Source organism: Halopseudomonas sp. 4NH20-0008 (genome assembly GCF_057548395.1).
On sequence record NZ_BAAJMD010000003.1, the window covers coordinates 169572 to 224873 of the forward strand.

Consider the following 55302-nt stretch of genomic DNA (forward strand, 5'->3'; position numbering starts at 1 on the left):
GTTTCTGTCCAACAGTCTGCCCGGTGGCTTTGGCAGCAATGTGGTGAATGTGATTCTGGTGGATTTTCGCGCGGTGGATACCCTGGGCGAAATCCTGGTGGTTGCCATTGCAGCGCTGGCGGCTGCCAGCCTGCTGGGCGCGGGCCAGAATTCGGCAGACAAGCCCAGTGGTTTACCGGAGTTCGATTCGATACTGCTGCGTCAAGGCATGCGCCCCCTGGCAACGGTATTGCTCGTCACGTCGCTTGCCGTTCTCTGGCGTGGTCATAATCTGCCAGGGGGCGGCTTTATAGGTGGTCTGGTGGCTGCCACCGGCTTTACCCTGTTGGTGGTGACCTTCGGGCGAGGGATTCAGCGCGGGCTGGCGTATGTGTCGCCCCCGACGCTGATCGGCGTGGGTCTTGCCTGCGCAACCGGCGCCGGTTTCTTTGGCCTGGTCGCGGACGGCCAGTACATGACCGGACACTGGGTCACAGTCGCGGATATCAAGTTGGGTACACCGTTGCTCTTTGATCTGGGGGTGTTTCTGACTGTATTTGGCTCGGTGATGCACATGATGCGCAACCTGATCGGGAGGACCGCCTGATGGAGTGGATTGCAGCTATTGCTGCCGGCATCATGGCGGCACTCGGGGTATGGATGATGCTTGATCGCCATCTGATGCGCGTGGTGTTGGGGATTGCTGTGCTGGGTAATGCGATAAACCTCGGTGTTCTCACCGCTGGCCGACTGTCAGGCGAGGCGCCAGCCTTTGTATTTGCTGGCAGTGCCGTGCCTGACGCCGCTAATCCATTGCCACAGGCACTGGTGCTGACCGCCATTGTGATCGGCTTTGCGCTCTTTGTTTTTGCCCTTGCGGTGCTAAAACGCACCCATGAACTGCATGGCGACAAGGATACCGACACCGTCAGCGAGGTTACCGAGCAACCTGCTCCGGATCTTGATGCCCAGCAGCAGGATGAGCCTGCGGAGGGCAAGTCATGACCTTGTTACTGGTCTTGCCGGTACTGATCCCGCTAGTGACGCTTCTGCTGGCCCTGTTGGTCAGGCGCCACCCGGCACTGGTCAGCCTGATCAGCTTTACTGGCAGCAGCCTGTTACTGCTGACGGGCCTGTATCTGGTCTGGCTGGCTGCTGGTGGCACTGTGCTCAGCGGACAAATGGGTGGCTGGCAGGCGCCCTATGGCATCAGCCTGGTGATTGACCGGTTGTCAGCGGTGATGGTGGCGATCACCGGGGTAATCGGCCTGGCGACGCTGCTGTATATCAATCGACAGCCGATGCCGGTGGATTTTCTCCGTGATACCCATCTCTATGTGCAGGGCCTGCTTGCCGGTATCTGCGGTGCCTTCATTACGGCGGATATTTTCAACCTGTATGTCTGGTTTGAGGTGCTGCTGATCGGCTCCTTTGCATTGATGGCTCTGGGCGGGGGTGAGCGACGTCTATCCGGTGCGATGACCTACCTGGTATTGAACATGCTGGCCACGCTGTTGTTCCTGCTGGCCGCCGGGTTGGTGTACGGAGCCAGCGGGACGCTGAACATGGGCGAACTGGCACTGTTGTTCCGTGCCGGTGAGGCCAGTGACGGTGCGACCCTCGGCGTGATACTGATGTTGTTGTCTTTTTCTATCAAGGCCGCACTGTTTCCCTTGTTTGGCTGGCTTCCCGCCAGTTATCACGTGGCCTGGACGCCGGTTTCAGCGCTGTTTGCCGGCCTGCTGACCAAGGTCGGGGTCTATGCCCTTATCCGTCTGGTTACCCTGCTCTGGCCTGAACACGGGATGGTGCACAGCGTGCTGCTATGGGTGGCCTGCGCGACCATGATTGTCGGTGTGCTCGGTGCGGCGGCACAGACGGAAGTCAGGCGTATCCTGTCATTTCATATCGTCAGCCAGGTCGGCTACATGGTGCTCGGTCTGGCCCTGGCCACGCCGCTGGCGCTGGCCGGCGCGGTGTTCTACCTGATCCACCATATCGTGGTTAAGGCCAACCTGTTCTTTGTCGGGGGTATCGCGGCACGCATGGCCGGCTCAGAACGCCTGGCTGCCATGGGTGGCCTATATGCACGCTCACCCTTACTGGCGCTGTTATTCGCCATTCCGGCCCTGTCGCTGGCGGGTATTCCGCCCCTGTCGGGTTTCTGGGCCAAGTTCGTTCTGATCAAGGCGAGCCTGGATGCGGGTATCTGGATCGCGGCCTTTTTTGCTCTATTGACCGGGGTCTTCACGCTGCTGTCAATGAGCAAGATCTGGAACGAAGGTTTTCTCAAGGCGCATGCGCAGCCAGCGCTGCTCGAACAGACCGGCAGGGGGCCGACGAGTGCCTGGGTTACGGTCGCAGCACTGGGTCTGATTACCATTCTGATTGGTCTGGGTGCTGGCCCGGTGATGGACTATGCCATGGCGGCTTCAACCCAACTGATTGAAGCGCCGGGCTATTTGCAGTTGATCGACAGGGAGGTGAACTGATGTTCTACCTGCATTTGCTGGCTGCAACCCTGCTCAGTTGGTGGTTGGCGGAGCTCTCACCGCTGTTCTGGTTGCTGGCTTTTGCCAGTCTATATCCGTTTTTACGTGTGCTTGGCTACCTGTGGGCAGGCTGTCGGCTTTATGCCATGCGGCTTGAGGGCGCGACAGTCTTTGTTCCCTGGTTCACATGGCAGGTGTTCAGCGCGTCATTGGATGTGGCAATGATTGTGCTCAACCCGCGCCGCAAGATAGAACCTGCGGTCATAGCTGTCGATATCGCTACCCGCGATCGCCGCCTGGTGACCCTGATCGGTTGCTTGTTGACGCTTACCCCGGGCACCCTGGCGCTGGACTACAGGGTCTCGAATGGTCAATTGTACGTCCATGTTCTGGATGCGCGCTCGACGGATTCGGTGGTGCGTGCGGTAGTTGATATTGAACGACGTCTGATGCGCTGGGTGACGCCGCTGCGGGAGGCTGAACATGCAGGTTGAGATGGCTGGGATGGCCTGGGTTCTGCCCCTGGCCGGCACTATGCTGATCATCAGTACCCTGTTGATCATGTGGCGTTTGCTGGCGGGACCAAGTCGGCCCGACCGGGCCTTGGCGGTTGATGCCATGACCATGATTGGCGTGGCCGGTATTGCCTTGCTGGCGTTGATGCGCGGGCAGGCGGTTTTGCTCGATGTGGCCATTTTGCTGGCTATCGTCAGTTTTCTTGGCAGCGTGGCTTTTGCGCTGCTGTTCAGGGGTACGCATAGCAGCGATGATCCCCACGGGCAGCCTGAGCGCGCGGATAACGGGGAGGCGCCATGAGTCAGTTTATCGCCTGGTTGGCGTCTGGCCTGGTGTTGCTCGGTGCCATGTTAAGCCTGCTTGGTGCTATTGGCGTATGGCGCCTGCCGGATGCCTACACGCGCATGCATTCAGCCAGTAAGGCGGGTGCATTGGGTGCTATTCTGGTATTGCTTGGTGTGTTAAGTGCCACTGCCGGGCAAGCCTGGGTGGAAAGCCTGCTGGCTATTGTAGTGCTTTTGGTGACGGCACCCATGGCGGCCCATGCCATTTCCCGTGCGGGTCATCGGGCTGGCGTAAGGCCGCAGGTGGGCCCGCTCGGTGATGCCTTGGAGCGCGAGCAGGATAGAATCAACGATCCTGAGCAACACTAATTTTCTCTGCCCTGAGTTCATGACAGTGCAAGGCTGTGTGTGGATAATGGGTTGCTTGTGCGGCAGCAGAATGCCGATCCATGCCGAATAAAGAAGCCTGAACGGCCATTGATGGAGTGAGTCCTGCATGACCCTGGCGCTGATTGTGCTGCTACCCCTGCTGGGTAGCCTGCTTCCCCTGTTAACGGTGCGATATGGACGCTCTTTGTGTGCTCTGGCAACCATGCTGGCGCCAGTGCTGGGCATGGTGCTGCTATGGCGACACATGCCTGAGGTATTTGCCGGTGCCGTGGTGGTTCAGACCTGGCCATGGTTAAGTCAGATCGGTCTGAATCTGAGCTTCCGGCTTGATGGCCTGGGTTTTCTGTTTGCCCTGCTGATTCAGGGGATTGGCCTGCTGGTCATTCTCTATGCACGCTATTACCTGTCGAAGAACGACCCAATGGGGCGTTTCTTCGCCTATCTGCTGCTGTTCATGTCGGCCATGCTCGGCGTGGTACTCTCGGAAAACCTGCTGTTGATGATGTTCTTCTGGGAGCTGACCAGTCTTTCGTCATTCCTGCTGATCGGCTACTGGTCGCACTCCACTGACGCCCGCAAGGGCGCCCGCATGGCCCTGGCTGTTACAGGTGGCGGTGGACTGGCGCTGCTGGCCGGTGTGCTGATTCTCGGGCAGATTGTCGGCAGCTACGAGTTGTCTGCCGTACTGGCGGCCGGAGATATCATCCGCGCCCACAGTCTGTATCCGGTGGTGCTGGTGCTGGTGCTGCTGGGCGTATTTACCAAGTCGGCGCAGTTTCCCTTCCACTTCTGGCTACCGCATGCCATGGCCGCACCCACGCCAGTGTCCGCCTATCTGCATTCGGCGACCATGGTCAAGGCCGGGGTGTTTTTGCTGGCGCGGCTCTATCCGGCACTGGCCGAGACCGACCTGTGGTTCTACCTGGTCAGCATTACCGGCATGATTACCCTGTTGCTGGGCGCCTGTACCGCACTGTTCAAACACGATCTCAAGGGCCTGCTGGCTTACTCAACCATCAGCCATCTGGGTCTGATTACCCTGCTGTTTGGTCTGGATACCAAGCTGGCGGCGGTCGCGGCGGTGTTTCACATCATCAACCATGCGACCTTCAAGGCGTCGTTGTTCATGGCGGCAGGGATTATTGACCATGAGACCGGCACCCGTGACATGCGCCGGATCAATGGGCTCTGGCGCTTTATGCCGCATACCGCCACGCTGGCCATGGTGGCGGCGTCGGCCATGGCTGGGGTGCCGCTGCTGAATGGCTTCCTGAGCAAGGAAATGTTCTTTACCGAAACCCTGCAGCAGAACCAGTTCGGCAACTACAGCTGGATCATTCCGCTGGTGGCGACCTTGGCAGGGATCTTCTCCGTTGCCTATTCGCTGCGCTTTATCCATGACGTGTTTTTCAATGGCAAACCGGTCAACCTGCCCAAGTATCCGCCCCATGAACCACCACGCTACATGAAGGTGCCGGTGGAAATTCTGGTTGCATTGTGCCTGCTGGTTGGGCTGTTGCCGGCCTTCACGGTGGCCAGTCTGCTGGCGGTAGCCGCCAGTGCGACCATTGGCGGGCCCTTGCCTGATTACAGCCTGTCCATCTGGCACGGCTTCAACTTGCCGCTGATCATGTCCTTTGTTGCGCTGGTCGTCGGGGTGCTGGTGTATGCCGGTCGGCGCCGCGTCTTTGACTGGTATGAGCGCTTGCCCGAGCTGGACGGCAAGCTGGTTTTTGAACGCGTCATGCAAACCCTGGTTCGCGCGGCCGGGCGCTTTACCCTGTTGCTGGAGAATGCGTCGCTGCAGCGCTATCTGAGTCTGATGATCACGACTGCGCTGTTGGTGGCGGGTTACTGGCTGCTGAAAATGCCCAGCCTGCGCGGTGAAATCGCCCTGGCGCCGGTGGATGCGGTCACCGCTCTGGCGGCCGTTATGTTGATGATTTCGGCTCTGGCCACCGTGTTCTGGCATCGCCAACGACTGGTCGCGTTGATCATGTTGAGCGTAGTGGGGCTGTTTGTTGCACTGGCCTTTGCGCGTTTCTCCGCGCCTGATCTGGCGCTGACCCAGTTGTCTGTTGAGGTGGTGACTATCGTTCTGCTGATGCTGGCGCTGTTTTTCCTGCCGCGTCAGACGCCAGTGGAGTCATCCAGCCTACGACGTGGTCGTGATCTGTCACTGGCAACCCTGTCAGGCTTGCTGGTCGGTGGCCTGTCGCTTGCCGTGATGACCCGGCCCTACGACAGCATTGCCGGCTTCTTTCTCGAGAACAGTGTCTCAGGTGGCGGTGGCACCAATGTGGTCAACGTTATTCTGGTGGATTTTCGTGGTTTCGACACCCTCGGAGAGGTGACGGTCCTGGCGATTGCCGGGGTGGCGATTTACGCCCTGATCGACGGTCTGCGACTGCGTATCCCGGAAACCGATGCCCTGGGTCGGCCCTGGGCGCGCGATGCCCATCCCTTTATGCTGATCAACCTGTCACGGGTCATCCTGCCGTTGGCCCTGATGGTCTCGGTCTATATCTTCCTGCGCGGCCACAATCTGCCCGGCGGTGGCTTCATTGCTGGTTTGATCACTGCCGTGGCGCTGATTTTGCAGTATGTGGCCAGTGGTGAAAAATGGACCACAGAACGCTGGGGCGTCAACTATCACCATCTGGCGGGCATAGGCGTGATCATTGCCGGGCTGACAGGGCTGGCCAGCCTGCTGTTCGGCTATCCGTTCCTGACCAGTACCTTTGCGCATGTGCACCTGCCACTGATAGGCGAGATTGAGCTGGCCAGTGCCCTGGTCTTTGATTTGGGGGTGTACCTTACCGTCGTGGGAGCAACCCTGTTGATATTGGCCAATCTGGGCAAACTGTCCACCGGCCGCAGCACCATGGGAGACAGGTAATGGAACTGTTGTATTCCTTGACGTTAGCCGTTTTGGTTGGCTGCGGTGTCTATTTGCTGTTGCGCGCCAGAACCTTCCCTGTGGTAGTCGGTTTGACCTTGATCAGCTACGCCGTAAACCTTTTTCTGTTTGCCATGGGGCGCTTGAATACCGGCATGCCGGCGGTGATTGGGCGCTCAGCCGAGTATGCTGACCCACTGCCCCAGGCGCTGGTATTGACGGCCATTGTTATCGGCTTTGCCATGACCGCCTTTGCGCTGGTGCTCGCGTTGCGTGCCCAGGGTGAACTCGACAGTGATCATGTTGACGGACGGGGCGATCACTGATGAGCCATTTACCGGTTTTGCCCATTATTCTGCCCATGTTCATGGGCGCTATATTGCTGCTGATAGCGCGCAGCAATATGAACATCAAGCGCCTGCTGTCGTTCTTTGCCACCCTGGTTCAGTTACCCCTTGCTCTGATGTTGATGGCGCAGAGTAACGAGACCATCAGCGTCTATGCGGCGGGAAACTGGATTGCGCCATTTGGTATTGTTCTGGTGGTGGACCGACTGACAGCCTTGATGCTGGTCGTGACTGCCGTGCTGGCGGTGGCAACGGCGCTTTACGCCCTGCGCGGTGATGATGGTTTGGGTCGCAACTTCCATGCCTTGTTCCAGTTCCAGCTGATGGGTATCAATGGCGCCTTCCTGACCGGCGACCTGTTCAACCTGTTTGTCTTCTTTGAGATTCTGTTGATCGCTTCCTACGCCCTGTTGTTGCATGGGGCTGGATCAGCGCGGGTGCGTGCCGGGCTGCATTATGTCCTGCTCAATCTGTTTGGCTCGGCCTTGTTTCTGATTGCCGTTGGTACCTTGTATGGACTGACCGGTACCCTGAATATGGCTGACATGGCTGTTCGGGTTGCCAGTCTGCCAGCAGAACAGGTGCCACTGGTGGGCGCGGCGGGCATGCTTCTGTTGGTTGTCTTTGGGCTCAAGGCAGCGTTATTTCCGCTCTATTTCTGGTTACCCAAGGCTTACGCGGCGGCCAGTGCGCCTGTCGCTGCGCTCTTCGCCATCATGACCAAGGTTGGGTTGTACTCGATCCTGCGCGTTTATACCCTGATTTTTGGTTCTGAAGCAGGCGACCTGGCCGGCATGGCAGAGGATTGGCTGTGGCCAGCGGCACTGATTACGCTGGCGCTGGGCGCTACAGGTGCGCTGGCTGCCAGTAGCCTCGGTAGCCTGACGGCGTATCTGGTGGTGGTCTCAGTGGGTACCTTGCTGTCAGGTATTGCCATGGGTAGCCAGGAGGCGCTGGTCGCCAGCCTCTACTACCTGATTCATTCAACCTGGATCAGTGGCGCCTTGTTCTTGTTCGCTGGCATCATAGCCCGGCTGCGTGGGCCACGCTTTGGTGCAAGGCTGATCCTGGGCCCCCAGATGGCCAACAACCTGTTGCTGAGTGGATTGTTCTTCTTTGCTGCCATTTCCGTCGCGGGCATGCCGCCGCTGTCGGGCTTTATCGGCAAGCTCATGCTGCTTGCCTCGGCCGGCACAGGCGCGACTGCCGCCTGGCTTTATGTCACGGTTTTGCTTGGCAGTCTTGTTACCCTGGTCGCACTCAGTCGGGCTGGCAGTACCCTGTTCTGGCGCCAGGATGGCAGTGTTGCCGTTGGTGAGCCGTTGGACCTTCTGCGCTTGTTGCCGGTGCTGCTGTTATTGCTTGGCAGTCCGCTGCTGGTCGTGTTCGCCGCGCCACTGCTTGACTATCTGCAGGCCACGGTAACCGATCTGCTGGACACTACGGCCTATATCGATGCTGTCTTATCCATGCAAGCCTACGATCCGGGAGATCAGCCATGATGTCACGCCGGGCGTTATTGCCCCACCCCTGGTTGAGCCTGTTTTTGGTTGTTGTCTGGCCGCTGATCATGAACGATCTGTCCGCAGGCAGCTTGATCATGGGCTTCTTGCTGGCCTGGTTGATTCCGCTGGTTACCCATGTGTTCTGGCCAAACCCTCCGACCCTGTCCAAGCCCGGAGTCCTGTTACGCTTTACGCTGCGTGTGCTCGGCGATATTGTCACGGCCAACCTGGATGTTGCCAAGTTGATCCTGGGTTCCAGTAACAAATTGCAGCCGGCCTTTGTTGAATATCCGGTCGAGTTGACCGATCCCTTCGCCATTCACCTGCTTGCCAGCACCATTTCACTGACACCAGGCACGGTATCCTCAGAGTTGAGCGAGGATCGCCGGACATTGTTGATTCATGCCTTGAACGTGACGGATGAGCAGCTGTTGATTGCGACAATCAAGCAGCGTTACGAACGACCCCTGATGGAGGTATTCGCATGCTCCAGTTCGTGATTGTTCTGTGTCTGGGCATCATGTCCGTGGCCATGTTGCTGAATCTGTTGCGCCTGCTCAAGGGCCCGGATCTGCCCGATCGGATTCTGGCTTTGGATACGCTGTATATCAATGCCATTGCCCTGATCATCCTGCTTGGTCTGTACCTGGGTTCGGATCTGTTTTTCGAGGCAGCCCTACTGATTGCGGTGATGGGTTTTGTCGGTACCGTGGCGATTGCCAAGCATCTGTTGCGTGGTGACATCATTGAATAGGAACGGACTATGAGTGCAGCCCTGCAAGACGCCACTGTAGTTGAGTGGATTGTCGCCGTACTGATCCTGATTGGCAGTTTGTTCGCTTTGATCGGCTCTATCGGTTTGTTGAAACTGCCTGACTTTTTCATGCGTCTGCATGGGCCAACCAAAGCCACTACCCTAGGCGTGGGCGCGTTGGTGATAGGTTCGCTGATTTATTTCAGCACCCGCGGCGAAGGTCTCAGTCTGCATGAACTGTTGATTACGCTGTTTCTGTTCATGACGGCGCCGGTCAGTGCCAATATGCTGGCCAAAGCAGCCATGCATGAGCGACTCAAGCGGGTTGAGCGAACGCGCGGTGAGCCTTGGGAATAAGGTTCGAACAGGTTTGCAGGTGAGGGTAGGTCGTTTCAATTTTCTACCGCTGCCCGGTCGGGCAGCGGGTTGGTATCGATCAGTTGGCAGAAGCCATGCGGGTTGGATAGGGTGTCAGTAGAATTTCTACCCGACGATTAAGCTCCTGTCCCGTTGGCGTGTTGTTATCGGCACGCGGTTGCGCTTCGCCCATGCTGCGCAGGTGCATGCGTTGGCGGCTTACACCGCCAAGCATCAGAACACTGGCAACGGCCTGGGCGCGCTCCATGCTGAGCTGATGATTGATGTCGGCATCACCGGCGCTATCGCTATGACCTATCACCGAATACTGGCTGTCGACGTCGTCCCTCAGCGCCTGGGCAACCTTGCTTAGCGGTACCAGGCCGGAGGGCAGCAACAAGGTACGTTTTGGGTGAAAGTTGCCAGCTACCGGAATGATCAGGCGAATCTGCTCTCCTTCGCGTTCAATCTCGAAGCCTTGTTCAGCGGCAATGCTGCTCAGGTGGGCTATTCGAGATTCGGCCCAGGGTGGCGGTGCTGCCTGCACGACCGGTGGAGCAACAGGTGCCTTTGACGAGCATGCGCTGGCCAACAGTGCCAGGGAAAGAAGTGCGAGAGCGTGTGCTGTTTTCATAATGACCGTCTACATCTGAGCTGAGGTTTCCGCAAGAGTAGCCTCATTGCAGGCCGACAGGGTAGCATCAGTTGCTCATTTTGTGATCTATTGCCAGTCGTTTATTTAACTCAGTGTGGTTTTGGAGTAACAGCATGTCATTCTCCGCTCGGCATCTGCGCATGCCACTGTGTTTACTGTTCACCGCTCTGGGTGGCTGCGCGCTGCTGCCGGCGCCCTGGTTTGCCGAGGAGCAGCGCTACAGCGGTTTGCTCTTCGTCGCCGAGGGGCTCAGCACCCTTGAGCCCTGTGACGGCAGCGAGCTGCGGGTTCTGGAGCAGACCGACACCCTTGATGCACTATTCAATCAGCTGGCTCAACCGGGTCAGACGGCCATTTTTGTGGATTTGCTCGGTGTTGAACGCGGCGACCAGCGTTTGCGTGTAGGCGAAGTTATTCGCATGCAGTCCAGTGGGCGTGGATGTGCTGACAGCGCCTATGTTACTCAACGATGGGTGGCGCAGGGTGATAATTCAGACTGGCGTGCGGAACTCGGCAGCGCCGGTTTGCAGCGGGTTGATCAATCAGCGGCCATTGCCACAGTGCTACCAGTGATCAGCGAAGAGCTGCCGGGTGTGGCTTTGAGTTACCGGAGCTTGCGGGGTACGGCACAAGAGCTGTTGATTTACCCGCAGCCATGCTTCAGCACTTCCTCCAAGGATTACTTTCATCGCACCGCGGTGCTTATGCAAGAAGGAACACGTCTTGCCGGTTGCGCCTACCGCGGCCTACAACCCTGATAGAAAGTGTGCGGCTATTGCGTAAGGGCGGTTTTGCTAGCATCGGCATGCCAGCGATAGACCACAAAGCTGAAGGTCTGAAGATCACCCTTGGTATCAAACTCAAGGGTGCCTATGGGCGTTTCAAAGCGATTGTTTCGCAGCGCTTCGGCCACGTCGGGAGGCTCGCTGTTGCCAGCCAGCCTGATCCCTTCGGCAATCACTTGAACAGCGGCGTAGGCCGGGAAAACAAAGGGGCCGGTAGGGTCTTCATTTCTGGCAATAAACGCCTCAACCAGCTCAGCATTGCGCGGGTCCTGGTCAAAGGCCTTGGGCAGCGTCACCAACAGGCCTTCTGCGGCGGCTCCGGCAATGGTTGAAATAGCACTGTTACCCACACCTTCCGGCCCCATGAAGCGGGCATCGAAACCACGTTCAGCCGATTGACGCAACAGCAATCCGAGCTCAACGTGATAGCCGCCGTAGTAAACGAAATCAACACCAGCCGTTTGCAATCGGCTTATCAGTTCGGAAAAATCCTGTTGCTCCGCGTTGATCTGTTCAAACAAGGTAACTTCAATACCGGCTGCGCTCAGTTGTGAGCGGACTACTCCGGCAATGCCTTGGCCATATTGCTTGCCATCATGCAGTACGGCGACTGTTGCAGGTCTTATCTGGTTAACGATGTAATCACTGGCGATATCGCCCTGCAGGCTGTCCAGGCCGATGGTTCTGAATAAAAGTTGATGACCATGGGTGGTAATCTCGGGACTGGTCGAGGCAGCGGTGATCATCAGGATACCTTCCTCCTCATAAATGCGTGAGGCAGGCTGGGTGGAGCTGGAGCAAAGGTGGCCGACAACAAAGCGGATGTTTTGGCTGACGATCCGGTTGGCCACTGCTACGGCCTGCTTGGGATCGCAGGCATCATCAAAGATAACAGCCTCGAAGTTGTTGCCGTTGACCCCGCCTGCGGCATTGATATGCTCGATGGCCATTTTCGCGCCAACAAACTGCATATCGCCATAATCGGCGACCGGGCTGGTAACAGGGCCAGCCAGAGCAATCTTGATCGTGTCTGCCATGACAACTGAACCGCTGCAGGTCAGGACAAGGGCTGCCAGGAGGTTGGGAAGGGAGTGTGTGGCGGCCTTTTTCATAGCATCTTCTCGCTCAATGATGTGCCATATCGATGGTCGGGCTGAGCGGGCTGCCAGCGCATCCATGACCAGATCGGGTTGGCGCTGTCACGCCACACGATGGCATCCAGAGATATCGTTATTCGTGCTTACCATACGGCATAAAGCCGGTGCTTTACAGCATGTTCAATTCGAGATGAGCGCGCGTGTTGCCAGTGCCTGTGCCTTTTAGCCGGGTTCAATGTTTGCCAGGCTGGCCTGGCCGGTTAAGATGCGCTGGAATAAATGTCAGATAGGAGTAATTACATGACAGACCCAAGTGATACCTATGCTGCGATTCTAGGTGCAACAGCACCCATCGACTGGAAGGCGCTGGAGCCTCACTTTGCTGCAGGGCAAACGCTGACGGTGAGCGCGGAGCTGGATCTGGTGACGGTGGCCGAGGCATTGATTGCCGATCGTGCCGAGAAGGTCAAAGACTGGATGCAGGCGCAGCAACTGCAGGCGACCAGCGATGCGCAGGCCGCAGACTGGGCGACACGCAACCCGGACAGCCTGTGGGCGGTGGTTATCCGTCCCTGGGTGCTGGTGCAGGAGCGGGCGGCAAACTGAGCGTTCAGCCCAGACGGCTGCGCCACCAGGCACTCAAGGCATCAACCAGCAGTACCATCAACAACATCGCAATGATCACGCTAAGTGCCCGAGGCTGTTGAAACAGGCTGAGGGTGACGTATAGCATCTGCCCCAGACCGCCAGCGCCGACAAAGCCCAATACCGCGGCCATGCGAATATTGTTTTCCCAGCGATACAGGCTGTAGGCCAGCCATTGCGGTATGACCGCGGGCAAGGTGCCGTAGCAGAATGCGGTAACAGCCCCTGCACCACTGTCGCGTAGCGCCTGGGCTGGCGCGTTCGGGGTATTTTCCAGCGCCTCGGCAAACAGCCGCCCGAGCACACCGCTGGTATGCAGGGCGATGGCCAGGGTGCCGGCAAAGGGCCCCAGTCCGGCGGCCAGTACCATCAGTGCCGCCCAGACCAATTCCGGGACCGAGCGCAGGGCATTCAGCAGCAAGCGCGATAGCAGCTTGGCCAGGTAGCCCAGACGACCGGCGGCGAGCAGGCTCAAGGCGGCGCCGGCGAGCGCGGCCAACAGGGTGCCGATGGCGGATATGGCCAGGGTTTCCAGCGCACCCCAGCCAATCTGCCGCAGCCAGTCCGGTGACTGATCAGGGGGGAAGAACGCGCTGGCGTAGGCAGCCATCTGGCTGGGACTGTCGCCGCGCAGTAAACCGCCCAGATCCAGATTCAGGTAACTGAATGAGGCAATCAGGGCGGCTGCCAGGGCACTGATCCAGAGCAGGGATTCCAGGCGTCTGTTCATGCCAACCGCCGTCGTAGCAGCGTGCTGAGTTGGTCGGCCAGTAACACCAGCAGCAGAAAGGTCAGCAGAATAGTGACCACTTCGCCGCCGGCAAACATGCGTATCGACAGATCAATCATCTGACCCAAGCCGCCAGCGCCGACAAAGCCCATGATCACCGAGGCGCGTACTGCACATTCCCAGCGGTACAGGGTATAGGAGGTCAGCTCCTGGGCCGCCAGTGGCAGGATGCCATAGAAAAACGCGCTCAAGCGAGAGCTGCCGCTCTGCATCAGGGCTCTGGCCGGTCGTTGATCAACTGACTCGCAGATTTCCGCAAAGACCTTGCCGAGCATGCCGCTGTAGGTAATGGCAATAGCCAGCACCCCGGCCGTTGGCCCCAGACCGACGGCGCGCACAAACAGCAGTGCCCAGACGATTTCAGGGATGCTGCGCAGCAGCATCAGCAGTAGTCGTACCGGGTAGCGTGCGGCGCTGGACCAGCGTGATGACCGGCCATGGATCACAGCCGACACCGACAGCGCCTTGCTTGATAGCAATCCGAGAGGAATGGCCAGGGTCAGCGCCAGGGCTAGCCCGGCTGTGGCCATAGCCAGGGTTTCCAGGGTGGCCTTGCCCAGCATGGCAAGAAACTCGGCGGACAGATCCGGTGGCCAGAAGCCGGCGAGGAAGCGACCCAGGGTGCTGCTGTTACGCGGATCAAACAACAGGCCGAGATCGAACTCGGTCAAAAGCAGACCCGGCCAGAGCAACAATACTGCCAGCAGACCCATGGCCAGGCGTGGCAGCAGGGCAGGATCCCGTGGGTCACGGGCTGAAATCAAAGACATCGAGGCGGTGCCAGACTTGGCGCAGGATCTGTTGCCAGCGGGCCTTCAATGTCCTGTGTGGCCAGACTGACATTGCCGTACAAGGCTGTCAGGTCAGCCGGGCTGACGTCCGCGGCAGCGCAGTCGAACAGAACGCGTCCATCGCGCAGGCCTATTACCCTCTGGAAATGCCGAAGCGCCAGGTCGACCGCATGCAGACTGGCGACCAGGCTGATCTGGCGCTCTTCGGCCAGGCGGTTGAGCAGGCCCAAGGTATGGTCAGCCAGCACCGGGTCCATGGCCGAGACCGGCTCGTCTGCCAGCAGAAGATCAGCACCCTGATACAGCACTCGAGCAATGCCCACCCGTTGCAGTTGGCCGCCGGACAGCTGGTCGCAGCGGGCAAACAGACGGTCCTGCAAGTCCAGCGGTGCCAGTGCGGCACGGGCGCCGGGGATATCCAGGGGGAAACACAGCGATAGCAGGGCGCGCAGCAGAGACCACTGCCCCAGTCGACCGGCCAGTACGGCGGTGATCACCCGTTGCCGGGGCGGCAGCGGTGGGCTTTGATGAATCAGGCCGATGCGTGTTCGCAGCTGTTTCAGCGCTCGGCCTTTGAGCTTGGCCGGTTCGCTGTCGAGCACATGCAGGCAGCCTCGGCTGGGCATAAGCCCAGTACCGAGCAGCCGCAATAGGGTGGTTTTACCCGCGCCGGAGGAGCCAATGATGGCAACCCGTTCACCAGCGGTGATCTGCAGGGAGATATCCTGCAGCGCAACATGGCCATCGGGGTGGGTCAGGCCCACCCCTTGCAGGTCAATACCCATGATTTATTGCAGCAGACCGGCTGCCCGTGCTGCGGCTTCGATGCCTTGATAGTTCTCGGGCTGGGTTTCGATAAAGCGACTGGCGCGCTGAAGGTCGAGAATGACCTTGTGCTCGGGGTTTTCCGGGTCCAGTGCCAGGAAGGCCTGCTTGATGCGTTCAACCAGCTCGGGGTCGAGATCGCCGCGCACCGTCCAGTTGTAATCGAAGTAGGTCGGTGAGGTTTGATAGACGCGTACCTTGTCGGTATCGACCTTGCCCTCTGCGACCAGCTTGTCCCAGACCGAGGCGTTGAGCACGCCCGCATCGACGCGGCCGGATTCAACCCAAGCGACGGTGGCATCATGGGCACCGGAATAGCCGACACGGCCAAGGTACTGGTCAACCTCCAGGCCGTCCTGCTGCATGAAAAAACGCGGCATCAGATGGCCAGAGGTAGACGACACCGAGCCAAAGGCAAAGCTCTTGCCCTGCAGATCGGCATGGCTGTTGATGGTCGGGTCAGCGGTAATGAAGGTACTGGTAAAGACCGCATCCTGTTCGCGTTGTACAACCGGAATGGCATCGCCGGTGCGCAGGCGCGCCTGAACGAAGGTAAAACCGCCGAGCCAGGCCAGGTCCAGACGTTTTGAGCCCAGAGCCTCGACGACGCCGGCGTAGTCAGAGACGGGTTGAAACTCAACCGGCATACCCAATTGCTGCTCCAGGTAAGCGCCGAGCGGCTCGAATTTGCGCAGCAGTTCAGTGGGGGCTTCATCAGGTATGGCGGATACTCGCAGAACCCTCTGCTCGGCGCTGGCAGTAAAGGACGAAAACAGGCAGGCAGCAGACAGGCACAGGCCCGCCAAAGTGGCCATGTGGCCTTTGATCATCGACATGGTATTTCTCCGGTTCAATAGCGGAAGACTCCCATCCGGATGTCGAGTCCTGACGGGGCGTGGCGCGATTGTAGCACGCACTTTGCAACCAACGAGGCTAAGATGCGGATTGCAAAGGTCATCATGGGAGTCTGCATATGGTCTGGCCGCTGGCTGCCAATCTGTCAATGTTGTTTACCGCCGAGCCGCTGAGCAGACGCGTTGTGGCCGCTGCTCATGCGGGCTTTGCCGGCGTGGAAATACAGTTTCCCTATGACTGTCCGGCCCCGGAGTTGCATCAGGCGTTGCAGCGCAGTGGCATGCCGTTGGTGTTGATCAATCTGCCTGCCGGGGATCTGCTACAGGGTGGCCCGGGGCTGGCCTGCGTACCCTCACGGCGCAACGACTTTGCCCGCGCGCTGGAGCAGGCGCTGGCCTATGCCGAGCATGTCAGGCCTCTGCGGGTCAATGTGCTGCCGGGATGCCTGGAGCAGGGGCTGGAGCCCGCTGTGGCGCTGGATTGTCTGGCGGATAATCTGGCGGCAGCGGCCAATGCCTTTGCCGAGCTGGGTATCGGGGTCGTCTGTGAGGCCATCAACCGGCACGATATGCCCGGGTTTGTACTGGCCACTGCGGAGGAATTGGCGAGCATGCTGACGCGCGTTGCCCATCCCAATCTGTCAGCGCAGCTGGACTTCTATCATATGCAGCGCATGGGCATCGCCCTGGCGGATGCCGTGACTGCTCTGGCTGGACGTATTGGTCATGTGCAGTTCGCCGATCTGCCAGGCCGTGGCGCGCCGGGTAGCGGTCAGATCGACTTTGCCGCTGGTCTCGAGGCGCTGGAACAGGCGGGTTACAAGGGCTGGCTGGCTGCTGAGTACCGTCCGGTCGATGGCGACTTTGGCTGGATCGAAGACTGGCGTTCACGCGGTTGGGTTTAGGTTCTTTTACACACCCGGACCGCAACGCAGAACATCGGCGCGAACCAGGCGTTCGCCCTCGGTGTTTTCCAGCCAGGCGACAGGCCTCATGCCGCGCCGCTCGGCTCTGACCAGGTAAGGCTTGCCGGCGGCAAAGTCGTCATAGGCCAGTGCCATTATGCAGGTGCGAAAGCGTGGCTCACCAAATCCATTGAGACTGGCGCCGCCAGGCAGCTCGAATCGATAGCGCAACTGCAGGCTATGTTCTCCGGGCGTCAGGTCGGCAAAGTGCAGGCTGCGCACCAGTTCCCCGTTAAGCCGGTAGGCGCTCAGTTGGTCAGCGGGTGCGCTGCTGAACAGCACGCGGGCCAGGCCCGGAGGTACAGGATTCGGGTCCTTGATAGCACAACCACTCAAGACTGAGGCCAGCAGCATAAGGGGCAGCCAGGTGCATCGCATCAGTAAGCTTCCGGTATTTTCAGCGCTTGCTGAATATCTAGGCCGAGGATCAGCACACCGATCACCTCTCCATTTTCAGGATTACGAATCTGACTGCTGATGTGCACCTGATAACTCTGGGCGGATTGATCATAGTCCAATGGGCCGATTACCGAGCGGGTGCTTTTGCTGAAAAAGGCGTCAGAAAACTTTATTTCATCGCCTTGCCAGTAGTCTGTTGTCACCTCACTGATGGCGACATTCAAACCAAGGTTATCCGTGACCATGATTTCGGTAATCAATTCGGCGCTGGCGTTTTGCCGCTCCTTTAAGCTGGCCGACAATGGGTGCGCCAACACACTGTTGATCAACACGCGGTTGTTACTGCGATTTTCTTCAAGCCATTGGCGGTCTTGGGCCAGCACCTGCGGAATGCTCATGTTCTGATGCAAGCGGTTCTGGGCAATGACCGCTGTAATCAGTTCAGGTTGCAGCAGCCAATCGCTGAACAGCTGCTCATGCAAGCTTAGCAGGCGCTGTTGTTCTTCAGCGGTCAGCGTATGCCGTTCAGGCAGGCAGTGAAATATTTCGTGATTGAATCGGTCAAGAAAATCGGGCTCCTCGGCGATCAGTCTGCTGGAAAAGTACACGCCCAGGTTGGCGTATTGCTGGAAATGGTCATGGGCTGGACGCAAGCCCAGCGGCAGTCGCGTCAGTTCGGTACGCAGGGTGCGTTGGTCGGCCAGGAAAGCATCGATGCGACCGCGCTGCAGCAGCTTCAATAGCTGCTCGGTGGAGCTGACCTGTTGTTCGATGTGATAGCTATTCTCCTGCAGCCACGCCACCTGATTGCTGCCGCGCACAGCACCAATACGCTGATTCTGTTGTTGATCTGTGCTGGTGCGCCGAGGGCGCACATCGGCGTTGCTGTACCAGTACCACTTCTCGAGTGCCAGTGGGGCGGAGAGTACGGCAAAGTCACTGGCCCGACGCATTTTGCTGGCGGAAAAAAAGCCGTCTGATCGGTTCTGGCTGACTTCGTGTATGGCGCGCTCCCAGGGCATCACGCGGATTTCAAAGGGCTGTTGCATAGCATTGAAAATACATGCCAAAGCCTCTACGGAGCTGCCGCGCAGCAGGTCATCTTCCTGCACTTGATAGGGTGGAAATATGTCGGTGGTGAGTATGATTGGGCGAGCCAGCAGCAGTGGGCTGGTGAAAAGGCAGCAAAGCAGGCAGGCAAAATGCATCCGATTCACAATGGCGATTCCTTTTCGCATGGGACGATCAAATTCACTATAGATCATTCAGTAAGGGCAGCGCGATGCGGTGCTGATTAATCCAGGCAGATCACCGTGACTAATTAATATGGTTGGCACGGGGCAAGTTAGGCATGCTATTCATTGAACTTATAATATGTGCGGCCTGCTTTTGGGCTGCTGAATGACAGGAGAGCAGGCGGATGCAAAACTTGAGTGGCAAGGTCGCCGCCATTACTGGCGGTGGAAGTGGGTTGGGGCGTGAGCTGGCACTGCGTTGTGCCGCCCGTGGCATGAAGCTGGTGCTGGGCGATGTGGATGAAGCCGGCATGCAGGAAACCCAGCGCCAGGTTGAAGCGCAAAGCCCCGGCACCCAAACCGCGACCATGCGTCTTGATGTCTCCAAACTGGAGCAGGTGCAGGCCTTTGCCGACCTGGCCAAGCAGCAGTTCGGTGCCGCCCATGTGATCTTCAACAACGCCGGTGTGAGCGTCGGTGGTCCGGTCTGGATGAATACCGTGGCCGACTGGGAATGGGTCATGGGCGTCAACCTCTATGGCGTGGCCTGGGGCGTCAAGGCTTTTACCCCGATGCTGATCGAGCAGGGTGAAGGCCATATCGTCAACGTCGCGTCTGCGGCTGGCTGGCTGAACGGCCCGAGCATGGGTATCTATAACGTCACCAAGCATTCAGTGGTTGCTCTATCGGAAACCCTGGCGCTGGACCTGCGTGATGTGGGCGCTGACAACGTAGGTGTGACGGTACTCTGTCCGGCGTTTTTCCCCACCGGCATCCATGATTCTGCCCGAAACCGTCCGGCGGACAAGGCCGACACCCTGGAGCGCGTGGAAGTGGCAGCCGAACGCGCCGCCGCGATCAAGGCGGCAGTAGAGAAGGGCAAGATCAAGGCCGCCGACATCGCCGAGATGACTCTCAAGGCGGTCGAGGACAATCAGTTCTATGTATTCCCGCACCGCAAGATCAAGGACCTGATCAAGCTGCGTGCCGCGGCGGCTGACGCAGAAAAAACCATGTTTGATTCGATGAATCCGTTCTAACCTGAACGGCAGGTAGTTGCGCCTCGCCCCCTCCTTTTCAAGCCAAGCAGGGGGCGTTTTTAGGTTCGTTAGCCGATGAGCAGTGTGTGCCGCAGTCGTCACCATCACCGTAAAAATCCAGTTTTCTCCTCAAGTTTTAATCTGCTCAGCCGATTATCCATACAGATGCTGATAAATAGCCTTCGCGTACCGGCTGGTTGTGGTGTGTGCGGTCCTAATGGATTTTTGGAGTACGGTCTATGTCACTTACGGTCAATACCAATGTGGCGTCACTTAATGCCCAGCGCAATCTGGGTAGCTCATCGAGTAATCTTCAGACATCGCTGGAGCGGCTTTCTTCGGGCTCGCGTATCAACAGCGCCAAGGATGACGCCGCCGGCCTGCAAATTGCCAACCGTCTGACCAGCCAGATCAATGGTCTTGGTGTGGCCGTGCGCAATGCCAATGATGGGGTTTCACTGTCGCAGACGGCGGAAGGCGCGTTGCAAGAGTCGACCAATATTCTCCAGCGCATGCGTGACCTGTCTTTGCAGTCAGCCAATGGCGGCAACGGCGACTCCGAACGCAAGGCCTTGAATGATGAAATGGTGCAGCTGAAAAACGAGCTGGACCGTATCTCGACCACCACCCGCTTCGGCAGCAAGACCCTGTTCGACGGTGCCTTTGCCGAAAACGTCCAGGTCGGCGCCCAGGCCAACGAGACCATCAGCGTCAAGATCGATAGCTTCCGCACTAGCGACTTGGGGACCAAGGCCAGCCGTGAGGCGACCTCCGCGCGATTGTCGGCGGGTAGCGGTGCTTCCAGTCTTGTTGTTGGCACCCCAAGCTCAGCATCCGCGATTGTGGGTGCCGGAGCTGCGCGACTGGATTATTCCGGTGTTGCAGCATCATTTTTAGGGGATGGGGCAGTAACGCCTGGTAGTCCTGCCACTCTTGACTTCCCAGCTAATGACACCATCACGATCAACCAGTTGCCCGACGGTTCATCGGCGAATATTTTTGTGCCTTCCATCAGTACTAGTGGTACCTCAGACATCTATACCGATGCAGCCGAACTGTCCAATGCGATTCAGATTGCTATCAATAATGCCGGTATTACAAGTATCGAGGCTTTTTTCGAGGGCAATTTTGTTGGTTTGCGGGAGGTGGATAGCGGCTCAGGTTTTCAGGGTGTTGATATTATTGTTTCCAGTAGCGCTGCAGGAGGGCGTTCATTTGGCTCTGTTCTTCAATCGAATAACGCTGTTGCCGGTCCGCCCGCGGCATCAGTTGTACTTGATCTTGGTGGTGATACTCTTTCCATTGACCTTGATCAGGACTACGGAGATATAGATAGCCTTGTAAACTATATTCAGGGCGAAATTGATGGAGATGCGGGGCTAGCCGGGCGACTTGAGGTAAGTAGTGAAAGTGGTGTTTTGACTCTTACCCAAACGGGGGATTTGCTTGGTGAATCCTTGTCTATTTCTGGCACGGGTGCTGATGCACTCTTTGGAGCAGGCCGATCCTCGGTTCAAGGGGTAGTTGGAGACTCAGGGGCTTTTGCAATTTCGGTCAATGGTGGTCCGGCGCAAACGATCAATATTGATCCGGGGAATTACACTACGCTGGAGTCCCTGGCTGACAATCTCAATCAAAAGATAGCCAGCAACGGCACGTTGAGCGGTCAGGTGCGAGCAAACGTCGATGCCGGCCGCTTGCAGTTTGTCACTACCGACAAGGGGGCCGATGCCCGGATCGATCTGGTCGATGATGGTGGTTTGGCTGCCCTGGGCTTTGCCGTCGCCGATCCGTTGGCCCTGACGGCCGAGGGTGTGGCCGAGGGTGCCCAGGCACTGAATTCGGTCGAGAAAATCGACATTACCACAGTGGAAGGTGCTCAGGCCGCCATTGCCACCATCGATGCGGCGCTGCAGGAGGTGGATGTGACCCGTGCGTCCCTCGGCGCAATCCAGAACCGCTTCGAGTCGACCATCAGCAATCTGCAGAATGTGGCAGAAAACGCTGCGGGTGCCCGTGGCCGGATCCAGGATACCGACTTTGCGGCCGAAACCGCGAATCTGACCAAGAACCAGATTCTGCAACAGGCCGGCACCGCGATTCTGGCCCAGGCCAACCAGTTGCCGCAGGCGGTTCTGAGTTTGCTTGGGTAATACACCGGCGTTAGAAAAAGGCAGCCTCAGGGCTGCCTTTTTGTTGAGTCAATATATTGTCCAGACTTAACCCCGTTCGCGTTCAAGGCCTGGCCGGCCGCCCCGGTCCTACCGTTGTGGCTGGTGTTTGTAGGAGCGCGCTTGAGCGCGAATATTGGAGGGCAGGTTGTCCCAGGCCAAACCCCTTTCGCGGTCGAGCCCGCTCCTACCGGGGTGGGGTGGTGTAGGAATGCGCTTGAGCGCGAAAAGAGGCCTGCAGGTTTCCCATGCCAAACCCGTTCGCGTTCAAGGCCTGACCGGCTGCCCAAGGACTACCTTGTTCTGGGTTTGCGTGTTAGCGCAATAGGGCTCAAGTTTTTCTATTAATTGTCGATACAGGTATATCGGTATCGCATCTGTTGACGTCAATTGCTTGTCAGGTGCGCAGGGAAGGGTTTTTTGGGTAGCTAACTGATTGTCAAGCCAACAAAAAACTTTTTTTAAAAATTCCCTAAAGCTCCTGATGGCAGCGCCGATACAGTAACTGAACGCGAACTCAATGGGTGCCTGGGCAAAGCCGGCCCGCGAGTCGCAAGCTCAGGCAAACATAAACACGGTCCACAGAGGTACTACACCATGGCTCTTACAGTTAATACTAACGTTGCCTCCCTGAACGCCCAGCGTAACCTGGGTACGTCTTCGAGCAATCTGCAGACCTCTCTGGAGCGTCTGTCTTCCGGTTCGCGCATCAACAGCGCCAAAGACGATGCGGCCGGCCTGCAAATCGCTAACCGTCTGACCAGCCAGATCAACGGCCTGGGCGTGGCAGTACGTAACGCCAACGACGGTATCTCCCTGGCTCAGACCGCGGAAGGCGCCCTGCAGGAATCCACCAACATTCTCCAGCGTATGCGTGACCTGTCTCTTCAGTCAGCCAACGGCGGTAATGGCGACTCAGAGCGCAAGGCACTTAACGACGAAATGGTTCAGCTGAAAAACGAACTGGACCGTATCTCTACTACTACCCGTTTCGGCAGCAAGACCCTGTTTGACGGCGGCTTCGCCGAGAACGTCCAGGTCGGTGCTCAGGCCAACGAAACCATCAGCGTCAAGATCGACAGCTTCCGTACTACCGATCTGGGCACCAAGGCCAGCCGTGAAGCTACTGCTGCTGCATTGACTTCTGGTGCCGCACCAACCAGTTTGACTATCTCGACTGGCTCTGCTGGATCAGCTGGGTCTGCTTCGGTCTTCACCGGTACCGTCGATCTTGACGGAGATCTCAGCGGTGCGCCTGTCACCTTCGCCATCACCGACGGCAATAACACAACTGCTGACATCACCCTCAATGATGGGGTTGCTGCAAACAACCTGACCACCGTCAATAACGCTCTGACAGCCGCAGGTATCAGTGCCACAGCGACCTTCGACGGTACCACTGGTGCATTGGTCCTTACTGAAGATGCAGTGGCTGGTAACTTTAATGCGCTGGCACTGAACGTAGTCGATGGCACAGCGGGTGATGCTACTGATGTAGGTGGCTCTAACGCTCTTGGAACCGCGACCACGCCAGCTGTAGTGGGTAATAACCAGTTTGATATCGCCGTGAATGGCGGTGCAGCAGAGACTATAACCATCGATGCAGGTACTTACACAACGCTCGAGTCGCTGGCTGACAACATCAACCAGAAGATCGCCAACAATGCCAACCTGGGCGGCGAAGTACGAGCCACTGTTGATCAGGGCCGTCTGTCCTTTGTTACCACTGACAAAGGTGCGACTGCGGATGTCACCATCACTGATACAACAGGTAACGTAGGGGGTGTGGCTAACCTTGGCTTCACAACTGGCGCTACTGCTGCCGGTGTCGCTGAAGGTGCTCAGGCTGCCAATTCGGTTGAGAAGATCGATATCACCACTGTAGACGGTGCTCAGGCAGCGATTGCCACCATCGACGCCGCCCTGCAGGAAGTGGACGTGACCCGCGCCTCCCTCGGTGCGATTCAGAACCGCTTCGAGTCGACCATCAGCAACCTGCAGAACGTGTCTGAAAACGCCGCTGGCGCCCGTGGCCGGATCCAGGACACCGACTTTGCTGCTGAAACCGCGAATCTGACCAAGAACCAGATTCTGCAGCAGGCTGGTACCGCGATTCTGGCTCAGGCCAACCAGTTGCCCCAGGCCGTCCTCAGCCTCTTGGGCTAAGGGTCGATCGGGGTTAGACTGCGGGGGGAGGGGTAACCTTCCCCCCGCTTTATCCTTTGCGAGGTAAGCACCATGGACATGGGCATACTGAAACCCTTCGATGTTAGCCGCAGTGCCAGCAGTGGTAATGCGCAAGAAGTGGCTGCAGCTGATCGTACGTCGGGCAAGCAGATGGATGCTGCGTTGGTCTCTTCCGCCTCCAAAGCAGTTGGGACGCAAACCCTTTTAGCCGTTGAGCAAAGTGCCGCAGTGGACCGTGACCAGTTGCAAAGTGCGGTCGCCGATATTCAGGACTTTGTCCAGTCGGTCCGTCGTGACATCAACTTCCAGTTGGACGACACCAGTGGTCAGGTTGTTATCAATGTAACCGAGGCAACCAGCGGTGATGTGATCCGCCAGATCCCCTCGGAAGAAGCGTTGCGTCTGGCAGAGAATCTGTCCGAGGTGCGCAGTTTATTGTTTGAGGCAGAGGCTTAAACCCTGTCTGCCGGTTTGACTGGCACAGTACTTGCCTGACTAACCGGGACACGCAATTCGGTTAATCGACCGTCAATTTTCGGTCGCAGGGGTAAGTCATGGCTATTACAGGTATTACGGGTATTGGTTCAGGGTTGGACATCAAGGGCATTGTTGATGCCTTGGTGAACTCTGAAAAAGCACCCAAAACCGCGCAGCTCAATCGGCTGGAGCGGGCAACGACCGAAAAATTTTCAGGTTTGGGCCAGTTTCGCAGCGCCCTGTCCGAATTTCAGAATGTTCTGAAGGACCTGAACAACCCCGCCTTGTTTGAAAAGCGCTCTGCATCCTCCGGCAAGACTGACATCTTTACCGTGTCTGCTGACGCCAAGGCCGCTGCTGGCAATTACAGTGTTCAGGTATTCAACCTGGCACAGACCAGCAAAGTCGCCCTGCGCGGCGTGGATGATCCGGCCGCGGCCATCGGCACCGGCAGCATGACCATCAGTGCTGGCGACAAGACCCTCAATCTGAACATCAGCGAAGCCAATAACAGCCTTAGCGGCATTCGCGATGCCATCAATACGGCAGGCAAGAGCGCTGGTATCAGTGCCACCATTGTCAATGACCCCAGTGGTGTGGGTGGTGCACGGTTGGTACTAAGCTCCTCGGAGTTTGGTACGGGCAACGATATCAACGTCACATCCAGCTCAACCACTGGGGATCTCTCGGTTCTGGACTTCAGTGTGCCGCCAACAACGGATTTTGTCGCACCCGATGCGGATCCAGATAACCCCCGCGATCCTCGAGTGATCAGTTATGCCCGTGATGCCAGCCTGGCGATAGACGGCATTGCTGTTACCAGTGCCGGCAATGTGATTGATGACGTGATCGAGGGTGTAACCCTGACGCTTAAAAGTGCCCAGTCTGCTGAAGACGTAAGTAATGCCAATACCGTCAATCTGACCGTGGGTGAGGACCGGGCTGGAGTTAAAAACTCGGTCAAACGCTTCGTTGAAGCGTATAACAAGTTGATGGGCACCATTGAAAGCCTGACCAAAGTGACGCCGGTGGGCGGTGACGAGGGGCAGCCCTTGGCTGCTGCGCTGGTGGGTGATGCTTCTGTGCGTTCGTTTATGACGGCTACCCGTTCGGAACTGGGCAGTCCATCAGGAGACGGTCCGCTGCGTATTCTGGCCGACATGGGTATTTCCACCCAGCGTGATGGCAGTCTGAAGATTGATGATGCGCGTCTTGACGCGGTATTGGCCGATAACTTCGATCAGCTCAACGGTTTTTTGACCGGCAAGGATGGCTTGATGGCGCGGCTGGAAAGCAAGGTCAAACCCTATGCCGAGGCGGGTGGTATTCTCGAAAGCCGAACCAAGGCCTTGCAGAACACCCTGGCCAGTGTTGACAGCCAGCGTGAGCAACTCAACCGCCGGGTAGGGCAGATGGAAAGCCGACTGCTGGCACAATTCAATGCCATGGATTCCCTGGTAGGACAGCTCAGCCAGACCAGTGATTATCTCGCAGGTCAGTTGAACAACCTGCCAGGTGTGGTCAGACAGGATAACAACCGATGAAAAGCCCTATTGATACCTACAAGCAGGTCAATGTATCCCAGGAGGTATCCCAGTACCGCGCGGTGCAATTGCTGCTGGATGGTGCCATTGAGCGTCTGAAGCTGGCGCGCCATGCGGTAACCACGGGCAATCCTGAGCGACGCGGTGTGGCTGTCAGCAGCACCATCAGCATTATCGGTGCCCTGCAGGGTTCTTTGGACAAGGAGCTGGGTGGCGATATTGCCGAGAATCTGGATGCCCTGTACGACTATATGACCCGCAAGCTGGCAGGCGTTGCGCTCGATGAAACGCCACGGACCCTGGACGAAGTACTGGGGCTGTTGGTCGACATCAAGACGGCCTGGGATGCTATCGAACCGGCCTGAGTCCGTTCATTGTTACTGGCCAAATCAATCAGGAATTTCCTAAAGTTTCAGCCGTGCTGCCGATATAGGAAGCATGTGCCACAACCTTCAGGATAAGCCCCGATGAATGCCTATGCTGCAATGAAGCAATACCAGACGGTCAATGTGCATGCTCAGGTCAGCGAAGCTGATCCGCACCGTTTGATCCAGATGTTGTTCGAGGGCGGTCTGCAGCGCATTGCCCAAGCCAAGGGTGCCATGCAGCACGGCAATATCCCGCTCAAGGGTGAATTGATCGGCAAGTCCATGGGCATTATCAGCGGTTTGCGCGATTCATTGGACCTGAGCAAGGGTGGCGAGCTGGCGAGCAACCTCGATAACCTGTACAGCTTTATGCTGCAGCGTTTGAGTATTGCCAACCTGCACAACGATGCCGCTATACTGGACGAAGTTGCAGCCCTGCTGCGCGACGTGAAGGAAGGTTGGGACGGTATTCGTCAATCCTGAGGAGAAAGGCATGGCTGTCGCCGTAGAGCAGTTGCAGGATACCCACAGAGCGCTTATCGAGGCCGTGCAGTCGGGTGACTGGCAGCAGGTCGGCGATATTGATCGCCTGTGTCGAGAACTGGTATCCCAGGCTATGGCGGAGCCCGAGCGCAACGACCAGGATCTGGCCGATGCACTGGACAGCCTGTTGAGTACCTACCGCGAAGTGACTGCCCTGGTGCAGGCCATTCAGGGCAAGCTGGCGGAAGAGTTGCAGGATCTGCAGCGCAACAAGCAAAGCGCTCGGGTCTATCAGATGTTCTCCTGAGTCACTGCTGACGGCAGGCCAAGCTGCCAGTCAAGCTGCCAAATATTTCCAGGTTATGTGTCATTGTCTGTTGTTCGTCACAAAGACGTGCCAACTATTTGACTGTTGCGCCAAATCTGACTACCTTTGAACCAAGAACAATTCAGTGGCAATGCGCTATCAAGCTGCTTTGCTTTGACTGCGTGTATAAAGGATGGCCACAACGCCCATGTTGCCCAACAGCCATATTCTATTGATTGATGATGATCCTCAGAGTTGCCACGATATAAGCGTGGTGTTGGCCTTTCTGGGCGAAGAAAGCCTGGTAACCAATTCCTCGGCCTGGCAGCAAGAGATCCAATCCCGGAGCGCTCCTCCCGGTAGCTTCAAGTGTGTGATCCTGGGCCATTGTGCCGAGGCTCAAGGCGTGCAACATCTGCTTAGCCAGCTGGATCGTTGGGATGAGAATTTGCCTGCCATTCTGCTGCGGGCTGATCAGGCCAGCCAGTGGCCTGATCACCTTAAGCAACGTCTTCTGGCTGTGCTGGATCCCCCGCTGACCTACAATCAACTGCTTGATGCTTTGCACCGTGCCCAGGTGTATCGCGAGGTGTTTGACGAACGCAATCGTCAGCGCCAGCGTGAGCCGGATCTTTTTCGGAGTCTGGTCGGTACCAGTCGCAGTATTCAGTCGGTTCGTCAGATGATGCAGCAGGTAGCCGATACCGAGGCTACTGTTCTTATTCTGGGCGAGTCTGGTACCGGCAAGGAAGTGGTCGCACGAAATCTGCATTACCACTCACGCCGCAAGGACCAGCCTTTTGTGCCGGTCAATTGCGGCGCAATTCCGGCTGAACTGCTTGAAAGTGAGCTTTTTGGCCATGAAAAGGGTGCTTTTACCGGGGCTATAACCTCCCGTGCTGGACGTTTCGAGCTGGCCCAGGGTGGCACACTGTTTCTGGATGAAATTGGTGATATGCCGCTGCCCATGCAGGTCAAGCTCCTTCGCGTATTGCAGGAACGTACCTTTGAACGTGTCGGTAGCAACAAGGTGCAGACTGCTGATGTGCGCGTGATCGCCGCGACGCACAAAAATCTGGAGCAGATGATTGAGCAGGGTAGCTTCCGTGAAGATCTGTTTTATCGCCTGAATGTCTTTCCCATCGAAATGCCGGCCATGCGCGAGCGTATCGAAGATCTGCCGCTGCTGCTTAATGAGCTGATTACGCGCCTCGAGAAAGAAAAGCGCGGCTCCATTCGTTTCAGTACCTCGGCGATAATGTCGCTGTGTCAGCACGACTGGCCGGGTAACGTGCGTGAGTTGGCCAATCTGGTTGAGCGCATGGCCATCATGCATCCGCACGGTGTGATCGGTGTGGGCGAGCTGCCACGCAAGTTTCGCTATGTCGAAGACGATCAGGAAGATCTGCGCCAGTTGCGTGGCGAAGAGGATGAGCGCGACGAGGCATTCAATGGTCTGGTCGGTCTGGATAGTCCTGCGTTTCTGCCGCCAGAGGGCCTTGACCTGAAAGAGTACCTGGGTGGTTTGGAGCAGACCTTGATTCAGCAGGCGCTGGATGAATGCAACAGCATCGTGGCCAGGGCGGCTGAACGCTTGCGTATCCGCCGTACGACCTTGGTTGAGAAAATGCGCAAGTACGGGATTAACCGCGGTATCGATTCGTCAGAAGACTGACGCTAAAGAATCAATATTTATCCAAGCTATTGAAATTTAACAGTTTAGTATCGATGGCACGGGGCTTGCTTTGTAACTCCTGAAACGCACTCTTTGTTTTCAGGGGAATCCCTATGTCGTTGTCCGCTCAGTCATCGCCGGTGGCTTTATCCGATCTGTCGCAAACACTGCTGCAGCAGGATGAAGCACAGTTAGCCCAAGCCCACGAGCTGCTCAGGCAGATGTCCGGTCAACTGGCCGATTCCCAGGCTCTGCTTCAGCAACAGGTCGATTCGCTCAAGCTGCAACTGCAGGATGTGCGTGCGCAACGTAGTCGCGAACTGGCTGAGCGCGCTTGCCTCGCATCACGTTTGCAGAACTTGCTCGATCTGCTGCCCGGCGGGGTAGTGGTACTGGATGGCAATGGTGTCGTTCGAGAAGCCAACCCGGCGGCCAGGGATCTATTGGGTGAGCCGCTGGAAGGACAACTCTGGCGCGATCTTATCCGTGAACGTTTTGCCCCCCGTGATGATGATTACCATGAAGTGTCCCTGCGCAGCGGTCGTCGCGTGTCGCTAGCGACCCGCTCGTTGATCGGTGAGCCGGGCCAACTGATTCTGATCAACGATCAGACAGAAACCCGTCAGCTGCAAACCCAGCTTGCTCGGCATGAGCGTTTGTCGGCATTGGGGCGTATGGTAGCCTCCTTGGCGCATCAGATACGCACACCACTGTCCACGGCCATGCTTTATGCCAGCCACCTGCATGACGAAACCCTCCCGAATGTGCACCGACAGCGTTTTGCTGCGCGTCTGAGCGGACGACTGCAAACCATTGAACATCAAGTACGTGACATGCTGCTGTTTGCCAAAGGCGACTTGCCAATGGAGGACCTGCTCGATGTCGAAACCCTGTTCAGCAACCTGCGGCAACAAGCTGAACCGCTTGTCGACCAGGCCGGTGCGATATGCAGCTGGAATAACCAGTGCGCGCCCGGGCAACAACTGCGCTGCAACAGTGAAACCCTGACAGGGGCGTTGATCAACCTGATCGAGAATGCCATTCAGGCCGGCGCAGACAAGGCTCGTCTGAAAGTGAGCGCGCGGCTGATTGAAGGCCAGCTGAGTATGACTGTGGTTGACGCGGGCTGTGGCATGACGACTGAGCAACTGGCGCAGATCGGCGAACCCTTTTTTACCACGCGGGCCCAGGGCACCGGTCTGGGCGTTTCCGTCGTCAAGTCGGTTGCCAGAGCACACGGTGGCAGCTTTTATCTGCGTAGCAAGGCTGGCCGCGGCACCTGTGCCGAAGTGCTGTTGCCGCTACTCTCCAATCCTGGCAAGGCCGTTGGTCTGGAGGAACTGTCATGAGTAACCAACGCCCCCGCATCCTGCTGGTGGAAGATGATCCTGCCCTGCGTGAAGCGCTGGCGGATACCCTGAGTCTGGCCGGTTACCGGTTTCTCGAGGCCGGTGATGGCGAAGCAGCGTTGGCGCTTTTGCAACGTGAGACGGTCAGTATGGTGGTCAGTGATGTGAACATGCCGGGCATGGACGGGCACTCACTGTTGCGTATCCTGCACCGTGACTATCCGCAGCTGCCGGTGTTGCTGATGACCGCCTATGGTACGGTTCAGCAGGCTGTCGAAGCCATGCGCGACGGCGCAGTGGATTATCTGGTCAAGCCCTTTGAACCGCGTGCCCTGCTGGATCTGGTTGCGCAGCATGCTTGTGGTCAGTTGCATGCTGCGCCACTGGATGGTCCGGTGGCCGTTGAGCCCAGCAGCCAGCAACTGCTGCAGCTGGCGGCGCGCGTGGCCAACAGTGATTCTACGGTATTGATTTCGGGTGAGTCCGGGACCGGCAAGGAGGTCCTGGCGCGCTTTATTCATCAGTCATCACCACGCGCGCAGCAACCCTTTATCGCCATCAACTGTGCAGCGATTCCGGATAACATGCTGGAAGCCACATTGTTCGGCCATGAAAAGGGCGCCTTTACCGGTGCAGTGGCGGCCCAGTCAGGCAAATTCGAGCAGGCCAATGGCGGCACATTGTTGCTCGACGAAATATCCGAGATGCCCCTGAGTCTGCAGGCTAAACTGCTGCGTGTGCTGCAGGAACGAGAAGTAGAGCGGGTCGGTGGGCGCAAGTTGATCCAGTTGGATATCCGGGTCATAGCTACCACCAACCGCGATCTGTTGGCTGAGGTGGCGGCAGGACGGTTCCGTGAGGATCTGTATTATCGCCTCGGGGTATTCCCGCTACAGTGGCAACCGCTGCGTAGCCGTCCCGGTGATATTCTGCCGATTGCCCAGCGGCTGCTCGACAAACACACGCGGAAAATGAATCAGTCTGCGGTGCGCTTTGCCAAAGACGCCTGTCAGGCACTGCAGCAGCATGGCTGGCCGGGTAACGTCCGGGAGCTGGACAACGCGGTACAACGTGCCCTGATATTGCAAGCGGGTGGTGTGATCCACGCCCAGGATCTGTGTCTGGCCGGCTTTAACAGTGGTGCCTTGAATGTGGCTGCTGCGGATTACGCTGTGCCTGCCTCCGCCGTGGTGGCGCCAGCAGCGGTAACACCTCAGCAAACGTCAAGGCATGTCGAGAATTTGACGGGGATGAGTGCTGCTGATTCAGTGCATCCGTTACCAACTGGTCAGCCAGCCACTGACCTGGGTGCGGGCGTCAGGCAGCGCGAGTACCAATTGATCATGGATGTACTGCGTGCAGAACGGGGCAAGCGCAAGGAAGCTGCAGACAAGCTGGGTATCAGCCCGCGTACGCTGCGCTACAAACTCGCACAGATGCGGGATGCCGGTCTGGATGTCGAGAACAGTCTATACGCCAGTTGAACGGGTAGTCTGCTCGCAGGCTTTTAGAACAGGATGACCGAGTGCCGACTCGGTCTTTCTGCATTGATCTGGCAGCACTGGTCGAAATGCAACGCGATCTTCCCAGGCAAAGGCCTGGTCAGCGCGCTGTGTACGACATCCCAGGGTTGACTGAATGTCACCGCAAACTGGGCTCAATCCCCGTGTTTCCCGGTATTCACGTATGTTGGCACCATTCCTGCTTAACTAACTCCAACGCAATCCACGCCGTCAAAAAAATCGCGGCCCGGAGATAGTCATGACCCAAGGTGTTGAATTCAATAGACTCATGCTGCAGATGCGCTCCATGCAGATGGAAGCCATGAGCAAGCCTCAGGCGCCTGTTGCCGTTGAGCGGAATGCCAATGCGCCAGCCTTTGATGACATGTTGAAAATGGCCGTTGACCGGGTCAGCGAACTACAGCGCAACACCAGTGAGCTTCAGAACGGCTACGAACGTGGTGTACCGGGTATCGACCTGACACAGGTTATGATTGCTTCACAAAAGTCCAGTGTGGCCATGCAAGCGATGACACAGGTCCGTAACAGGATGGTCACTGCCTACGAAGACATCATGAAGATGCCTATCTGAACCCTGTTTCATTGCGCTGTTGTGATTGACTGAGGAAAAGCACATGGATACCGCCACCCCTAATACACCTGCTACCCGTCCAGCGCCTGGAATGGGTCGTAAACCGCTGATGGGGCTGAACTTTCTGGATAACCTGTCGCAACTTCCGATGCTACGACAGTTTGGCTTGTTGATTGGTCTGGCGGCCAGTGTGGCAATTGGTTTTGCGGTCGTGCTCTGGTCCCAGGAGCCGGATTACCGTGCGCTCTATACCAACATGGAAGCCTACGACGCCAATCAGGTCGTCGAGATTTTGCAGCAGAGCCGTATCGAATACCGTATCGAACCCAATACTGGCGCCTTGCTGGTGGCCAGTGCTGATCTGGCTGACGCCCGTATGCGTCTGTCTGCTGCAGGTGTGACGCCCCGTGACAGTATCATTGGATTTGAGATCATGGACCGTGAGCAGGGTCTGGGTACCAGTCAGTTCATGGAAACGGCGCGCTACCGTCGCGGTCTTGAAGGTGAACTGGCACGGACCATTTCCAGTCTCTACAACATCAAGTCGGCACGCGTGCATGTAGCCATGCCACGCTCCACCGTGTTTGTTCGAGACGACCGCAAGCCCAGCGCCTCGGTACTGCTGGAAATGTATGCCGGTCGTCGACTGGAACCGGCGCAGGTCATGGCTATCGTTAATCTGGTTGCCACCAGTGTGCCCGAGTTGAGCAAGGACCAGGTCACTATCGTCGATCAGAATGGCAATCTGCTGTCAGATCAGGCTGAGTTGAGTGAATTGACGGCGGCTGGTCGCCAGCTGGACTATACCCGCCGCATGGAAGAGACCTTTACACGTCGGGTCCACAATATCCTGCAGCCAATTATCGGCAGTGGCCGTTACAAGGCCGAAGTCTCGGCTGATGTGGATTTCAGTGCTGTGGAGTCGACTGCCGAAATGTACAGCCCGGAGTCGGCGCTGCGCAGTGAGCAGGTCGTGACCGAGGCTCGTGGTGGTGCTGCTGGGCCACTGGGTATCCCCGGCGCACTGAGCAACCAGCCGCCTGGTGCTGTGACTGTCCCCGAGCAGGTTATCGATCCGGATACCGGTCTGCCGCTGATTGCGCCGGCGCCTCAGGATACCCGTGAACAGGCTACCCGCAACTTTGAACTGGATCGGCAGATCAGCTATACCCGCCAGCAACAGGGTCGGTTGCGCCGTCTGTCGGTTGCCGTTGTGGTAGATGACGCGGTGAGCGTCAACCCACAGAGCGGTGAAAGCACCAGCACGCCTTTGACCGAAGCCGATATAGCCCAGCTTACTCGTCTGGTGCAGGATGCGGTGGGCTTCGATGCCAGCCGCGGTGACAGTGTCAGCGTTATCAACAGTCCGTTCATTGCCGAGACAGCCCTGGAGCCACTGCCAGCCATTCCAGTATGGGAGCAACCTTGGTTCTGGGATATTGCCAAGCAGGTTCTGGGTATACTCTTTATTTTGGTATTGGTATTCGGTGTGTTGCGCCCGGTACTGAAAAACCTGACCAGTCACTCTGGCTCGAGTTCAGGGGGCGGTTACCCCATGGCCAGCGGTGGCATGGGTGGGCTGGATGATGACCTTCGTGATGACCGTGTGAGTCTCTCTGGTCCTGTTGGCAGCGCCGCCGTGCTGCTGCCACCACCCGGCGCGGGTTATGAGCAGCAGTTGAATGCGATCAAGGGCCTGTTGGCCGAAGATACTGGTCGCGTTGCCCAGGTAGTCAAAGAATGGATTAATACCGATGAGTGAAGAAGCCAAGCGTCCACAAAAGCTGTCAAAGCTGGATAAGGCAGCCATTTTTCTGCTGAGCCTGGGCGAGTCGGATGCCGCCGCCATTCTCAAGCATATGGGGCCCAAGGAAGTGCAGCGCGTCGGCAGTGCCATGGCCGGGATGCGCACGGTAAACCGTGAGCAGGTGCAGCAGGTCATGGGTGACTTCATCGAAACCGTGGGTGAGCAGACCGGTCTGGGTGTCGGGGCTGATGGTTATATCCGATCAATGCTGACCCAGGCCCTGGGCGAAGATAAGGCCAATAGTCTGGTTGATCGGATACTGCTGGGTGGCAATACCTCGGGGCTGGATAGCCTGAAATGGATGGAGCCGCGTGCCGTGGCCGATGTGATCCGCTTCGAGCATCCGCAGATTCAGGCTATTGTCGTGGCTTACCTGGACCCGGACATGGCTGCTGAGGTGGTCAGTTACTTTGATCACAAGGTCCGTTTGGATGTGTTGTTGCGCGTGGCCTCACTGAATACCGTGCAACCCTCGGCGCTCAAGGAACTGAACGAAATTCTCGAGAAGCAGTTTGCCGGCAATTCCAACACCACCCGGGCGAATATGGGGGGTGTCAAGCGCACGGCGGATATCATGAACTTCCTCGAGACCAGTACCGAATCACAATTGATTGAAGCCATTCGTGAAATTGACGAGGACCTGTCAACCAAGATCGAAGATTTGATGTTTGTCTTTGACAACCTGGCAGACGTCGATGATCGTGGTATCCAGGCCCTGCTGCGGGAGATATCCTCGGAGGTGCTCATCATCGCGCTCAAGGGTGCGGATGAGGCGATCAAGGAAAAGATCTTAAAGAACATGTCCAAGCGTGCGTCCGAACTGCTGCAGGACGACCTGGAAGCCAAGGGTCCAGTGCGTATCAGTGAAGTGGAAGCGGCACAAAAGGAAATTCTGACCATTGCCCGACGCATGGCAGATGCAGGTGAGATCGTCCTCGGTGGTAAGGGTGGCGAGGAAATGATCTAGCAAACAGGATACTGATTGATGAAAACGCCGGGTGCAACGGCCGAAAGATCGGCTGAAACTGACTTGTTACGGGGTGAAGAGCACACGGGCTTTGCCCGCTGGGACCTGCCCAGCTTTGACGCCGAGCCGCACCAGGTCCCGCTGGACAAGGCCAAACCCGGTACCGCAGAAAAAACTCAAGCCGCCCAGACCGTTGAAGAGCTGGAGCTGGTTGATTCACCCAAGCCCTTTACCGTTGAAGAACTCGAACAGATCCGCGATGAGGCCTACAAGGAGGGTTTTGCTGCGGGTGAAAAAGACGGCTATCAGGCCGGCCAGACCAAGGGCCAGCAGGCCAGCAAAAGCGCACTCGATGCCCGCCTTGGGCAACTGGAAAAGCTCATGCAGCAACTGCTTGAGCCGATGCACGGGCAGGACGAGCAGATCGAGCTGATGCTCCTTAGCTTGGTGGAAACCATGGCCCGCCAGGTCATTCAGCGTGAGCTGAAGCTGGACTCAAGCCAGATTCTGGCCGTGCTGCGTGGTGCCTTGAAAGCCTTGCCCATGGGCGCCGAAAATATCCGCATTTACCTCAATCCGGTTGACTTTGAAGCGGCCAAGGCGCTGCGTGAGCGCCATGAAGAGAGCTGGCGGCTGCTGGAAGACGAGCAGTTGATGCCAGGTGGTTGCCGGATTGAAACGGAACACAGTCAACTTGACGCTACGCTGGAAACCCGCCTGCAGCAGATTACCGAGCAGTTGTTCGAGCAACAGCGGGAGCTCCAGGCCCGGCCGCCGCAGGCGGATATCAACCTGCAGCCAGATGCTGACAATGAAGTCTGAGCGGATCAGCATTGCCCGTCGTATGGCAGGCTATCTACCTGTGCTGACGCTCCCTGAAGAACCGGTGGTGGAGGGGCGTTTGATTCGCATGGTGGGTCTGACGCTCGAGGCTGAGGGCTGCAAGGCACCGGTCGGCAGTCGCTGTATCGTCATCAGCGATACCCCGCAGGGACCAAGCCAGATTGAAGCTGAAGTCATGGGCTTTTCCGGCAGCAAGATCTATCTGATGCCGGTCGATAGCTTGCAGGGCGTTCAACCCGGTGCCCGGGTAGTGCCCTCCAAGGGCGGCGGCAAACTGCCCATGGGTAACGCGATGCTCGGCCGTGTGGTCGATGGGATTGGTCGTCCCCTGGACGGTAAAGGCCTGTTCAAGGCTGACGACTGGGTCGATTTGAATGGTCCGGTGATCAATCCACTCAAGCGTCATCCAATTGACGAGCCCCTGGATGTGGGTATTCGCTCGATCAACAGCTTGCTGACAGTCGGGCGCGGCCAGCGTCTAGGCCTGTTTGCTGGTAGCGGCGTAGGCAAGAGTATGTTGCTGGGCATGATGACCCGGTTTACCGATGCGGATATCACTATTGTCGGGCTGGTGGGTGAACGTGGCAGAGAGGTCAAGGAATTCATCGAGCAGATTCTCGGTGAGAAGGGTATGGCTCGCTCGGTGGTGGTCGCCTCACCCGCCGATGATGCGCCCCTGATGCGCCTGCGCGCGGCCATGTATTGCACGCGGATTGCCGAATACTTCCGTGATCAGGGCAAGAATGTGCTGTTATTGATGGACTCACTGACACGTTTTGCCCAGGCTCAGCGTGAGATTGCCCTGGCCATTGGCGAGCCGCCTGCGACCAAGGGCTATCCGCCCTCGGTTTTTGCCAAATTACCACAACTGGTCGAGCGTGCGGGTAATGCCGAGCAAGGTGGTGGTTCAATCACTGCCTTTTACACCGTGTTGTCCGAGGGTGATGACCAGCAGGACCCGATTGCCGATGCTTCGCGCGCGATTCTGGACGGCCACGTGGTGTTGTCGCGTCGCTTGGCTGAGGAAGGGCATTACCCGGCAATTGATATTGAGGCGTCAATCAGTCGCGCCATGCCGCAGATAGTGGCACCCGACTACCTGCAAAAAGCGCAGCAATTCAAACAACTCTATGCTCGATACCAGCAAAGTCGCGATTTGATCAGTGTCGGTGCCTATGCCGTAGGCTCGGACCCGTTGACCGACAAGGCGATGGAGAAGATGCCCGAGATGCAAGGGTTTCTACAGCAGGGTTTGCAGGTCAAGGTCAATCTGGCGGACAGTCAGGCTTCGTTGCAACAGCTGCTGAGTCATGAGTGAAAGCCGAATTCGGCGCTTGGTGCCGGTTCTTGATATGGCCCTGGAGGAGGAACGCAAGGCCGCCGCTATGCTGGGTGATTGCCAACGTCAGTTGGATGATGCGCGCTCACGCTTGCACGATTTGCAATTTTACTGTGGTGAATATCAGAAGGGTTGGTTGAACCGGGGGCAGCAGGGAGTTGGGCGTGACTGGCTGCTCAATTATCAGCGGTTTCTGGCGCAAATGGAGACGGCAATAGAGCAGCAGGGACAAACAGTAAAGTGGCATGAACAAAGTCTTGAACGCGCCAGGGAGCAGTGGCGTCAGCGCTACCAGCGACTGGAGGCGATGCGCAAGCTGATCGAGCGTTACCGCCAGGAAGCCCGCATACGGGCCGATCGTCAGGAACAGAAACTGCTGGATGAGTTGTCCCAACGCGCGCACGGTCAGCAACAAAATAATCCCTGACAGACCCCCCAGGCTGTGCTAGTAATTAAGTAGTCATGGCTGCATTGGCCAGACCGGCCAAAAGGAAGAATTCATGCCGATTAAAACCACGTTATCCGACGACAGTCAGGAGTTGACTATCAAGGTGGTTGGACGCTTTGACTTTGGCGCGCATCAGAACTTCAGAGATGCGTATGAGCGCAGCGGTTTGTCGCCGCAACGTTATGTTGTTGATTTACACGACACCGACTACATCGATAGCTCTGCCTTGGGTATGTTGCTACTGCTGCGAGATCACGCCGGTGGTGATTTAGCTGATATTCGTATTCGCCACTGCAATCCCGATGTCCGCAAGGTGTTGGGTATTTCCAACTTCGAACAACTCTTTCAGATCGAGTAGCACGATGCCCGAGTCAGGCGTTGGCAGCCCGCAGCCGGATACGCCAGCTTCCAGGCTCAAAGTGCTGGTCGCAGATGACAACCCGACCGACCGCATGATTCTCAGCCGTCTGGTGTCGCAATTGGGCCATCGGGTAGTGGTTGCCGAGAATGGTCAGCAGGCGGTGGATTTTTTCCAGAGTGAGTCTCCGCATCTGATTCTGCTTGATGCCCTGATGCCGGTCATGGACGGCTTTGAGGCGGCCCGACAGATACGTAGATTGGCGGATGAACGGCTGATACCAATCATCTTTCTGACCAGCCTGACGGAAACTGGTGCACTTGTGCATTGTCTAGAGGCTGGTGGTGATGACTTTCTAACCAAACCCTACAACCCGGTCATTCTGCAGGCCAAGATTCAAGCGTTCAACCGCATGCAGGAGATGCATCAGACGCTGCAGGAACAACGCGATCTGATAACCACCCAGCATCAGCGCCTGCTGCGTGAACAGGCGCTGGCCAAGATCATCTTTGATCGCGTAGCGCATGCCGGCAGTCTGAATGCGCCGAATCTGCGATACCTGCAATCGGCCTTTGCCATGTTCAATGGTGACATTCTGCTGGCGGCTTATCGTCCTTCGGGTGGCATGCACATTTTGTTGGGTGACTTTACCGGGCATGGACTGTCTGCCGCCATTGGTGCCATGCCGCTGGCCGAAGTGTTCTACTCGATGACAGCCCGTGGTTTCAGTCTGCGCGATATTCTGTTGGAGCTTAACAGCAAGCTCTGCAGGATACTGCCTGTGGGTATCTTCTGCTGCGCGGTACTGATTGAAATCAACTCCGACAAAGGCCTTGTGGAGGTCTGGAATGGCGGCTTGCCCGAGTTAGTGATTCTGGACCGTGAAGGGGCGTTGCTGCATCGTATTCCTTCCACCCATCTGCCTTTGGCGGTGGCCAACAGCGAGCGTTTCGATCCGGCCCCCTTGGTGTTGCCCATGGCCGATGGTGAGCGGCTGTTGTGCTGGACTGATGGCATCATAGAAAGTCGTAATGCCGAAGGCACCCAGTTTGGTGATCAGCGCGTGCTTGATGTCATTACGGCGCATGTCGGTCAACCGGATGCGCTGTTCGAAGGGTTGCTGTTGGCGCTGGAGGCCTTTCATGGCAGCAGGGAAGATGATGTCAGTCTGCTCGAGGTGGTGATGCAGCGACATCCGCTGCCAATGACCAGTTTGTTGCAGCCCGACGCCAGGCAGCTTGAAGCTCAGGACTGGGTGCTGGATTACACCTTTCGCGCAGCCTCAATCCGCGACCACAACCCGCTACCTTTTTTGAACAAGGTGCTGATGGAAGTACCCGGCTTGCGTATGCATGCTGGTAGCCTCTTCATTATTCTCAGCGAGCTTTACAGTAATGCCCTGGAGCATGGCTTGTTGCAGCTGGATTCGTCACTCAAGGGTAATGCAGAAGGTTTCAGTCGATACTATCGAGAGCGTAACTTGCGGCTGTCATCACTTGACCAAGGTTGGATTCGCGTCGTCCTTGATCACTGTCCAAGCGAGGCGGGTGGGAGACTGGTGATTCAAGTAGAGGACAGCGGGCCAGGTTTTGCTCCACAACCCTCAGGTGAGCAGGCAGAAACCTACAGCGGACGAGGATTGGCGCTGGTTAGGGCGTTAGCGGCCGATGTTCAGTTCAACGCAGTGGGAAATCAGGTCAGGGTGGCCTTTGATTGGCGCCTTGGGCATACTGCGGCCTGATTATTCAGGGACTTGCCTAAAGGGAGATCAGCCTGTCATGTCCGAGGCGTTGCAAGATATCGATCCAGATGTGCAGCTCAACCTGCGTGACCTGATGCAGGATGATTACCGCCTGCTGGTGGATACCTTTCTGGCTGATGCTGCCAAGCGCCTGATGCAGCTGGCGCAAAGTCTCGACAGCGCCGACTGGGAGGGTTTTCGTCAGGCGGCTCACAGTTTCAAGGGCAGTTGTGGGAATATGGGTGCCCGGGCATTGCACCAGGCCTGTTCCGAAGCCGAAAGCGCTGCCCTGAGCGCCGACGCGACTGCCGCACGTCAGGCCTACCAAGATTTGCGGCGCCTTTTTTTGCGCGCAGAAATGGCGCTTACCCACTGATCAATCCCCCTTTCCGGATATCTGGCCCATCCCTTGCAGAGCTTTAGTACCCGCTTATTGCAATGGAGATTTCACGATGTCAGTCAGTTCCAATCTGCTGGCGTTTTTCACACCTGAGTCTGCGTCAGGCAAGACCAGTCTTGCCTCGGTCAAAGCCCTGGAGAGAACGCAAGCACAGGATGCACAGGCCTTTTCTGAGGTGTTGTCTGGTCAGCAGCGTGAGCACTTGGCGTCTTTTTTGAGTCTGCTCAACCCGGGTACAGAAGGGGCTGATGCTGCGGCAAAGCTTGACCCCGCTATTGCCGGCGACGGCAAAACCTTGCCGGATGGCATGCAGGAGTGGCTTGAGCAGCTATCCCAGATGACCTTGTCTGGCGAGACCGAAGGCCTATCGGCCCTGGCTTCTGACATGGCGGAAATGGTTGAAGATTGGGCCAGCTGGCTAAACCAGGCGCGGGCCGTCTTGCAAGGTCAGGCTGTCGCCGTTGACGCTGAGGCTGAAGCCGAGAGCGCGGTAATCTTGCCTGATACAGAAGTTGAACTGGATGCTGATGGTTCACCACTGCCTCTGATTGCTGGCGCTGCGGGGAGTAATACGGCCCCTGCTTCAGCGTCGACCGCCCTGTTGCCCGGCGAGGCCGACGCAGCCATGCCCGCCAGCCTGCTGCGTCGAAGTGATGCTGACCCATCGAGTCGTCAGGCTTTGGCTGAGTCGGCTTTGGATGGTCTCGACAGCAAGAACCCCGATCAGCGAAGGGTGATGCTTGATGCGGCTAATGCGCCGACGCAGTTGCAACGTGGACAGGATGCCCTTGTGCCTGCGGGGGATGCGCGTAGCGCAGCCTTGGCCGCGGGTCTGACAGAGACGTTGGAGTCCACGCCGCGTCGCAGCAAGTCGGAGGCGGAAGGACTGGAAGCCCTGTTACGTCCTGGTAGCCAGTCTCAGGCTGCGGCACAGGGCGCGATGTCGGCCCGTCCGGTACTCGCTACTGCCCAGACGTTGGGGGTGCCTTTTGGTCAGCCAAGTTGGGGCGAGGCGCTGATGGACAAAATGCTGTGGGCGTCCAGTCAAAATCTGCGCAGCGTTGAAATCCGTCTGGATCCCGCCGAATTGGGGCCACTGGAAATTCATATTCAAAGCCGCGGGCAGGAGCATCAGGTTCAGTTCGTTAGTCAGAATCCGACTGTGCGAGAAGCCCTTGAAGCGCAAATGTTCCGTTTGCGTGAAGCCTTCAGTCAACAGGGTATGGACCTGGTGAATGTCTCTGTGGGGGACTCGGCAAACGGGCAGGCTCAGGAGCAACTGGCGGATCAAGGGCAGAGTGGCTCTCGGGGTCGTTCTGGCGGGCTGACAGGGGAGGATGACATGGTTCGGCATCAACTGGCTGATGTTGCGGCGCAGGTGCTGTCAGAACGACTGATTGATTACTACGCTTGATCCTTGTGTAGACATCAGACTGACCGGGCGCAAGCCCGGTTTTTTTTGCCTGCTGATCCGTTCTGACCTGCTCAGCCAGGCGGCAAATACAAGCCAAGACTTTTATTGCACTTGGCTTTATCCTTGGGATGTGTTCCAGAGGCGCTTACTGTTTTGGCACGGTCGATGCAGTAGGTTGATAAACCGGACCTATGTCCGCGTAAATGACGGAATTTTGACATGGCAAAACAACCAGCTGAGCAAGTAGAAGAGCAGGAAAGCGACGCGGTAGCCCCCAAGAGCAAGAAGAAGCTGTTTATTCTGGTGGGTGTTGGCCTGCTCGCATTGCTGCTATCGGTTGGCGGCGTTCTGTTCTTTGTGTTGAGTGGCGATGATAGCCCCGAGGCTGAGGAGACCGTTGCCACCGAACCCACGCAACCTGCGCGCGAGATGGCTGTTTATCAGCCGCTGACTCCGGCTTTTGTTGTCAATTACACGTATGAGGGCCGGCGTCGTTATATGCAGGTCAGTGTAGTGTTGATGGGCCGCGATACGGAGGGCATGGCGGAGCTGAGCAATCATATGCCGCTACTGCGCAATGAGCTGGTGATGCTGTTTGGTAGCGAAGAGTTTGCCTCGTTGATGACCCCTGAAGGCAAGGAAACCCTGCGTGAAAGGGCGACACTGGCAGTCAAGTCACTGCTGGAAAGGGAGATCGGTAATCCGGTCATCGAGTCGGTTTTGTTTACCAACATAGTCTTGCAATAGGAAGCCTCCATGGCCGTTCAGGATCTGCTCTCACAGGATGAAATTGATGCCCTGCTTCACGGCGTCGACGATGGAGCGGTGGATACCGATGTCGATGTCGAGCCTGGCTCGGTCAAAAGTTACGATCTGACCAGCCAGGACCGCATTGTTCGTGGTCGCATGCCGACGCTGGAAATGATCAATGAGCGCTTTGCCCGTTATACACGCATCAGTATGTTCAACCTGCTGAGGCGTTCAGCTGATGTGGCTGTTGGCGGTGTACAGGTGATGAAGTTTGGTGAGTATGTACACTCCCTGTATGTTCCTACCAGCCTCAATCTGGTGAAGATGAAACCGCTGCGCGGCACCGCGTTATTTATTCTCGATGCGCGCCTGGTGTTCAAGCTGGTAGACAATTTTTTTGGCGGCGACGGTCGGCATGCCAAGATTGAGGGGCGTGAATTTACGCCGACTGAACTGCGCGTGGTGCGCATGGTTCTGGACCAGACCTTTCAGGACCTCAAGGAGGCCTGGCAGGCGGTGCAGGAAGTGAATTTCGAATACGTCAATTCCGAGGTCAATCCGGCTTTGGCCAATATTGTCAGTCCCAGTGAAGTCGTGGTGGTCTCGACCTTTCACATCGAGTTGGATGGCGGTGGAGGGGATATGCACATCACTTTCCCCTATTCGATGATCGAGCCGCTGCGTGAAGTGCTGGATTCCGGCGTACAGTCGGATGTGGATGAACATGATGAGCGCTGGGTCAGAGCTTTGCGCGAGGAAATCACAGCGGCCAAGGTGCCACTGAGCGCCACTGTCGTGCGCCGTCAGTTGAAGTTGCGTGACTTGTTGAGCATGCAGGAAGGTGACGTGATTCCTGTTGAACTGCCCGAGCATATGGTGCTGTGCGCCAATGGCGTACCCACCTTCAAGGCTAAACTGGGGTCGGTCAAGGGTAATCTGGCATTACAGATTCTGGGTCCGCTGCACCGCCCCAAGTAGGCTGTGCAGGACACCGTTTTTTCGCGTAGAGGAATGAGAGATGGCTGAAGACAAGAATGCCGACGAAGTCACCCCTGAAGAGCAGGCCCTGGCTGATGAGTGGGCCGCTGCTCTGGAAGAGGCGGGCGATGCCAGTCAGGAAGACATAGATGCCATGCTGGCCGGTAATGCAGAATCCACGCGCATGCCGATGGAAGAGTTCAACGCGCCAGCGGGTAACCGCAATGAGCAGTACGATGCAACAGACAGTCCGAACCTGGACGTGATACTTGATATCCCGGTGACCATCTCGATGGAAGTCGGCAATACCGATATTACCATCCGTAATCTGTTACAGCTAAATCAAGGCTCGGTAGTTGAACTGGATCGACTGGCCGGTGAGCCGTTGGACGTGAAGGTCAATGGCACCCTGATTGCCCACGGCGAGGTAGTGGTGGTGAATGAAAAGTTCGGCATTCGCCTCACTGACGTTATCAGTCCCTCTGAACGTATCAAGAAACTGCGTTGATGAATCGTCACCTTGTTCTGTTGCTCCTCGGTTTGTCGTTCTCAGTCAGCGCGGCTGAGCCAGCACAGCCAGCTGCCAGTCAGGTCTCGCTGACGGGCCAACTGGTCCAGCTTGGTATCGGGCTGCTGCTGGTGGTAGGGCTGATCTTCCTGATGGGCTATCTGATGCGCCGTATTGGCCCTATGGCCCCGCAGGGTCAGCATATCCGTCTGGTCAGCAGCTTGCCGCTGGGTCCCCGCGATCGATTACTCCTGGTGGATGTGGGCGGTACTCAGATGCTATTGGGTACGTCGCCGGGTCGGATCAATACCTTGCACGTGTTTGCCGAGCCGGTTGCTGACCTGAATGCGTCCGCGGCCAGCCAGGCCGATTTTGCCAAGACACTGCGCGCTTTGTTGAAACGGGAGAAAATCCAATGAAGGGCTGGTTCCTGCTGGCACTGATGCTTCTGGCGCCGGCTGCTCTGGCACAGGAAGCGGCCAATGCGCTGGGTATGCCAGCCATCACCATGACAACCGGTGAGGAGGGGCAACAGACCTATTCTGTCAGCCTGCAGATCCTCATTCTGATGACGGCGCTGACCTTTATTCCCGCCTTTGTGATGATGATGACCAGCTTTACCCGAATCATTATTGTCTTTGCCATTTTGCGCCAGGCACTGGGTCTGCAGCAGACGCCTTCAAGTCAGATTCTGGTGGGTTTGGCGTTGTTTTTGACACTCTTTATCATGGCGCCGGTATTTGAACGCATCAACGAAACCGCGCTGCAGCCCTACCTGAATGAGCAGATGACCCCGCAGGAAGCGGTTGATGCAGCCAGCATTCCGCTGCGCGGCTTTATGCTGGCGCAAACCCGTGAAACGGATCTTGAACTTTTTGTTCGCCTGGCCAGGCGCACTGATTTGACTGGCCCAGATGATGTGCCCTTTCATATTCTGGTTCCCGCTTTTGTGACCTCGGAATTGAAAACAGCCTTTCAGATCGGTTTCATGATTTTCATACCCTTTCTGGTCATTGATCTGGTGGTGGCCAGCGTGTTGATGGCCATGGGTATGATGATGCTGTCGCCGTTGATCATTTCCTTGCCGTTCAAGATCATGCTGTTTGTATTGGTAGACGGTTGGGCGTTGATTATCGGCACCCTGGCCGCCAGTTTCGCTGTGACATAGGACCCTTACCATGACGCCCGAAGTAGCGGTTGATCTGTTTCGTCAGGCTCTGTGGCTGACCACGGTGATGGTGGCGGTGATCGTGCTGCCCAGCCTGGTTATCGGCCTGATTGTAGCGATGTTTCAGGCGGCTACTCAGATCAACGAGCAGACCCTGAGTTTTTTGCCGCGTCTGCTGTTTACCTTTCTGACCCTGATCTGGCTCGGCCCCTGGCTGGTGACGCAGCTGATTGACTTCAGCGACACCTTGTACCGGAACATTCCCGGTCTGATTGGCTGATGATCGAACTGGCCAGCGAAGATATCAGCCGTTGGGTAGCCAGCTACCTATGGGTGCTGTTTCGAGTAGCCAGCGTACTGATGACCATGCCGGTGTTCGGCACCCAACTGGTGCCGATGCGCATCCGACTCTATTTGGCGCTGGCCATCACCCTGGTGGCGGCCCCGCATATCCCCGTGGTGCCGACGCTGGACGCGCTATCGTTGTCGACCTGGATCATTATTGCCGAGCAGATACTGATTGGCGCAGCCATGGGCTTTCTTTTGCAGATGCTGTTTCAGATTCACGTGCTCGCCGGTCAGATTGTCGCCATGCAGATGGGTCTGGGTTTTGCGTCGATGAACGATCCGAGCATGGGTATTTCCGTGGCGGTGGTGGCGCAGGTCTTTACCATGCTGGTGACCTTGCTGTTTCTGGCGATGAATGGACATCTGGTGGTCATCGAGGTACTGGTCGAAAGCTTTACCACCCTGCCCATCGGCGAGTCGTTACTGGCGACTGATTTTCATGCACTGGTATTGCGTTTTTCCTGGGTGTTGGCAGCGGCCCTGCTGATCGGTCTGCCGGCCATTACTGCACTGCTGATCGTCAACCTGTCCTTTGGTGTGATGATGCGCGCTGCGCCACAGTTGAATATTTTCTCTATTGGCTTTCCGCTAACCCTGGTGTTTGGTTTGTTTATCCTATGGGTGTCGCTTAACAGTGTGGGTGAACAGTACCAGGCCATCGCCTCGGAAACGCTGATCTGGCTTCGTGAACTGGTGAGGGCTCGCTGATGGCAGAGCAACCGGATAGTGGCCAGGAAAAAACTGAAGAGCCCACGGAGAAACGCCTCAAGGAATCCCGTGACAAGGGCCAGGTTCCGCGCTCCAAGGAGTTGAACACCCTGGCTGTGGTTATGGTCGCAGCTATTGGCCTGATCATGCTGGGTCCCGGTATGGCTAAACTCTTGCTTGACCTGATGGCCTTCAACTTCACGCTTGAGCGCGAGGCCCTGTTTGCCACGGATACAATGGGATTGCATCTTTTTGCCTCTGTGGGACTGGGGCTGGATGTGCTGGCATGGCTTTTTTTCCTTCTGCTGATCGCAGCCATTGTGGGCCCGATTTTGTTGGGTGGTTGGTTGCTCAGTGCCAAGTCGATGGCTCCCAAATTTGAACGTATGAACCCGCTTGCTGGCTTTAAACGCATGTTTTCTTTGCAAGCGTTGGTCGAGCTGCTGAAAGCCTTGGCCAAATTTCTGGTTGTGCTGGCTGCGACATTGATTGTTTTGCGCCTGAACCAGCCAGAACTAAAGGCACTGAGCGCTGAGCCCTTGCCGGAAGCCATAGCACACAGTGCCTGGATTATGGGGAGGACATTGCTGTTGCTGGCCAGCTCGCTGATCCTCATCGCTGCGGTAGATATCCCTTTCCAGCTATGGGACAACAAGCAGAAGTTGCTGATGACCAAGCAGGAGATCAAGGATGAGTACAAGGATTCCGAGGGCAAACCAGAGGTCAAATCGCGGATTCGGCAATTGCAGCGTGAAATGGCCGAGCGTCGGATGATGGGCGAAGTTCCGAAGGCCGATGTAGTGATAACCAACCCGACGCATTTTGCTGTGGCGTTGAAATATGACCCGCTGCAGGCCGGCGCGCCGGTGCTGGTGGCCAAGGGTGCTGATTTTCTCGCCCAGCGTATTCGTGAAGTGGCAGCAGAGCACAATGTGGTGGTGCTGGAGTCACCGCCTCTGGCGCGTGCGGTGTTCTACAGTACCGAGTTGGAACAGCAGATTCCGTCAGGCCTCTATTTGGCCGTGGCACAGGTGCTGGCCTACGTATTTCAGTTGCGCCAGTATCGAGCCGGGCAGGGCAAGGCGCCGGGTCCCATACCCAAGCCGGATATCCCTGAGGAGTTACGTCGCGACGAATAGGGGGTCACCGAACAGCTCGTCGTGGGGATCTCAGAATCAAGGCGCATCCATCACCTCGAAATCCTGGATAAAGTCGCTGATGTCCTCTTCCATCAGCTCCCGCAACTGGGTTTCGTACTGATCGGCGGCCTCGGCCAGATCGACGATGATTTCAACCCGTCTGTTCAATGCGCGGGTTTCCGGCCAATCATTGCTGGCGCGTGGACGCGTTTCGGCATAACCCTGCACCTTGATTCTGCTGGCTTCTACCTTACCAGTGGCAAGCAGGGCATTGGCCACAGAAGAAGAGCGTGCGGCAGACAAATCCCAGTTGGAGCGAAAGCGGGGGGTATTGATAGGGACATCGTCGGTGTGGCCCTCCACGGTAATTTCACCTGGCAGCTTCGCCAGTACCTCGGAAATACGCAGCAGGATACCTTCGAAGTCGTCGGTCATATTGGCAGAGCCAGAGGGAAAGGAACCGCGCTCCTCAATGCGGATGATTACGCGTTTGCGGTCTTGCTCCAGCTGTAAACGACCTTCTGTCAGCTCCTGTTCAAGCACGTTTTCCAGAGCTTGCATATTGACCTGCATCTGCTGTTCGGTAGTGGAGGCAACCTCCTGTTTTAGCTCGGCTTCCAGTTCAGCGCGCAAGGTTTCAAGCTCGGGCAGTTGTTCGGTAGTTTGCTGGCGTACTTGATCAATTGGCGTAGGTTCGGGAATGCCCGGTGAGAACTTGTCGAAGATCGGACTGGTGCCCATGGGTATATCCAGGACGGGTACCTCACGCTGAACCCCAAAAGCTTTGCTCAGTTCGCCAGCGATCTGCTTGAATTTCATTGCATCAATTTCGGAAAACGATAGCAGCAGCACAAAGAAGCACATCAGCAGCGACATAAGGTCGGCAAAGGTCACAACCCAAGCCGGAATGCCGGGTTTGTCTTCTTCTTCAGGCAACTCCATCAGCTTTCTTTGGCCTCATCACTGACTTTGTCGCGTTTGTTTGGCGGCAGATAACTGCTCAGAAGTTGCTCAACGATGCGCGGGTTGGTGCCTTCTTGAATGGCTACAATGGCGTCGATCCAAAGGCTTTGCATACGTGCCTCTTCGGTCATGCGTAGCGACAGTTTGTCGGCAATCGGAATACAGATCATGGTTGCCAGCATGGCGCCGTACAGGGTGGTCAGCAAGGCTACGGCCATGGCTGGGCCAATGGATTTGGGGTCCTCCATATTGGACAGCATTTGCACCAGGCCAATCAGGGTCCCAATCATGCCCATAGCCGGACCGACATCACCCAGTGCGGTGAAGACCTTGGCGCCCCAGCGATTTCGATCCAGCGTCAGAACGCGTTCCTTTTCAAGTATGGCGCGAACCGTTTCCTGTGGGTGGCCATCAATCAGCAGTTGTATGCCATTTTTCAGGAAAGGATTGCTGATTTCCTGTTCCTCAAGGGCCAGCAAGCCCTGCTTGCGTGAAATGGTCGACAGATTGACCAACTCTGCAATGCTCTCTTCAATATCTGGCAGACGAAATTTGAATGCCCGGCCTGCGACTTTAATGGCACCCAGAAACTGCGACAGACTGAACTTTGCCAGCACCACCAGCAGGCTGCCGCCGATGACGATCAGCAGCGAGGGGACGTTCATGAACACTGAGGGGGATGCGCCCAGCGCAACGGCGGAACCGATAATGCCGAGTGCGCCGAGCAGACCAATTAGGGTAGCTAAATCCAAGAGAATGCCTCGTTTGACATGGGCCGGTACTGCCAATAAATGCCGGATGCGCTGAAATCGCAGTAAGTGCTGTTGCAAGTATAGGGTGGGAGCATCGCAAATTGAATACCGCTTTGACTAAGCTTCAGCTACATTGAAAATACAGGTTCTGATCAAGGGTGCAATGATGACTAGCAGCAGCAAGGGATTGGGCGCAATGGCGGTGCTGGCGGCAGCCTTGGTTGCGCTGTCGCTGGGGTTTATGGCGATCAGCATCAAGTCCGGGTTGCTGCAATTTCGCGATGCAGATCGGGTGGTTAGCGTCAAAGGTCTGGCTGAGCGTACAGTCGAAGCCGATCTGGCACTCTGGCCGGTCAATTTCAGTGTGGTTGGCAATGGCCTGGATGAGTTGCAGAGCGAGATTGATCGGCAACAGAATCAGATACGTTCATTTCTGTTGCTCAAGGGGTTTGTAGCCGGGGATATTCAATTATCCATGCCCAAGATCATTGATCAGCATGCCAATGCCTACGGTGGTAATTTGCCCGCTGAGCGTTACCGTGCAGAAGCCACGGTGCTGGTCCGTACCGAAGACGTTGCCTTGGTCATGGCGGGCATGCAGGGCGTAGGTGAGCTGGTCAAATCCGGGGTGGCGTTGACCCAGAGCTATGAATTTCAGCCGCGTTTCATCTTTACTCAGCTTGAGTCGATCAAGCCGGAGATGATTGCCCACGCCACCCGAGATGCCCGCGCTGCCGCAGATCAATTTGCCCGCGATGCCGATGCCGAGGTTGGCAGTATTCGGCGGGCCTCCCAAGGCTATTTTTCAATCGAGGATGTGGATCCCTTTACCCCGGAAATCAAGCGGGTGAGGGTAGTGACCAGCATTGATTACATTCTGCGCTGATCAGCTGATATCTCGAATGACGAAGGGGATGAACACTTCCCCTTCAACTTCCTGAAGTTCACCTAGAACGCAACTGACTCGATCCACCAGCACTGGCTCTGGCAGACTGACATGGAAGGGAGGCAGTTGGCCGTTAACCTCGTCCAGAAACTGCTGCTGGGCTTCTTGGCTCAGGCGCGAGAGCAGTTCCAGCAACAGTGACTGGTCAAAGTCCAGTGACAGGGCATGGGGTTCTCCCTGCTCTCCCCAGGGTAACTCGAACAAAGTGGTGCACAGATCCGTACTGACAAAGTCGATGTCACTGAAGCGGATCTGCAGGAAATCAATGGATTCCCCGCCGTTGGGGTTTTGTTGTTGATAGGTCAAACCAAGGTCTGGGTGCATGGCCGCTCTATGTGTTGTAAGTATTTCAAGATCATAGCAGGCCACTCTGATGTTGCCAGTGCAAAGTATCAGGCATTAGTTGTTATGTTATAACAACTAATGCTAGGCTTGCGCCTGTCTTCCTGTCACTGCTCTTACACCACGGACGCACGTTATGACCCAGCCTACTTCAGTCTTGCCCGTTACGGTTTTATCCGGCTTTCTTGGTGCGGGTAAAAGCACCCTGCTCAATCAGATACTGCGCAACCGCGATGACCTGCGCGTGGCCGTGATCGTCAATGACATGAGCGAGATCAATATCGATGGTGCCGAAGTGCAGCGTGAGGTCACGCTCAATCGGGCGGAAGAAAAGCTGGTTGAAATGAGCAATGGCTGTATTTGCTGCACTCTGCGTGAAGACCTGCTGGAAGAGGTGGCGCGGTTGGCGGCAGAGGGCCGTTTTGATTATCTGCTGATCGAGTCAACGGGTATTTCCGAGCCGCTGCCGGTGGCGGAAACTTTCACCTTTCGTGACGAACAGGGCCGCAGTCTGTCCGATCTGGCCAGACTCGATACCATGGTAACCGTGGTCGATGGGGTCAATTTTCTCGCGGATTTCCAGGCTGCCGAGAGTCTGGCCAGTCGTGGCGAAACATTGGGTGATGAGGATGAGCGTTCGATCACTGATTTGCTGATCGAGCAGATAGAGTTTGCCGATGTCGTGTTGATCAGCAAGGTCGATCTCATTAACGATGAGCAGACGCAGGAGCTGATGGCGATTCTGCAACGCTTGAATGCCAGCGCACAGATCATTCCCATGAGCAAGGGTAACGTACCCCTTCAGCGTGTGGTGAATACCGGATTGTTCAGTATGGAGCGAGCAGCCATGGCCCCGGGCTGGCTGCAGGAACTGCGCGGTGAGCACGTGCCGGAGACTGAGGAGTATGGCATTGCCTCCAGCGTCTATCGGGCCAGGCGGCCCTTTCATCCGCAACGCTTTTTTGCCTTCCTTAATGGCACCTGGCAAAACGGACGGCTGCTGCGCTCCAAGGGCTATTTCTGGTTGGCGACCCGACCAGGCGAGGCTGGCAGTTGGTCCCAGGCCGGTGGGTTGATGCGCTACAGTTTTGCCGGACATTGGTGGGCCGCAGTACCCAGGGATAACTGGCCAACGGATGAAGAAAGCCGTGCGGCGATTGATGCCAACTGGGATCCCCAGGTAGGCGATTGCCGTCAGGAACTGGTGCTTATTGGTCAGAATATCGATTTCCAGCAGCTCAATGCCGACCTGGATGCCTGCTTGTTGAGTGAGGCGGAAATGCAGGCTGGTCCGTTGGTCTGGCAGCGCTGGGAAGACCCTTTCGGGGCCTGGTCTGAGGAGGCTGCCTGATGCAGCCTGTACGCCGCTATGCTGAGCCAGCAGCTGTCAGTGGACCTGAACTGGAAACCCTGCTCAGTGTCTTGCGCGAAGAGGTCAATCTGGCTATCTGGCAGCGGTCTTTGAGCGCCCCTGTCAGGGACTTTCTTGCTACCTTCATGGCACGAGGGCTTAATCTGACTGAGGCGTGCAGCCTTGACGTTCAAGGCGATAATGTCGACGTGCAGTTACCGGGGCTGGCCAACCTGGCTGCCGACATTCACGGCTATGCGGACTTTATGGCCGACATGCAGCATCTGGTCAGTCTTTTCAGCTGTCTGGTTGATGCGCGCACAGTCGGTTTGCGCCTACGTACGCTGGAGCAAGCCATGTGCCCGCGTTGGCATGTTGACAAAGTATCTGTTCGACTCGTCAGCAGCTATGTGGGGCCTGGCTGCGAATGGTTGCCGGAGCAGGCGGTGAATCGGCAGGCGCTGGGTTCGCCAGCCGTTGATCTGGCTATGCGCGATGCCAGCGCAGAGAAGGTGGCTGAGGGGCACGTAGCCCTGCTCAAGGGCGATCGCTGGCAGGGCAATAAGGGCCGTGGTCTGGTGCATCGCTCGCCGGCATTGCAGGCCGGCCAGCGGCGCCTGCTGCTGACCCTCGATTGGCTGGCATAAGCTGCTGTTATTTCTATGGTGAGCGTACCAATCAGGCTCTAGAATGGCGGCTCAATGCTGTTCAGGAGTTCGCACAATCATGCAGTTGCTTCCCTGGTCCCACGCTACCTCAGCCGGTTTCAGCCTGCGCGGCTGGCACACCGCACCCAGCGGCAAGCCCTTGCTGCATTATTTGCATGGCAACGGTTTCTGTACCCGCACCTATGAACCCATGCTGGCCTTGCTGGCGGAACACTTTGATCTCTGGCTCTGCGATTTGCAGGGTCATGGCGAGAGCGATCATGGCGGGCGTTTTCTCGGCTGGAACCGCAACGCCGAGTTGGCCGTGGAATGCTTTGAAGCCGGTCGCGGGCGTTTTGGTGAGGTACCCCGCGTTGCCTGTGGACACAGCTTTGGTGGCGTCCTCACCAGTCTGATACTGGCGGCGCATCCACAGCTGTTCCAGCGTGCGGTATTACTCGACCCCGTGCTCTTTCCCTTGAGTCTGATTGGTCTGCGCCATAGTCTGAGTCTGATAGGTATGCGTCGCAATCCGATGGCCGAAGGCGCGCGGGCGCGTCGTCATCACTGGCCGGATCGGGATGCGGCCTATGGTGCGCTGCACAATCGTGGGATTTTTCGTGGTTGGGAGGAGGCGGCCTTTCGCGCCCATATCGACCATGCGCTGAAGGATCATCATGAGCTGGGTGTTGAACTCAAGTGCCGCCCCAGTCGCGAGGCAGACGTATTTGAATCCATGCCGAGTCGCTTGTGGCCTTCACTACGGCGTATCCAGACGCCGACCTTGCTGGTCTATGGCGAAAAGACCTACCCCTTCGTGCGTCAGTCTGCCCAGCGTTTAAATGTCATCAATCGTCACGTCGAGATCATGTCCATGCCCGGCGGGCATTGCTTTATGCAAGAGCAATCAGCTCGTAGCGCCGACCTGGTCGGCGCTTATCTGACTATGAGCGACTGAGTACGGATCGGACTCAGGCGGCAACAATCACGTCGCCATGGTTCTCCGGCTCGATCAGTGCCTGGTGCAGCGCCATGATCGCTGAGTCGTAATCGTCCTCATTGATGATGCACTGCATTTCCACCTGACGGATCGACTGGTGAATGGCCTGGATGCTGATGTCGGCCTCAGCCAGTGCGGCAACGGTCTTGGCCAAAATGCCCTTGACCTTGAGGTCGGAGCCGATGGCAGAAACGATGGCAATATTGTGCACATTGACCTGTGCCATGGGGTACTTTTCTTCAATCAGCCGCGCAGCCCGGTTGATCATCTTGCGTGATCCGGAGGCGTAGTAGGTGATGCTGTTGGCATCCGAATCCTTGTTCACTACGTACAGGCGCAGTTGCTTGAGCAGCTTGGTGATCTCGATGTCATAGCCCACATCGCCGAGCATTTCCTGGTCAAACACTTCCAGGCCAAAGACGTCCTTGCGACCGGCGATGATCTCGACACAGGGTTTTTCGCTGCAGTAATCCTGACTGATCAGGGTACCGCCGTGCTCGGGCTCGAAGGCGTTCTTGATGCGCAACTGAATCCCGGCGCAGCGCAGGGTGCGGGCGGCCTTGGGGTGAATGGCCTCCATGCCCAGATTCGACAGCTGGTCGGCCACGTCGTAATTTGTCCGGCCGATGGTCACGACCTTGTCCACACCCACCAGCGTCGGGTCGGCACTGGAAAGGTGATATTCCTTGTGGATAATGGCCTCGCGCGCACCCGTGGTGGCGGCGATCTGGGCGAAGGTGATCTCGCTGTAGCCGCGATCAAAGGTATTCATCAGGCCTTCACGGCAGTGCGTGTAGCCGGTCGCCACGACCAGCTCACGGGACAGATCAATATCCTGAAAAGCGTCCTTGATCATGTCCTGGAAGGACTTGGGCTCGGCCAGATTCCAACCGGTCAGATCCGCCAGACGTGCTCGCAGACCTTTTTTCTTCAGCGCCAGCACGGTATTGAAGGCGCTGTGTGCTTCGCCCAGGGAGGCGAGCATTTCACGCACTTTCATCAACTGCTCACTGAGCTGAAAATGGCCGTAGCTACAGAGTTGCTGGAGGCTGAGCATGCAGTCGCGCACATCACTGATGCGCCCCTCAATAAAGCGGTCAGCCGCCTGCAGTTCATACTCGCTTTTGAATAACTCGGCGTTCTTGGCTTTCATTTTGGCCAGCACGGCATCCAGGGCGTCCAGCCAGGCATCTTCGTTGTGCGCATTGGCAAAGCGCTCGTAGACGCCAGGCTCGCCGGTCTTTTTATGTTCAAGCAGGGCGTTGGTCATGCCGCTGTAGGCGGAGACCACAAAAATGCGCTGATACAGCTCCGCGCCCTGACGTTGGCCAATGAAAATGTTGTTCAGTACTTCGTCGAAGCGGCTCATTGAGGTGCCGCCGATTTTTTCTACTGTATGCATAGTCCTGGTTACCGTCCTGGTGGGTGTGGTTTGGTGCTCATTGTGTCGGGCTGCATGTCTGAGTTTTGCAAGCTTGCCGACCGCACTGCGTGCCCCGATATTTGTCGATGCTCTTTGTGCTGCATTGCAGCTCTGTTTGATCGTCGGGTTGCACATTGCTCAAAAGCGCTTTTTTCAGTCCCGTGTTCCGGACCGTCTACAGCCATGGATGGCTGTAGCGAGCTTACAGGGATGTATTTACAGCGTGTCCGGAACATGGGGCTGACAACATCGCCAGTCAAGGCATCGCAAGCTCTTGAATGACTTGGCCGGCTGAGCAAAGGGCCTCAATCGACTGGATAAACCCCGTTCTCGTCATGCACTTCCTTGCCAGAGAGCGGCGGGTTGAACACGCAGGCCATTTTCATGTCTTCGCTGCCGCCGCGCAGCAGATGGTCGTCATGCTGATCGAGAATGTAGAGTGTGCCAGGTTCGATCTTGTAGACCTTGTTGTCGGCCAGGGTCTGGATTTCACCGTTACCGCTCATGCAATAGACCGACTCGAGGTGGTTCTGATAATGGATATGCGTCTCGGTGTTGGCCTTGATGGTCGTGATGTGGAACGAGAAACCCATGTTGTCGTCTTTCAACAACATGCGGACACTTTCCCAGTTCTCTGAAACGACGCGGCGTTCTGATTGCTCGCATTCCTTGAGGGTGCGTACGATCATCGTTTATCTCCTTG

At 57.0% G+C, this 55302-nt stretch carries 61 protein-coding genes (1 of these 61 cut by a window edge); 48 read left to right on the forward strand and 13 right to left on the reverse strand.

Annotated elements, in window-relative coordinates:
* The 12 genes from mbhE to AC27HQ_RS04550 form a co-directional block, all read left to right on the forward strand.
* Positions 1-586, forward strand: the 3' end of a protein-coding gene (gene mbhE, locus AC27HQ_RS04495) for a hydrogen gas-evolving membrane-bound hydrogenase subunit E (RefSeq protein ID WP_487154809.1). It extends 2138 nt beyond the left edge of the window; only the last 586 of its 2724 coding nucleotides appear in the window; its start codon lies beyond the left edge, outside the window; the stop codon is at positions 584-586.
* On the forward strand, positions 586-984 hold the full coding sequence (locus AC27HQ_RS04500) for a sodium:proton antiporter (protein WP_487154811.1): 399 nt from the start codon (positions 586-588) through the stop codon (positions 982-984). The genes mbhE and AC27HQ_RS04500 overlap by 1 nt, the downstream gene beginning before the upstream one ends.
* Positions 981-2471: a proton-conducting transporter transmembrane domain-containing protein gene (locus AC27HQ_RS04505; protein ID WP_487154813.1), complete on the forward strand. Its 1491-nt coding sequence runs from the start codon at positions 981-983 to the stop codon at positions 2469-2471. Before AC27HQ_RS04500 ends, AC27HQ_RS04505 begins: the two co-directional genes overlap by 4 nt.
* The gene (locus AC27HQ_RS04510; RefSeq protein WP_487154814.1) at positions 2471-2965 is read left to right on the forward strand and encodes a Na+/H+ antiporter subunit E; all 495 of its coding nucleotides are present in this window, start codon (positions 2471-2473) and stop codon (positions 2963-2965) included. Before AC27HQ_RS04505 ends, AC27HQ_RS04510 begins: the two co-directional genes overlap by 1 nt.
* Positions 2955-3287, forward strand: a complete 333-nt coding sequence (locus tag AC27HQ_RS04515; protein ID WP_487154816.1) for an MrpF/PhaF family protein — start codon at positions 2955-2957, stop codon at positions 3285-3287. The genes AC27HQ_RS04510 and AC27HQ_RS04515 overlap by 11 nt, the downstream gene beginning before the upstream one ends.
* A complete protein-coding gene (gene mnhG / locus AC27HQ_RS04520; RefSeq protein ID WP_487154817.1) occupies positions 3284-3640 on the forward strand; it encodes a monovalent cation/H(+) antiporter subunit G in 357 nt (118 codons plus the stop codon). The genes AC27HQ_RS04515 and mnhG overlap by 4 nt, the downstream gene beginning before the upstream one ends.
* A gap of 127 nt (positions 3641-3767) precedes the next feature.
* On the forward strand, positions 3768-6560 hold the full coding sequence (locus AC27HQ_RS04525; protein ID WP_487154818.1) for a monovalent cation/H+ antiporter subunit A: 2793 nt from the start codon (positions 3768-3770) through the stop codon (positions 6558-6560).
* Positions 6560-6886, forward strand: coding sequence for a Na+/H+ antiporter subunit C (locus tag AC27HQ_RS04530; protein WP_487154820.1), 327 nt, complete (start codon positions 6560-6562; stop codon positions 6884-6886). The genes AC27HQ_RS04525 and AC27HQ_RS04530 overlap by 1 nt, the downstream gene beginning before the upstream one ends.
* Positions 6886-8409 carry a monovalent cation/H+ antiporter subunit D gene (locus tag AC27HQ_RS04535; protein WP_487154821.1) on the forward strand — a complete coding sequence of 508 codons (1524 nt, stop codon included), beginning with the start codon at positions 6886-6888 and terminating at the stop codon, positions 8407-8409. The genes AC27HQ_RS04530 and AC27HQ_RS04535 overlap by 1 nt, the downstream gene beginning before the upstream one ends.
* Entirely contained in the window at positions 8406-8912 is a 507-nt protein-coding gene (locus AC27HQ_RS04540) for a Na+/H+ antiporter subunit E (protein ID WP_487154822.1), read from the forward strand. The genes AC27HQ_RS04535 and AC27HQ_RS04540 overlap by 4 nt, the downstream gene beginning before the upstream one ends.
* The gene (locus AC27HQ_RS04545; protein ID WP_487154823.1) at positions 8897-9166 is read left to right on the forward strand and encodes a K+/H+ antiporter subunit F; all 270 of its coding nucleotides are present in this window, start codon (positions 8897-8899) and stop codon (positions 9164-9166) included. Before AC27HQ_RS04540 ends, AC27HQ_RS04545 begins: the two co-directional genes overlap by 16 nt.
* Before the next feature lie 9 nt (positions 9167-9175).
* Positions 9176-9523, forward strand: a complete 348-nt coding sequence (locus AC27HQ_RS04550; protein ID WP_487154824.1) for a Na+/H+ antiporter subunit G — start codon at positions 9176-9178, stop codon at positions 9521-9523.
* Positions 9524-9602: 79 nt separating this feature from the next.
* Here the strand turns inward: AC27HQ_RS04550 and AC27HQ_RS04555 are convergent, their stop codons facing one another.
* Positions 9603-10157, reverse strand: a complete 555-nt coding sequence (locus AC27HQ_RS04555) for an OmpA family protein (RefSeq protein WP_487154826.1) — start codon at positions 10155-10157, stop codon at positions 9603-9605.
* A gap of 134 nt (positions 10158-10291) precedes the next feature.
* On the opposite strand from AC27HQ_RS04555, the gene AC27HQ_RS04560 reads away from it, so the two are divergent.
* A complete protein-coding gene (locus tag AC27HQ_RS04560; RefSeq protein WP_487154827.1) occupies positions 10292-10936 on the forward strand; it encodes a hypothetical protein in 645 nt (214 codons plus the stop codon).
* A gap of 14 nt (positions 10937-10950) precedes the next feature.
* Here the strand turns inward: AC27HQ_RS04560 and AC27HQ_RS04565 are convergent, their stop codons facing one another.
* Positions 10951-12075, reverse strand: coding sequence for a high-affinity branched-chain amino acid ABC transporter substrate-binding protein (locus tag AC27HQ_RS04565; RefSeq protein ID WP_487154828.1), 1125 nt, complete (start codon positions 12073-12075; stop codon positions 10951-10953).
* Between the two features lie 285 nt (positions 12076-12360).
* Here AC27HQ_RS04565 and AC27HQ_RS04570 point away from each other — a divergent pair, with 285 nt between their 5' ends.
* Entirely contained in the window at positions 12361-12666 is a 306-nt protein-coding gene (locus tag AC27HQ_RS04570; protein WP_487154830.1) for a DUF2288 domain-containing protein, read from the forward strand.
* Positions 12667-12670: 4 nt separating this feature from the next.
* Here the strand turns inward: AC27HQ_RS04570 and phnE are convergent, their stop codons facing one another.
* Genes phnE through AC27HQ_RS04590 form a run of 4 tightly spaced genes read right to left on the reverse strand, consistent with a single transcriptional unit; the run spans position 12671 to position 15941 of the window.
* Complete coding sequence (phnE, locus tag AC27HQ_RS04575) at positions 12671-13435, reverse strand: phosphonate ABC transporter, permease protein PhnE (protein WP_487154831.1); 765 nt, start codon at positions 13433-13435, stop codon at positions 12671-12673.
* Complete coding sequence (locus AC27HQ_RS04580) at positions 13432-14265, reverse strand: PhnE/PtxC family ABC transporter permease (RefSeq protein WP_487154832.1); 834 nt, start codon at positions 14263-14265, stop codon at positions 13432-13434. The genes phnE and AC27HQ_RS04580 overlap by 4 nt, the downstream gene beginning before the upstream one ends.
* Positions 14256-15071, reverse strand: coding sequence for a phosphonate ABC transporter ATP-binding protein (locus AC27HQ_RS04585; RefSeq protein ID WP_487154834.1), 816 nt, complete (start codon positions 15069-15071; stop codon positions 14256-14258). The genes AC27HQ_RS04580 and AC27HQ_RS04585 overlap by 10 nt, the downstream gene beginning before the upstream one ends.
* A gap of 3 nt (positions 15072-15074) precedes the next feature.
* Positions 15075-15941 carry a putative selenate ABC transporter substrate-binding protein gene (locus AC27HQ_RS04590; RefSeq protein WP_487155014.1) on the reverse strand — a complete coding sequence of 289 codons (867 nt, stop codon included), beginning with the start codon at positions 15939-15941 and terminating at the stop codon, positions 15075-15077.
* Between the two features lie 143 nt (positions 15942-16084).
* Here AC27HQ_RS04590 and AC27HQ_RS04595 point away from each other — a divergent pair, with 143 nt between their 5' ends.
* Entirely contained in the window at positions 16085-16870 is a 786-nt protein-coding gene (locus tag AC27HQ_RS04595) for a hydroxypyruvate isomerase family protein (protein ID WP_487154835.1), read from the forward strand.
* Between the two features lie 6 nt (positions 16871-16876).
* On the opposite strand, the gene AC27HQ_RS04600 is transcribed toward AC27HQ_RS04595, so the two are convergent.
* Both AC27HQ_RS04600 and AC27HQ_RS04605 read right to left on the reverse strand, forming a co-directional pair.
* Positions 16877-17308: a PA0061/PA0062 family lipoprotein gene (locus AC27HQ_RS04600; protein WP_487154836.1), complete on the reverse strand. Its 432-nt coding sequence runs from the start codon at positions 17306-17308 to the stop codon at positions 16877-16879.
* The gene (locus AC27HQ_RS04605) at positions 17308-18546 is read right to left on the reverse strand and encodes a substrate-binding periplasmic protein (protein WP_487154837.1); all 1239 of its coding nucleotides are present in this window, start codon (positions 18544-18546) and stop codon (positions 17308-17310) included. The genes AC27HQ_RS04600 and AC27HQ_RS04605 overlap by 1 nt, the downstream gene beginning before the upstream one ends.
* A 203-nt stretch (positions 18547-18749) precedes the next feature.
* On the opposite strand from AC27HQ_RS04605, the gene AC27HQ_RS04610 reads away from it, so the two are divergent.
* From AC27HQ_RS04610 to flhB, 29 genes are all read left to right on the forward strand, one after another.
* Positions 18750-19604: an SDR family NAD(P)-dependent oxidoreductase gene (locus AC27HQ_RS04610; RefSeq protein ID WP_487154839.1), complete on the forward strand. Its 855-nt coding sequence runs from the start codon at positions 18750-18752 to the stop codon at positions 19602-19604.
* 239 nt (positions 19605-19843) lie between these two features.
* Positions 19844-21757 (forward strand): flagellin N-terminal helical domain-containing protein, encoded by a 1914-nt coding sequence (locus tag AC27HQ_RS04615; RefSeq protein ID WP_487154841.1) that lies wholly within the window; start codon positions 19844-19846, stop codon positions 21755-21757.
* Positions 21758-22372: 615 nt separating this feature from the next.
* Positions 22373-23941 (forward strand): flagellin N-terminal helical domain-containing protein, encoded by a 1569-nt coding sequence (locus tag AC27HQ_RS04620; protein ID WP_487154842.1) that lies wholly within the window; start codon positions 22373-22375, stop codon positions 23939-23941.
* Between the two features lie 72 nt (positions 23942-24013).
* Positions 24014-24418 carry a flagellar protein FlaG gene (locus AC27HQ_RS04625; RefSeq protein ID WP_487154843.1) on the forward strand — a complete coding sequence of 135 codons (405 nt, stop codon included), beginning with the start codon at positions 24014-24016 and terminating at the stop codon, positions 24416-24418.
* Positions 24419-24516: 98 nt separating this feature from the next.
* Positions 24517-25983 (forward strand): flagellar filament capping protein FliD, encoded by a 1467-nt coding sequence (gene fliD / locus AC27HQ_RS04630; protein ID WP_487154844.1) that lies wholly within the window; start codon positions 24517-24519, stop codon positions 25981-25983.
* On the forward strand, positions 25980-26348 hold the full coding sequence (fliS, locus tag AC27HQ_RS04635; protein ID WP_487154845.1) for a flagellar export chaperone FliS: 369 nt from the start codon (positions 25980-25982) through the stop codon (positions 26346-26348). The genes fliD and fliS (AC27HQ_RS04635) overlap by 4 nt, the downstream gene beginning before the upstream one ends.
* 102 nt (positions 26349-26450) lie before the next feature.
* Positions 26451-26834, forward strand: a complete 384-nt coding sequence (fliS, locus tag AC27HQ_RS04640) for a flagellar export chaperone FliS (protein WP_487154846.1) — start codon at positions 26451-26453, stop codon at positions 26832-26834.
* A gap of 10 nt (positions 26835-26844) precedes the next feature.
* Positions 26845-27141 (forward strand): flagellar protein FliT, encoded by a 297-nt coding sequence (locus AC27HQ_RS04645; RefSeq protein WP_487154847.1) that lies wholly within the window; start codon positions 26845-26847, stop codon positions 27139-27141.
* A 208-nt stretch (positions 27142-27349) separates the two neighbouring features.
* Complete coding sequence (locus AC27HQ_RS04650) at positions 27350-28816, forward strand: sigma-54 dependent transcriptional regulator (RefSeq protein WP_487154849.1); 1467 nt, start codon at positions 27350-27352, stop codon at positions 28814-28816.
* Between the two features lie 113 nt (positions 28817-28929).
* The gene (locus tag AC27HQ_RS04655; RefSeq protein WP_487154850.1) at positions 28930-30165 is read left to right on the forward strand and encodes a sensor histidine kinase; all 1236 of its coding nucleotides are present in this window, start codon (positions 28930-28932) and stop codon (positions 30163-30165) included.
* Entirely contained in the window at positions 30162-31649 is a 1488-nt protein-coding gene (locus AC27HQ_RS04660; protein WP_487154851.1) for a sigma-54-dependent transcriptional regulator, read from the forward strand. Before AC27HQ_RS04655 ends, AC27HQ_RS04660 begins: the two co-directional genes overlap by 4 nt.
* A 277-nt stretch (positions 31650-31926) precedes the next feature.
* Positions 31927-32259, forward strand: coding sequence for a flagellar hook-basal body complex protein FliE (gene fliE / locus AC27HQ_RS04665; protein ID WP_487154853.1), 333 nt, complete (start codon positions 31927-31929; stop codon positions 32257-32259).
* A 43-nt stretch (positions 32260-32302) separates the two neighbouring features.
* Positions 32303-34021, forward strand: a complete 1719-nt coding sequence (gene fliF / locus AC27HQ_RS04670; protein ID WP_487154854.1) for a flagellar basal-body MS-ring/collar protein FliF — start codon at positions 32303-32305, stop codon at positions 34019-34021.
* The gene (fliG, locus tag AC27HQ_RS04675) at positions 34014-35033 is read left to right on the forward strand and encodes a flagellar motor switch protein FliG (RefSeq protein ID WP_487154855.1); all 1020 of its coding nucleotides are present in this window, start codon (positions 34014-34016) and stop codon (positions 35031-35033) included. The genes fliF and fliG overlap by 8 nt, the downstream gene beginning before the upstream one ends.
* Positions 35034-35051: 18 nt before the next feature.
* The gene (fliH, locus tag AC27HQ_RS04680; protein ID WP_487154856.1) at positions 35052-35855 is read left to right on the forward strand and encodes a flagellar assembly protein FliH; all 804 of its coding nucleotides are present in this window, start codon (positions 35052-35054) and stop codon (positions 35853-35855) included.
* Positions 35845-37194 carry a flagellar protein export ATPase FliI gene (fliI, locus tag AC27HQ_RS04685; RefSeq protein ID WP_487154857.1) on the forward strand — a complete coding sequence of 450 codons (1350 nt, stop codon included), beginning with the start codon at positions 35845-35847 and terminating at the stop codon, positions 37192-37194. Before fliH ends, fliI begins: the two co-directional genes overlap by 11 nt.
* The gene (fliJ, locus tag AC27HQ_RS04690) at positions 37187-37642 is read left to right on the forward strand and encodes a flagellar export protein FliJ (protein WP_487154859.1); all 456 of its coding nucleotides are present in this window, start codon (positions 37187-37189) and stop codon (positions 37640-37642) included. The genes fliI and fliJ overlap by 8 nt, the downstream gene beginning before the upstream one ends.
* Positions 37643-37715: 73 nt before the next feature.
* Positions 37716-38021, forward strand: coding sequence for an STAS domain-containing protein (locus tag AC27HQ_RS04695; protein ID WP_487154860.1), 306 nt, complete (start codon positions 37716-37718; stop codon positions 38019-38021).
* 4 nt (positions 38022-38025) lie between these two features.
* Positions 38026-39762, forward strand: a complete 1737-nt coding sequence (locus AC27HQ_RS04700) for a fused response regulator/phosphatase (protein ID WP_487154862.1) — start codon at positions 38026-38028, stop codon at positions 39760-39762.
* Positions 39763-39799: 37 nt separating this feature from the next.
* Complete coding sequence (locus AC27HQ_RS04705; protein WP_487154863.1) at positions 39800-40138, forward strand: Hpt domain-containing protein; 339 nt, start codon at positions 39800-39802, stop codon at positions 40136-40138.
* 76 nt (positions 40139-40214) lie between these two features.
* Positions 40215-41576 (forward strand): flagellar hook-length control protein FliK, encoded by a 1362-nt coding sequence (locus AC27HQ_RS04710; protein WP_487154865.1) that lies wholly within the window; start codon positions 40215-40217, stop codon positions 41574-41576.
* A 219-nt stretch (positions 41577-41795) separates the two neighbouring features.
* The gene (locus AC27HQ_RS04715; RefSeq protein ID WP_487154866.1) at positions 41796-42323 is read left to right on the forward strand and encodes a flagellar basal body-associated FliL family protein; all 528 of its coding nucleotides are present in this window, start codon (positions 41796-41798) and stop codon (positions 42321-42323) included.
* 9 nt (positions 42324-42332) lie between these two features.
* Positions 42333-43304, forward strand: a complete 972-nt coding sequence (gene fliM, locus AC27HQ_RS04720; RefSeq protein ID WP_487154867.1) for a flagellar motor switch protein FliM — start codon at positions 42333-42335, stop codon at positions 43302-43304.
* Between the two features lie 40 nt (positions 43305-43344).
* A complete protein-coding gene (gene fliN / locus AC27HQ_RS04725) occupies positions 43345-43812 on the forward strand; it encodes a flagellar motor switch protein FliN (protein ID WP_487154868.1) in 468 nt (155 codons plus the stop codon).
* The gene (gene fliO, locus AC27HQ_RS04730; RefSeq protein ID WP_487154869.1) at positions 43812-44231 is read left to right on the forward strand and encodes a flagellar biosynthetic protein FliO; all 420 of its coding nucleotides are present in this window, start codon (positions 43812-43814) and stop codon (positions 44229-44231) included. Before fliN ends, fliO begins: the two co-directional genes overlap by 1 nt.
* Complete coding sequence (gene fliP, locus AC27HQ_RS04735) at positions 44228-44980, forward strand: flagellar type III secretion system pore protein FliP (protein ID WP_487154871.1); 753 nt, start codon at positions 44228-44230, stop codon at positions 44978-44980. The genes fliO and fliP overlap by 4 nt, the downstream gene beginning before the upstream one ends.
* A 10-nt stretch (positions 44981-44990) precedes the next feature.
* Positions 44991-45260 carry a flagellar biosynthesis protein FliQ gene (fliQ, locus tag AC27HQ_RS04740; protein WP_487154872.1) on the forward strand — a complete coding sequence of 90 codons (270 nt, stop codon included), beginning with the start codon at positions 44991-44993 and terminating at the stop codon, positions 45258-45260.
* Positions 45260-46036 carry a flagellar biosynthetic protein FliR gene (gene fliR, locus AC27HQ_RS04745; RefSeq protein ID WP_487154873.1) on the forward strand — a complete coding sequence of 259 codons (777 nt, stop codon included), beginning with the start codon at positions 45260-45262 and terminating at the stop codon, positions 46034-46036. Before fliQ ends, fliR begins: the two co-directional genes overlap by 1 nt.
* Positions 46036-47175, forward strand: coding sequence for a flagellar biosynthesis protein FlhB (gene flhB, locus AC27HQ_RS04750; RefSeq protein ID WP_487154874.1), 1140 nt, complete (start codon positions 46036-46038; stop codon positions 47173-47175). The genes fliR and flhB overlap by 1 nt, the downstream gene beginning before the upstream one ends.
* Before the next feature lie 36 nt (positions 47176-47211).
* On the opposite strand, the gene AC27HQ_RS04755 is transcribed toward flhB, so the two are convergent.
* Together AC27HQ_RS04755 and pomA are read right to left on the reverse strand one after the other, a co-directional pair.
* Positions 47212-48120, reverse strand: coding sequence for a flagellar motor protein MotB (locus AC27HQ_RS04755; RefSeq protein ID WP_487155015.1), 909 nt, complete (start codon positions 48118-48120; stop codon positions 47212-47214).
* Positions 48117-48890 (reverse strand): flagellar motor protein PomA, encoded by a 774-nt coding sequence (gene pomA, locus AC27HQ_RS04760; protein WP_487154875.1) that lies wholly within the window; start codon positions 48888-48890, stop codon positions 48117-48119. The genes AC27HQ_RS04755 and pomA overlap by 4 nt, the downstream gene beginning before the upstream one ends.
* A gap of 166 nt (positions 48891-49056) precedes the next feature.
* On the opposite strand from pomA, the gene AC27HQ_RS04765 reads away from it, so the two are divergent.
* Complete coding sequence (locus tag AC27HQ_RS04765; RefSeq protein ID WP_487154876.1) at positions 49057-49776, forward strand: SIMPL domain-containing protein; 720 nt, start codon at positions 49057-49059, stop codon at positions 49774-49776.
* Here AC27HQ_RS04765 and AC27HQ_RS04770 read toward each other — a convergent pair whose 3' ends face one another.
* Complete coding sequence (locus tag AC27HQ_RS04770) at positions 49777-50160, reverse strand: hypothetical protein (RefSeq protein WP_487154878.1); 384 nt, start codon at positions 50158-50160, stop codon at positions 49777-49779.
* Positions 50161-50314: 154 nt separating this feature from the next.
* Here AC27HQ_RS04770 and zigA point away from each other — a divergent pair, with 154 nt between their 5' ends.
* From zigA to AC27HQ_RS04785, 3 genes are all read left to right on the forward strand, one after another.
* The gene (gene zigA / locus AC27HQ_RS04775; RefSeq protein WP_487154880.1) at positions 50315-51529 is read left to right on the forward strand and encodes a zinc metallochaperone GTPase ZigA; all 1215 of its coding nucleotides are present in this window, start codon (positions 50315-50317) and stop codon (positions 51527-51529) included.
* Positions 51529-52176 (forward strand): DUF1826 domain-containing protein, encoded by a 648-nt coding sequence (locus tag AC27HQ_RS04780; RefSeq protein WP_487154881.1) that lies wholly within the window; start codon positions 51529-51531, stop codon positions 52174-52176. Before zigA ends, AC27HQ_RS04780 begins: the two co-directional genes overlap by 1 nt.
* A 79-nt stretch (positions 52177-52255) precedes the next feature.
* The gene (locus AC27HQ_RS04785; protein ID WP_487154882.1) at positions 52256-53134 is read left to right on the forward strand and encodes an alpha/beta fold hydrolase; all 879 of its coding nucleotides are present in this window, start codon (positions 52256-52258) and stop codon (positions 53132-53134) included.
* 13 nt (positions 53135-53147) lie between these two features.
* Here the strand turns inward: AC27HQ_RS04785 and AC27HQ_RS04790 are convergent, their stop codons facing one another.
* Both AC27HQ_RS04790 and AC27HQ_RS04795 read right to left on the reverse strand, forming a co-directional pair.
* A complete protein-coding gene (locus AC27HQ_RS04790) occupies positions 53148-54578 on the reverse strand; it encodes an aspartate kinase (RefSeq protein WP_487154883.1) in 1431 nt (476 codons plus the stop codon).
* Positions 54579-54904: 326 nt separating this feature from the next.
* The gene (locus tag AC27HQ_RS04795; protein WP_487154885.1) at positions 54905-55288 is read right to left on the reverse strand and encodes an ectoine synthase; all 384 of its coding nucleotides are present in this window, start codon (positions 55286-55288) and stop codon (positions 54905-54907) included.
* Positions 55289-55302 lie beyond the last annotated feature (14 nt).

Coding starts and splice junctions, on each gene's coding strand:
- mnhG (WP_487154817.1), top strand. CDS start 3,284: ATGAGTCAGTTTATCGCCTGGTTGGCGTCTGGCCTGGTGTTGCTCGGT.
- AC27HQ_RS04590 (WP_487155014.1), bottom strand. CDS start 15,941: ATGATCAAAGGCCACATGGCCACTTTGGCGGGCCTGTGCCTGTCTGCT.
- AC27HQ_RS04660 (WP_487154851.1), top strand. CDS start 30,162: ATGAGTAACCAACGCCCCCGCATCCTGCTGGTGGAAGATGATCCTGCC.
- phnE (WP_487154831.1), bottom strand. CDS start 13,435: ATGAACAGACGCCTGGAATCCCTGCTCTGGATCAGTGCCCTGGCAGCC.
- AC27HQ_RS04780 (WP_487154881.1), top strand. CDS start 51,529: ATGCAGCCTGTACGCCGCTATGCTGAGCCAGCAGCTGTCAGTGGACCT.
- AC27HQ_RS04695 (WP_487154860.1), top strand. CDS start 37,716: ATGCCGATTAAAACCACGTTATCCGACGACAGTCAGGAGTTGACTATC.
- AC27HQ_RS04710 (WP_487154865.1), top strand. CDS start 40,215: ATGTCAGTCAGTTCCAATCTGCTGGCGTTTTTCACACCTGAGTCTGCG.
- AC27HQ_RS04765 (WP_487154876.1), top strand. CDS start 49,057: ATGACTAGCAGCAGCAAGGGATTGGGCGCAATGGCGGTGCTGGCGGCA.
- fliH (WP_487154856.1), top strand. CDS start 35,052: ATGAAAACGCCGGGTGCAACGGCCGAAAGATCGGCTGAAACTGACTTG.
- zigA (WP_487154880.1), top strand. CDS start 50,315: ATGACCCAGCCTACTTCAGTCTTGCCCGTTACGGTTTTATCCGGCTTT.
- AC27HQ_RS04770 (WP_487154878.1), bottom strand. CDS start 50,160: ATGCACCCAGACCTTGGTTTGACCTATCAACAACAAAACCCCAACGGC.
- fliE (WP_487154853.1), top strand. CDS start 31,927: ATGACCCAAGGTGTTGAATTCAATAGACTCATGCTGCAGATGCGCTCC.
- fliS (WP_487154845.1), top strand. CDS start 25,980: ATGAAAAGCCCTATTGATACCTACAAGCAGGTCAATGTATCCCAGGAG.
- fliR (WP_487154873.1), top strand. CDS start 45,260: ATGATCGAACTGGCCAGCGAAGATATCAGCCGTTGGGTAGCCAGCTAC.
- AC27HQ_RS04535 (WP_487154821.1), top strand. CDS start 6,886: ATGAGCCATTTACCGGTTTTGCCCATTATTCTGCCCATGTTCATGGGC.
- fliS (WP_487154846.1), top strand. CDS start 26,451: ATGAATGCCTATGCTGCAATGAAGCAATACCAGACGGTCAATGTGCAT.
- fliD (WP_487154844.1), top strand. CDS start 24,517: ATGGCTATTACAGGTATTACGGGTATTGGTTCAGGGTTGGACATCAAG.
- AC27HQ_RS04515 (WP_487154816.1), top strand. CDS start 2,955: ATGCAGGTTGAGATGGCTGGGATGGCCTGGGTTCTGCCCCTGGCCGGC.
- AC27HQ_RS04580 (WP_487154832.1), bottom strand. CDS start 14,265: ATGTCTTTGATTTCAGCCCGTGACCCACGGGATCCTGCCCTGCTGCCA.
- fliN (WP_487154868.1), top strand. CDS start 43,345: ATGGCTGAAGACAAGAATGCCGACGAAGTCACCCCTGAAGAGCAGGCC.
- fliQ (WP_487154872.1), top strand. CDS start 44,991: ATGACGCCCGAAGTAGCGGTTGATCTGTTTCGTCAGGCTCTGTGGCTG.
- AC27HQ_RS04540 (WP_487154822.1), top strand. CDS start 8,406: ATGATGTCACGCCGGGCGTTATTGCCCCACCCCTGGTTGAGCCTGTTT.
- AC27HQ_RS04510 (WP_487154814.1), top strand. CDS start 2,471: ATGTTCTACCTGCATTTGCTGGCTGCAACCCTGCTCAGTTGGTGGTTG.
- fliG (WP_487154855.1), top strand. CDS start 34,014: ATGAGTGAAGAAGCCAAGCGTCCACAAAAGCTGTCAAAGCTGGATAAG.
- AC27HQ_RS04505 (WP_487154813.1), top strand. CDS start 981: ATGACCTTGTTACTGGTCTTGCCGGTACTGATCCCGCTAGTGACGCTT.
- AC27HQ_RS04650 (WP_487154849.1), top strand. CDS start 27,350: ATGTTGCCCAACAGCCATATTCTATTGATTGATGATGATCCTCAGAGT.
- AC27HQ_RS04785 (WP_487154882.1), top strand. CDS start 52,256: ATGCAGTTGCTTCCCTGGTCCCACGCTACCTCAGCCGGTTTCAGCCTG.
- AC27HQ_RS04600 (WP_487154836.1), bottom strand. CDS start 17,308: ATGCGATGCACCTGGCTGCCCCTTATGCTGCTGGCCTCAGTCTTGAGT.
- AC27HQ_RS04595 (WP_487154835.1), top strand. CDS start 16,085: ATGGTCTGGCCGCTGGCTGCCAATCTGTCAATGTTGTTTACCGCCGAG.
- AC27HQ_RS04655 (WP_487154850.1), top strand. CDS start 28,930: ATGTCGTTGTCCGCTCAGTCATCGCCGGTGGCTTTATCCGATCTGTCG.
- AC27HQ_RS04555 (WP_487154826.1), bottom strand. CDS start 10,157: ATGAAAACAGCACACGCTCTCGCACTTCTTTCCCTGGCACTGTTGGCC.
- AC27HQ_RS04705 (WP_487154863.1), top strand. CDS start 39,800: ATGTCCGAGGCGTTGCAAGATATCGATCCAGATGTGCAGCTCAACCTG.
- AC27HQ_RS04565 (WP_487154828.1), bottom strand. CDS start 12,075: ATGAAAAAGGCCGCCACACACTCCCTTCCCAACCTCCTGGCAGCCCTT.
- AC27HQ_RS04585 (WP_487154834.1), bottom strand. CDS start 15,071: ATGGGTATTGACCTGCAAGGGGTGGGCCTGACCCACCCCGATGGCCAT.
- fliJ (WP_487154859.1), top strand. CDS start 37,187: ATGAGTGAAAGCCGAATTCGGCGCTTGGTGCCGGTTCTTGATATGGCC.
- fliO (WP_487154869.1), top strand. CDS start 43,812: ATGAATCGTCACCTTGTTCTGTTGCTCCTCGGTTTGTCGTTCTCAGTC.
- AC27HQ_RS04525 (WP_487154818.1), top strand. CDS start 3,768: ATGACCCTGGCGCTGATTGTGCTGCTACCCCTGCTGGGTAGCCTGCTT.
- AC27HQ_RS04530 (WP_487154820.1), top strand. CDS start 6,560: ATGGAACTGTTGTATTCCTTGACGTTAGCCGTTTTGGTTGGCTGCGGT.
- AC27HQ_RS04550 (WP_487154824.1), top strand. CDS start 9,176: ATGAGTGCAGCCCTGCAAGACGCCACTGTAGTTGAGTGGATTGTCGCC.
- AC27HQ_RS04500 (WP_487154811.1), top strand. CDS start 586: ATGGAGTGGATTGCAGCTATTGCTGCCGGCATCATGGCGGCACTCGGG.
- flhB (WP_487154874.1), top strand. CDS start 46,036: ATGGCAGAGCAACCGGATAGTGGCCAGGAAAAAACTGAAGAGCCCACG.
- AC27HQ_RS04545 (WP_487154823.1), top strand. CDS start 8,897: ATGCTCCAGTTCGTGATTGTTCTGTGTCTGGGCATCATGTCCGTGGCC.
- AC27HQ_RS04715 (WP_487154866.1), top strand. CDS start 41,796: ATGGCAAAACAACCAGCTGAGCAAGTAGAAGAGCAGGAAAGCGACGCG.
- AC27HQ_RS04700 (WP_487154862.1), top strand. CDS start 38,026: ATGCCCGAGTCAGGCGTTGGCAGCCCGCAGCCGGATACGCCAGCTTCC.
- AC27HQ_RS04795 (WP_487154885.1), bottom strand. CDS start 55,288: ATGATCGTACGCACCCTCAAGGAATGCGAGCAATCAGAACGCCGCGTC.
- AC27HQ_RS04620 (WP_487154842.1), top strand. CDS start 22,373: ATGGCTCTTACAGTTAATACTAACGTTGCCTCCCTGAACGCCCAGCGT.
- fliM (WP_487154867.1), top strand. CDS start 42,333: ATGGCCGTTCAGGATCTGCTCTCACAGGATGAAATTGATGCCCTGCTT.
- AC27HQ_RS04625 (WP_487154843.1), top strand. CDS start 24,014: ATGGACATGGGCATACTGAAACCCTTCGATGTTAGCCGCAGTGCCAGC.
- fliP (WP_487154871.1), top strand. CDS start 44,228: ATGAAGGGCTGGTTCCTGCTGGCACTGATGCTTCTGGCGCCGGCTGCT.
- fliI (WP_487154857.1), top strand. CDS start 35,845: ATGAAGTCTGAGCGGATCAGCATTGCCCGTCGTATGGCAGGCTATCTA.
- fliF (WP_487154854.1), top strand. CDS start 32,303: ATGGATACCGCCACCCCTAATACACCTGCTACCCGTCCAGCGCCTGGA.
- AC27HQ_RS04790 (WP_487154883.1), bottom strand. CDS start 54,578: ATGCATACAGTAGAAAAAATCGGCGGCACCTCAATGAGCCGCTTCGAC.
- AC27HQ_RS04570 (WP_487154830.1), top strand. CDS start 12,361: ATGACAGACCCAAGTGATACCTATGCTGCGATTCTAGGTGCAACAGCA.
- AC27HQ_RS04615 (WP_487154841.1), top strand. CDS start 19,844: ATGTCACTTACGGTCAATACCAATGTGGCGTCACTTAATGCCCAGCGC.
- AC27HQ_RS04560 (WP_487154827.1), top strand. CDS start 10,292: ATGTCATTCTCCGCTCGGCATCTGCGCATGCCACTGTGTTTACTGTTC.
- AC27HQ_RS04610 (WP_487154839.1), top strand. CDS start 18,750: ATGCAAAACTTGAGTGGCAAGGTCGCCGCCATTACTGGCGGTGGAAGT.
- AC27HQ_RS04645 (WP_487154847.1), top strand. CDS start 26,845: ATGGCTGTCGCCGTAGAGCAGTTGCAGGATACCCACAGAGCGCTTATC.